The organism is Dokdonia sinensis (assembly GCF_003688895.1).
Lineage (GTDB): Bacteria > Bacteroidota > Bacteroidia > Flavobacteriales > Flavobacteriaceae > Dokdonia > Dokdonia sinensis.
The window spans coordinates 115,343-165,492 of sequence record NZ_REFV01000001.1 but is presented as its reverse complement, the minus strand read 5'-3'; the positions used below and the strand labels follow the sequence as shown (position 1 = coordinate 165,492).

Genomic DNA, 50,150 nt, shown 5'->3' with positions numbered 1-50,150 from the left:
TTATTGAATTACGGGTAGTAGCTTAGTCCGGTTAAAGTGTCCCGCTTGTGGCGGGAAGATCGGATTTGTTTCTGTCTTTGTTTATTGAATTACGGGTAGTAGCTTAGTCCGGTTAAAGTGTCCCGCTTGTGGCGGGAAGATCGGATTTGTTTCTGTCTTTGTTTATTGAATTACGGGTAGTAGCTTAGTCCGGTTAAAGTGCTGGTCTGGGGGACCAGAGATCGGAGGTTCGAATCCTCTCTACCCGACCAGAGGTCGCCACGCCCGAAAGCGTGGTCTACCCGACCAGAGGTCGCCACGCCCGAAAGCGTGGTCTACCCGACCAGAGGTCGCCACGCCCGAAAGCGTGGTCTACCCAATCAGAGGTTGCCACGCCCGAAAGAGCTGGGCGACCTTTTTTATTTTGACGATGCCACATTCCAATTACATACTTTATAGTAAATCCAGAAATCGCTTTTATGTAGGGGAGACGGCTGATCTAGCATCAAGACTCAAAAGACATAATTCTGGGCAAGTAAAGTCCACTAAAGGAGGTGTGCCTTGGGAAGTAATCTGGCAATGTGAAGTTGAAGACAGGTCTGTAGCTCGAAAAATAGAAAGTAAAATTAAATCAAGAGGGGCAAGAAGATACTTGGCAGATTTAGGTTATTCGATGGAAGAGCATTGAATGTGCTACAAAAAATGCATCCAGAGCGGATGCATTTTTTTATTTATGTATAAAGATTTAGGGCACTATTCCGTAATTCCCTTCACCTCTTCCTCCGTAACCATTTGCTCTTGCGTATTCCCCCAGTTGTTCATAATGTAATTCATAACATCTGCCACTTCATCATCGTAGAGGCCTAGATTTGCCATCACACCGTTATAGGTAACTCCGTTTACTGTAATCTCTCCGTTCTGACCATATTTCACAACTTGAATGGCTTCTTTGTAACGTTCTGGAGTGAGCCAGTCAGATTTCCCAAGTGGCGGGAACGTGCCTTCTACTCCTTCGCCTTTGCCTAGGTGACATTGTATGCAAAAATCATTGTATACTTCGGCGCCACGGGTTATGGAGGCTTCAAGTGGGGTTTGGGTGGTGTATGTTGTATGCGGTGAGGAGTCCGCTTTCGCGAAAGCGTAAACACTCAAAATTCCTACCGCGATACTACTTATGATGAACTTCATTTATTTCTTTACCAGTTTTAAAATTCCTTTGCCCTCAACACCTACATAAACTGTTCCGTTGTGGGTGATAACGTTGCGCACACGGCCTACGTCTTCCAGTAGTTTCTCTCTAGCAACCACTTTATCGTCTTTAAGAATAACGTGTTCCAGATATTCAAATTTGAGTGATCCGATCAGTAGATTTCCATCTAAATGGTCATCACCAGTATTGTGAGCAAATGCCATCCCCGAAGGTGCAATAGAAGGTACCCAGTAATATAATGGTTGCTCCATTCCTTCTTTTTCGGTGATTTCGGTAAAGGTAGTACCACTATAATTTATTCCATAAGAAATAACTGGCCATCCATAATTCTTGCCTGCTTTTGGGACGTTTATCTCGTCGCCACCGCGAGGTCCGTGTTCGTGTACCCATATTTGTCCGGTCTCAGGATGCACAGCCATCCCTTGCGGGTTGCGATGTCCTAGCGAGTAGATAGACTCCTTTGCATTGAGCGCCCCTACAAATGGATTGTCTTGAGGAACATTTCCGTCATCATTAAGTCTATATATCTTACCACCATCACGAGTAATATCTTGCGGATTCTCATCACGTTCTCCACGATCTCCTATGGAAAAGAACAGGTATCCATCTTTGTCAAAACGAATTCTTGAGCCAAAATGGTGACCCTTCCTCGTATTAGGGCTTCCTTTATACAATATCTTTTTATCTGTTAGTGCTCCATTCTCAAGTTTGGCGCGCATAAGAGCTGTCATTGCTCCGTCTTCTTTACCTTCAGGAGAGGAGTAGGTGATATACAACCATCCATTACTTGAATAATCTGGATGCAATCTGATGTCTAGCAGTCCTCCCTGACCTCTGTCTACAACCTCAGGAACGCCAGAAATCATATTTTTTACCCCATCTTTAAAGTGAATGATGTCGCCACTTTTTTCGGTAATAAGCATACTGCCATCCGGTAAAACATCCATTCCCCAGGGGTTTGTGAGCTCAGGGACAATGACTTCATAAGTGTAATCTGTATTTGATGTTAGGGGTACATCATTTTCTCGTGCCTCTTGTGCGCAAGCGATACTCCCTAAAAGTAAGAGGAGTAGATATGTAAATTTAGTTTTCATCTGGTTTCAATTTGGCTACAAAATAGGTATTAATCGGCATATTTGTCGAGTTGTTAACAGAGTCCTAACGTTATCGAGTTTGATGATAAAAGCATTGGTTTTCTTAATAACTTCTTTGTAAGGAACGGGTTATAAATCCTACTTTTGTAGTCTAATTTTAATGTTTTTTGAGAAGGTGTTTTATAACGCTTTCGCGAAAGCGTACAAAATCAAAATTATGTCAGTAGAACACGTAAAATGTCTCATCATAGGATCGGGACCTGCAGGATATACAGCGGCTATTTATGCTGCTAGAGCAAATATGAAACCGGTATTATATCAAGGAACTCAACCAGGTGGACAGCTCACTACCACAAATGAAGTAGAGAATTTTCCAGGATATGTGGATGGGGTTACGGGACCTGAAATGATGATCCAACTCCAGAAGCAAGCCGAACGTTTTGATACTGATGTGAGAGACGGATGGATTACCAAAGTAGATTTTACTGGACCAGTGCATAAGGCTTGGGTAAATGGAGATAAGGAAATACACGCAAATACCGTGATTATTTCTACAGGCGCAAGTGCGATGTATCTAGGCTTAGAGTCTGAGCAAAAGTATCTTAAACTAGGAGGTGGCGTTTCTGCCTGCGCCGTTTGTGACGGATTCTTCTATCGCAATCAAGAAGTGGTCATTGTAGGAGCAGGGGATAGCGCTTGTGAGGAAGCACACTATTTGTCTAAGCTTTGTAAGAAGGTGACAATGCTCGTGCGTCGTGATGAATTTAGAGCTTCAAAGATTATGGAAGCTCGTGTGAGAAACACAGAAAATATAGAAATCCTATTCAACACAGAAACCGAAGAAGTTCTAGGTGACGGTCAAGTTGTTACTGGAGTACGTGTGGTAAATAATAAGACAAAAGAAACCCACGAAATACCTGCGACTGGATTTTTTGTGGCTATAGGGCATAAACCTAACACAGACATCTTTAAAGATTATCTTGATTTAGATGCTACGGGTTATATTAAAAATATACCTGGAACGGCAAAAACAAATGTAGATGGTGTATTCGTATCTGGTGACGCAGCAGATCACGTATACCGCCAGGCAATTACCGCTGCAGGAACAGGCTGTATGGCCGCACTGGATGCAGAACGTTACCTAGCAGCTTCTGAGGTATTTCCTCGCGACAAGGCTGGAGTGAACTCTACATATTAATTTGATAGCTTTTGATTAGTCCTAAATAACGTTATCTATTATTTAGGACTAATTAAGTAGCAAAGAGAATTAGCTTTTCCTTTTTATAATTTTTAATGGAGCATTATTAGCTATAGCGATAATATGCTGTTCTCCTTTTATATTAATGGTCTCAATATTCTTATAATCACCTTTAAGCATCGGTTGGTACTCAGATGAAAGGGTCTTCCAGCCATCAGTTGTATTCTTTAAGGTGTATCCAAAATTGCTATCATATCGTATGGTTTCAACCTCTGCGTCATATATAGCTCCAATACCTAAAATATCTTTTTTCCCATCATTATCTACATCTAGAAAAACACTTCCCATTGTAGGTCCTGTTTGAGCTGTTTGAGGTAGTGCTCTGACCGTAAAAGATCCTTTTCCTAGATTTTCTATAAATACAGTTTCCATTACATCGGTGGACAGGTGAAGGGCACTTTCTAACTCCTCCGAACCATATATTCCAGCCATATCATTACTCGCAAATTCTTTGTAAGTTCCTATTTTTTCCAGGAGAAAAGGATTTTGTTCAGAGCTACATTCTTTACCTCTTACGGGTACTAGTTTACCATTATTTACTTTGCTCATTGCAATGTCAAAAGAGCCGTTTTTGTCAAAATCTTTTGCGTAGATATGCAAAGGTTTTTTCTGCGAAGGGTGAAATTTATTATTGGCTCCTAAATTACCAACAAGATAATCATCATCGCCGTCATTATCTACATCTGATGCAGTTATGCTTTGCCACCAGCCGCTAGTTTTGTCAAATGCCGGAAGCACAACTTTCTCAAATTTATCGTTATTATTTTCGTAAGTATTAATGGGCGACCATTCTCCGACAGTTACTATATCTAAATCGCCATCTCCATCATAATCACTAAATATAGCATCACTTATCATCGAAGTTTTTGATATATCTATCGCGATCTTCTCGGTAACATCTACAAAGTTACCGTTACTATTTTCTAATAAATAAGAGCGAGGTGCTTCAGGGTATCGCCCAGGTTTTACGTAGCCCCCAATAAAAAGGTCAAGGTCTCCATCTTTATCATAGTCTCCAGCAATCACACTCTTACCCGAGGTCAGCATTACTGGAAGATTTTCACTTTTTGTAAATTTTCCGGCACCATTATTAATGTATAAGCGATCTTGGAGTAAAGGATCATTCGTCCTTAATTCATATCCTCCACTCACAACATAAAGGTCGAGATCTCCATCTTGATCGGCATCAAAAAAGAGTGCTCCTGTATCTTCATAAACTGCTTCTTTTTCCCATAATGAATTATCGTGAGCTTGAAATTTGCCCTCAGAAGATTGCATATATAGCGCAGCTGTCGCATCTTTTGCATTACCTACAAAAAAATCATCTAGCCCATCATTATTAATGTCGCCTACAGCGAGGGCAGAGCCTACAGTAGATTTTTTATGAGGTAATAATAATTGAAGATTATAGTCATTAAACTCATTTTCTTTTTGAGTATAATTAATATTAAAAGTTTCTGGAGCTATTGTTTCCCATACCGATGGCTTTTTGGATTTTTGATTATTTACAAAACCATTATCATCCTTACTTACTTCGTTGTAATCAACCTTCATTATTTGATTCACCGCCACATCATTGAGTTCTGTAGTTTTTCCGTTAGGCCATTCTACGGTAATTTTCTCTATCTCTGTATCGTTGCCGAGTCCAAAATGTAATCTTGGCGCTATAGAAGACTCAAAACCTCTTGAAAGAAATAGTGTAGACGTCTGAATATTATCATTATTGTAAACCTTTACAGTAGTTCCAATACCTAAAGAATTTTTCGGGAAGTTTATAAACTCAAAATCTAAATAATTCCATTGACTTTCATTTCTGTAAATGTCTGATATTTCGTTAAAATTATTAGTTATCAAGTCTAAATCACCGTCGTTATCAAGGTCTGCGTATACGGCTCCATTACTATGACTTGGTTTTTCGAGCCCCCATTCCTTGGTTTTTTTATCAAATGATAAATTTCCCGAATTCTTATAAAAATAATTTGGAAGTTTTTCTGATGGGATCATATCATAAACTTGCTCTAAAGTAAAACTCTTGTCGGCTTTTCTTAATTCTTTAGCTCTATTCAGAAAATCTTGATTTGTAATATCTCTATAGATTCCATTTGTTATATAAATATCTTTTAGCCCATCATTGTCAAAATCAGCAATAAGTGGCGCCCAGCTCCAATCGGTTTTTGATATACCACTTAATTGACCCACCTCCTTGAAATAGCCTTCGTTATTATTTACGTGCAGCATATTAGACATGTATTGATGATGGTAACCTACTTTTACCATAGTTTCAAAATTGGAGGTACTCATAGATGCCATATTCTCTTTTCCACGTTGATGATCATCTGCTAGCATATCAAGCGTAAAGAGATCAGAATAACCGTCATTATCCACATCTGCATAGTCAGAGCCCATACTATTAAAGGATATGTGATTTATTCTTTCAAGTATCTCGTTTTTAAAAGTACCATCCTTTTGATTTATATACATTATATCCGGTTCTAAGTAGTCATTAGAAACGTAGAGATCTGGATAACCATCTTCATTAAAATCTCCAACAGATACTCCAAGTCCCCAAGCTTTATTAGACAGACCACTCGACGTCGTTACATTTTTAAACTTGTCCCCGTCGTTACGATACAACTGATCAGAAAAGGCAGGGATTATATTTCGTTGAATGGCACCATCGATCTTGGTATTATTTGAAAAATCTGCTCTATAATTGAGTACATAAATATCTAAATCACCATCGCGATCATAATCTAGGGTATACGCCTGTGTAGAGAAACCAGCATCTGCGAGACCCCATTTTTCTGCATTTTCGGTAAATGTATTGTCTTGATTATTGATATAGAGTTTGTTCTTTCTTCCATTGTTGTCTTGAAGTGAAGCAGATTTGCACACATAAATATCTAGCCAGCCGTCATTATTTACGTCCAGCATTGTGACACCCGTGCTAAATCCTTCGTTGTCTTCAGTAAGTGAAGTGGATGAAATATCTTCAAATTTAAAATTTCCCTTATTTAGGTAAAGTTTATTAGCGCCTTGATTTGCCACAAAATAAATATCCAATAGCCCATCATTATTAATGTCGCCAGTTGCTACGCCTGCGCCAGTATAAATGTATGGGTAGGTAATAAAATTAAACCTTAAATCTTCTTTAAGTGTATTGGTAAATGCTACTCCGGATGAATCTGGCGATACTAGTGTAAATTTTTGTTCTCCTTGTACAAGTGCATTTTCAATATCCGATTTTTCTGAGCAACTTACTGTAAAGACTAAAAGAAATACGATTAATAGATTATAAATTTTCATAGGTTCATGGTATTAGATAGAACTTATATTGATAGCTTGTAAGAAGATGAATTTTATTTTTTGAAAAATTTAAATTGACTTTTCAAATAATAAAGGCGCCCCGTTATTTGTTGTAACGATGATTTGTTTTTCCCCACCTTGATTAAGAATCTGTACAGTCCTGCTATCACCTTCGGTTTTAAAACCTGTCTGATTGTAGGGCAGGGTTGTAAGTTTATTGTTTTTATATGTGAGTACCCCACCTTTAAAGGCGTCATAACGCTCTGTTTCTACCTCTACATTATAAAGATTTCCTACCAATAATACCTCATTCTTACCGTCACCGGTTATGTCAGTAAAGGCAAAACTAGTAAGCGGCGATAATTGCATCTCCATAGGTAATGAAGTAATGGTGAATGTGCCGTCTCCATTATTTTCTAAATACACACTATCTAACCTATCTGCTTGATAATGTAACGCGGTATTGAGCTTTTCTCCATAAATGTCTTCTAAGGTTGCACTTGCAAAAGATTTGTAGTCTACAAATTTATCTGTTATAAAAGGCATTTGCTGTGATGAGCACTCTCTCCCTCGTGAGGGCACGAGTTTGCCTTTGTAATTACTACTCAGGACTACGTCTGTCGTTCCATTAGAATCAAAATCATCACTATAGATATGAAAAACTTTCCCACCTGTGGTTTTGAATTTTGCATTGAGACCTAGATTTCCTGCAAAGTAATCCATATCTCCGTCGCCATCTATATCCTGTTGGGCTAGTCCAAACCAAAGACCCGTCGTTTTATCTAATGATGGGATAGAAGCTTTTGTGAAACTTCCATCATCATTATTGAATATTTGAATCTTTGACCATTCGCCTGCGGTCATTAGATCCATATCTCCATCACCGTCATAATCTGTAAATAAAGCTTTAGTTACAAGATTGTTTACGGCTATTTCTTCGGCCGAAAAAATTCCATTTGCATTACGTAGTATGTAAGACTTTGGAGCGTAAGGGTATTTATCTGGGATTATTCTTCCACCTATAAAAAGGTCTTGGTCTCCATCGTTATCAATATCTGCTGCGGTAACTGCTTGACCACTTACAATCGTTTCGGGGAGTGTGTTTTTATTTGCTTTCGCGAAAGCGCCACCACCTTCATTTATATAAAGTCTATCTTTATAATCAGGATGCCCTTCTTCCTGATGTGCGCCCCCGCTTACAATATATAGGTCTAAGTCACCATCGGCATCACTATCAAATAAAATAGCTCCTGTATCTTCTTGAGCTGAGTCCGACGTCCAAGGGCCATTTTGCTTTATATATGTACCGTCTTTACTTCCTAGATAAAGTATGCCCGATTGCCCAGCCGCACCGCCTATAAAGAGGTCTTCATACCCATCTTTGTTAATATCTGCCTGAGCAGTACAAGGTCCTACTGAAGATTGGGAGTGAGGTAAAAGTATCTGAACCTCATAATCATTAAAATCATCTTCCTTATGAGTAAAGGCTATTCCTTTATTTTTTATAGGCTGTTTAGTGAGTAAGGTTTTTGATATATTATTTGTAACGATAGCTCCTTTTTCATAATTAATGGTGTGAGATGTATTTGCCGAGAGGTTATCGTGAGTTGTACGTGTACCGTCAGGCCAAGTTATAAAAACAGTTGCGCTCTGTTCATCTGCAAGTCCAAAGACCATAGGAAAATCTACAGATGATAGGTAACCCCTTGTTGAGTAAAGTTCGTGCCATTGTTTCTGAGCCGCGGTAACGACCTCTATTTTTGCCCCAATAGCTTGTGGGTTTTTACTTGGTCCCTGAAGTTTTAATTTAAGATAATTGCCGCCCGTGCCGTTTGCAGCATTACTAATATATAATGATGCATTACTGCCCATATTGTTTGTCACAAAATCTAAATCTCCATCATTATCAAAGTCTGCAGTAGCAACGCCGTTAGAGTTATACAGGCTTGGAGCAGCCCATTTACCAGACATTTTTTCAAATTTGAGACCATCTTTATTTTGGAAGAAAAGATTCTCTGAGACGTCACTTGGGACAATGTTGAGCAAGTCCTCCAAAACAACACCTTTCTGTTGCTTTTGTGCTTGTTGCTCTTCTACTTCTTTTTGAAGGTCTCGATATAGGAAATTTTCTTTAATACCGTTTGTAATAAATAAATCCTTCAAGCCATCGTGATCCATATCAAAGAAGAGCGGTGCCCAGCTCCAGTCCGTTTTTGCAATTCCAGAAAGTTGTGCTACTTCGCTAAAAGAGCCACCACCATTATTGAGCTGAAGCGTATTAAACATATACTGATGCTGATATCCATTATCTGTAAGGGCTTTAAATCTTGTCACATCCATAGAAGCCATATAGGCTTTTGACCTATAGTGATCATCTGATGCCATATCTACCACAAACAAATCCAAGAGGCCGTCATTATTAATATCTGTCATTTCATTTCCCATACTATTAAATGAGATATGGTTTAGATATTTTTCTGTTTCGTTCTTAAACGTACCGTCACCTTGGTTTATCTCTAAAACATCAGGTTCATCAAAATCGCTGCTTATATATAAATCCGGATATCCATCCTTATTTAGGTCACCCACAGCAATCCCGTGACGATAACCAAAATTTACGAGATTGCTCTTTTTTGATACGTCTACAAAAGTTCCATTTTGATTTTCAAAGAAAATGTCCGTCTGTATTTTTCCAGACTTCATATCTCTCATATGCTCTTGAACACTTTTGGATTTAAATTTTGCCGGAGGGTGATTGAGCAAATACATGTCAAGATCTCCATCTAGATCGTAATCAAAAAACGCAGATTGTATGGAATGTTCTGTGCGTTGTAAACCATATTCTTGAGCGGCTTCTGTAAATGTATTGTCCTTATTATTTATAAAAAGTCTATTCGTCAGTTTCTTAAGATCTTTGGATGGGCCTGAGCGGCACACATAAATATCTAACCAGCCATCTGCGTTAATGTCTATCATAGTGACACCGGTACTCCAACCGTCATACTGCACAATTCCAGATGGCGTAGAAATATCTCTAAACCTGAGTTCTCCCTCGTTAAGGTAGAGCTTGTCACTTACAGAATTTCCTGCAAAATAGATATCTGCTAGTCCATCGTTATTTATATCTCCTACGGCTACACCACTACCATTATACATAAACTCGTAGTTAAGGTAGTTTTCCTCCATAGTTTCTTCTACATCATTTACAAAGCGCAGCTGAGTGTCGTTGGGATTTGTTAAGGTAAATAGGAGAGAGGCGTCTTTGTCTTTTGGGGTTATTTTTGATGCGTCAGTATCCCTATCCCCGCAAGAAAAAAGGGTAGCTAAAAGGCTCAAAAATATGATGTTACGTAGAGTCATTTTTAATACTTTTTTTAAAAGCGAAAAGTAATAAAAAAGACCGACTTCTCAGCCGGTCTTACTGTTAATCAAGAGCAATGATAACAGGGTTTTTTGATTGGTAATTATATATTAGTCTCTGGCATCTACACTTCCGCCAGAGGGGCTTTTTTTAGGTTTGTCCACGTTTTTAGGATTTCCCCAATAGTCTATGTCTCCTCCGCTGGAAGCGCGAGCTTCTAGATTATCAGTCACTTGGATATCCATATTTCCTCCGGATGAAGCGCGGGCTTTGGCGTCTTTTGCTTTCAAGTCTTTCCCTTTTATGAGTCCTCCACTCGATACTTTTGCATCCAGCATTGCCGTGCTTCCAGCCACGTTTATTACGCCACCGCTACTTACTTCGGCATCTATGTTTCTTACGATGGCTTCCACTCTTATAAGCCCTCCACTAGAAACGTCTAGGTTCAGGTTTTCTCCTTTGAGCACTTCCCTTGTCGTTAGGTTTGCGCCACTACTAGCTCTCAAATCTTTAAGGTTTTCGGTGTAGGTGATAAATACTTTTTTAGAAGAAGCGCGTCCTATGTTCTGTTCACATTTTACTTTTAAAATGTTGTCTGTCACATAAATCTCTGCGTGATCTATAATGTTTTGATCAGCCTCTACGATTACGGAATTCGTAGTTCCTTTTTCTATAAAAACTTCCCATCCATTTGCGGCGTGTACGCCCTCAAAATCTTCTGAAATATTGAAGTTTTCTGTTTGCACGTTTCCGTCTCCTCTTATTTGGCCAAAGCTCATATCAAAGGCGCAAGAGGTAAGCATTGTGGCGGCAATTAAGCCTACGATAAATTTAATAAGTGTGGTCATAATGGTTGATTTTTGATTGATTATTAATTGATTGTATCTTGATGATGATGTAAATATTGCTCTTATTACGCTTTCGCCCTTCGGCCACGCTCAGTGTAAACTTCGATTATGTTACTCATAATCGAAAGCAAAACAAACCCAACTGTAATTTTCCTTAACTGAAATGTCAATGCAAACTGATAACCCTCGTCATTTTATACCCATCGTCTGTTTTCTTATAAATAGTAACAAAATTACTAGGCTCAGAATGTGAGTCTTCTACAAGGTTATGAAATTTATGTTTACCCATTGCCACAGCGCCAAAGTCTTTGATTTCGTGTACCTCAAAAGTTCCTTCGGTCAGGGTGCGTTTTACTTTATTACAAATGTTTTCTTTCAATGCTTTGAGCATATCTGGTTTGCTTGTGCTTAATCCTCCTAAGTCGTGATAAAACTCCAGATCTTCAGAGATGTATCTGTCCTGAGTTTCTAAGTCACATTCGTTGTAAGCTTTAAAAAACTCAAAATCTGCTTTATAGATGTCTTTGTAGAGTTCAGAATCTTCAGAAACCTGCGCCATTCCAATGAATGGAAATAGCAACAGGTTTAGAAGAAGATTGATTGGTTTCATAATGGTTTGTTTGTTTCGGTAGTTTCGGTGGTTTCGATACTATTTTAAACTGCGCTATTGCTTCGTTTAAAATCACTCAACCACCTTTTATTGTGCTTTTTATTTCAATTTCAATTTCAATTTCGACTTCGACTTCGACTTCGATTTCAACTTCGACTTCGATTTCTTTTGCTCCCGAAATAAATTCGGCACAAGTTTTCGCGAAAGCGAAATACTAAATACTATCTGTCGCCATCTCGATAACTGTTCCTTCAGGTAAAATTTGGTCATCTGTATCCTCACGTTCCCAGTCTGGAATCTCATCACCTCGTTCATAACTGCGCTCTTGCCAGTCGTCGGTATTTGAGTTCCTGTCGCCAGCGTTACGGTCGTTGTCAGGACAATTCTTGCATAGTAATTCTCCAGCGCCCACTTTCATATAGGTCTCTTCCATCCCGTGGTCCAGAATATCTCTATATCGAGTATCGTTACTGTGGAAAGAGTAGGTGTTATCATCTGCATAAACGGTTGAGTCTTCAGGAAGATAGAGGATAACTCTTATTTCCTGATCGCCGTAGCGTGTGCCATTATCTCTGGTGAAAAAACCGTCAAGTTCTAGTGTACCGTTCCTAAGTTCATAATTATAGGTAAGACTATTTGCTCGATCTCTGGCAATCTCAAAATTGCTGGCGTCAGCACGTTTTTCGATAACGATATTTCCTATACTGTCTGGAGTACTGCGTACTATTAAACGCACATTACGAGAGAGAGAAGTACGTTCTCCATTATTATCTGTTACTTGAATATAACGACTGGATCTAGAAAGTGGCACGTCATAATCGTCACTTGCACGCATCACAATACGCAACGTATCGTTTGCGGTAACTGCAAGCTCACTACGGTCGGTTACTTTTCCGGTGTCCATATCGGCATATTTCATCGCTCCATCTATAGAGAGCACTCCTAATGCAATCGTTGAGATAAGCCAGAGCCCAAACAAGCTCAACTTTGCGCTCATAGGCATAGACTTAAGGTTAGAGGATAAAATCTTTAATCCTAAGTAAAAGAGGAAGAAAAATGGAATCCCTACTGCAAAGAAAGTAAGTAATAGAATGAGCCAAATAGGAGCATCCGTACTATTATGTACCCAAGGCATATCTTCCAGTCCAGGGTTGAAAATTTCAATCATACCGCCCGTTAAGAAGGTGATAAGTAATGAAATAACCACCGTTGCACCTACGATAATAAGAAGTACACCTATAATTTTTGCAAGTACTTTAAAGAAGAACATAATGATTTTTCCCAGCGTATTAAAAAATCCTTGCGTTCCAGATTTTACTTTATTGCCGTACTTGTCATAATCCACATTTTTTACAGCGTCTGCAACATTTTCAAATCCTTCTTTTACTTTTTCTGTGATATTGTCAATGTTAACAGCCTTTCCCCGCATAGAGAGTTTTTGCGCCGTAGTCGTTGCCTCCGGAACAAAAATCCAAAGGGCAAGATAAATCAATGCTGTTCCTCCTAATGTGAACCACGTAAGTGCAATAAGCAATATCCATCCTATACGGACCCACAGCGCGTCAACACCTAAATAGTGTCCCATTCCCGCCGAAACTCCTCCTAAATAGGCATTTTCCGTATCTCGGTATAATTTTCTAGGATTGTGCGTGCTAGCGCCAGAATAAGATGATTCCTTATATGAAGATTTCTGTTTTGGAGCATCTTCAAAGATGTCGTCATCTACCATATAATCTTCAGGCTGTCCCATTACGGTAATCACTTCATCCAGCTCTTTAATACTGATGACCTGACGCGCGTCTTTTATTTTTTCGGTAAATAGCTCAGAGATACGTGCTTCAATATCGGCAATAATCTCATCCTCTCCCTGCATACCTTCAAACGAACGTTTAATCGCGGCAAGATAACGACGCAATTTACCGTAAGCATCCTCGTCTATGTGGAAGAAAACTCCTGCTAAATTTATATTAACTGTCTTGTTCATTTTTTTGCGGTTTTAGGGGAGGTTACCACCGTTACTGCGGTCTGTAACTCATCCCAAGTAGTTGAAAGTTCTTTTAAGAATATCTTACCCGTTTCGGTAAGTCCGTAATATTTGCGTGGTGGCCCGCTGGTAGATTCTTCCCAACGGTAGTTGAGCAACCCCGCGTTCTTAAGTCGCGTGAGTAGGGGATAAATAGTGCCCTCTACCACGAGCAACTTTGCGTCTTTGAGGGTCTCCAGAATCTCTGCTACATAAGCATCTTCATCCCTGAGGACGGAGAGTATGCAGTATTCCAGAACTCCCTTGCGCATCTGTGCCTTGGTGTTTTCAATCTTCATAGATGTCGATTTTTAAATACATTAAACTGTTCGTTTTTTTACGCTGACGTAGGTCAGTGCTGATTGATGACTTCGCTTTCGCGAAAAATTTGATTGATTGATGCTGACATAGGTCAGTATTGCTGTTTGATTGATGATTTTTACGCTTTCGCAAAATTTTTAGACGGATTGATTAGATCTGTTTCATTTTACAATATGATGGTTTCGTCCTTGTCATCATCCTTGTTTTCGATTTCATCTTCTAAGGGTTTATCCGTTGCCAAAGGTTCCTCCTTTATTAAAGTCTCCTTAAGAAATGGAATTGTAAGAGGGTATTTATAAGCTTTACCCTCCGAAGCTGCTATAGCTGCCGAAATCACTGTTATTACTTCTAGAATAAAAAGTCCTATAGCAATAGTTCCTGCAACAAGCAATACGATGATCAAAGCACTTAGCTGGTCTAAGTCTCCATTAATATGAGGTTCTGGGTTGAAATAGAAGTGACTGTTTGTTCCCTCTAACCGAAAAGCTTGATATATAATAAAAGGAATCGTGAGCACAGCAATACCTATTAAGTATAAAAACATACTCAGCTGAAAGTTGATTGCATTCTTCCCGTGGTTATCTATAAACCTAGAACGCTTACCCTGCACAGTCCATAATATGAGCGGTGCAATAAAATTTCCAAACGGAAATATCCATTTACAAAATGTCGAAAGATGAATAAACGTACTTACGTTTTTGTGATGTGTTTCTACTGTAGTTTCCATAAACCATTATTGTCTTATGCAAAGATAAGTCTTAAAAAAGGTATTATGTTACGCATAGTACTAAAAATTAACTTTTTATTAACATAATTGATTTTATTGAATATTGATAATCAGTGATTTAGGAGAATTTAATAATTTAGCACCCAGCACCCAGCACCCAGCACCCAGCACCCAGCACCCAGCACCCAGCACCCAGCACCCAGCACCCAACACCCAGCACCCAGCACTACACGAACAAGGAGAGAATTTTATTGTTTACTTATGGTAGAAATAGAAATCTACTTAAAACACCGTATCCTGCGTTTCATCTGTAAAGTACTCTAGAAATTTCATACCGCGATATGAGTTTCCGTGCTTATTGAGTTTAGGACTCCAGGTGGCAATCGTATAGGCGTCTGGTAGGACGGCAACCATACCGCCTCCCACACCACTTTTACCAGGAAGGCCTACCCGAAATGCAAACTCGCCTGCCTCATCGTAAAACCCACAGGTTTGCATAATGGCATTTATTCTTTTGGCTTGAGAGGGTTTCACAACTTGAGTATTCGTGATAATTTGCTTCCCGCGATTGGCCAGAAAGCCAAAAGTCTTTGAAAGCTCCACGCAATTCATTTCCAGCGAACACAAATGAAAATACACATCGATTACCGTGTCGCAGTCATTCTTGATATTCCCGAAGGACTTGATAAAATTAAGTAGCGCATAATTACGATATCCAGTTAGTCTTTCAGATTTTGCCACTTCTAGGTTGTAGCTTATACTTTTTATTCCTGAAATTTTTCGAACATAATTGAGCAACTCCTCTTTAGGGTTCTCAAAAAGATCACATAAAATATCACACACCACAATCGCCCCAGCATTAATCAGCGGATTTCTAGGGATTCCGTTTTCCGTTTCAAGTTGGACGAGGGAGTTGAACGAAGATCCCGAAGGTTCAAAGTCCATACGTTCCCACATTTTCTCGCCTTGATGGGAAATAGCGAGACTTAAGGAAAGCACCTTAGCAATACTTTGTATAGAAAATGGAGTAATGGAGTTGCCGCAATGAAACTGCTCTCCAGTTTTTGTGGTAATACACACCCCAAAGTTAGCCGGATCCACCTTAGCTAATTCGGGGATATAGGAGGCGACAGCACCCTTATTCTCCATCGCAAGTACCCTTTGATACGTTCTGTTCAATACATCTTGACAGTCAAACATATTACAATACTTTTTCTTTGATACGTTTCCAAACTATTATAAGCGCAATGGCCGAAACAATACAAACACCAAGTAATATGATCGCTTTAGTGGTTTCTCCATAAATAAAGTATCCCGTGGTAAACATGGTACTATAGATAAGGACACATCCTATAAGCATTGCGAGAATTCCAGAGGGAACGCTCCAGCTTTCGGTGGTGTTTACAATTTTTACATCTTCGTGTTTAGCTTGAGATGTTATTTTCTTCCACCCTGGTCCGCCAGGTTGTGTCTTTCGGTAAAAGGAATAGAGGACAGCTTTGGATTCTGGTTGGGTGGCGTAGGTGACGATGAGCCAGATTAATGTCGAGGCAAATACGACGAAGGGAAATTTCGCGTAAGCGGGAAAAACCCCACCTTCTCCGAATAGCATTTCGCCCACGTGCGTAAATGCAATCAACATCGAAATCACGCCAGAGGCAATCATCGCACTTATCTCCGTCCACGCATTAATGCGCCACCAGAACCAGCGCAGGATAAAAATTAATCCCGTACCAGCACCAAACATCAGGATAATATCAAAAAGCTGTAGCGCATTCGTAAGAACAAGGGCAATTCCCGCGCTGATAATCATAAGAATGACCGTCGTAATCCTACCCACGGCGACAAGCTCTTTCTCGGTAGCGTCTTTTTTTATCTGTTGTGCATAAAAATCATTTACCACGTAGGAAGCACCCCAATTAAGGTGTGTAGAAATCGTACTCATATACGCCGCTGAAAGGGAGGCGAGCACCAGACCGAGCAGCCCGCTGGGAAGCATCGTGAGCATTGCAGAGTAGGCGAGGTCTTGTCCGAGTTTATCTTCGGTGATGGTTGGAAATGCTTCTTGTATACTTGCGAGGTCTGGGAAAACGATAAGCGAAGCAAGTGCAACGAGAATCCACGGCCAAGGTCTGAGCGCGTAGTGCATTATATTGTAGAAAAATGTGGCTCCTATGGCGTGGTTTTCATCTTTGGCCGCGAGCATACGCTGCGCCACATACCCACCTCCACCAGGTTCGGACCCAGGATACCAAGAACTCCACCATTGCACCGCCAGCGGGATAATGAGCAAGGTAATCACCATCTCTGTATCATTAAAGTCTGGGAGGATATTGAGTTTGTCTTTTACGTTTTCGTGAGCAATAAGTTTTTCAAGACCGCCTACTTCTGGCAAACCTACAATGTATATTGCCGCGCCTATCGCCCCAGCCATAGCCACAAAAAAGAGAATAAAATCGGTGTAAACGACACCTTTAAACCCGCCTATGGCGCTAAAGATTACCGTAATCACTCCAGCAATAAGTACTGTAGTAATAGGGTCGAGGCCTAGCATTACCTGGCCTATTTTAATCGCAGCAAGTGTTACACCAGCCATCGCCAGTACATTAAAAATCACACCAAGATAAACCGCACGAAACCACCTCAGGAATTTCCCAGGTTTACCGCCGTAGCGCAATTCATAAAATTCGATATCGGTCTTTACTTCAGACTTACGCCATAATTTTGCATAGACAAAAACCGTAAGTAATCCGGTCACGAGAAAAGCCCACCATACCCAGTTACCAGAAACTCCATTCGTACGAACGATGTCCGTCACAAGGTTAGGTGTGTCTGTAGAGAACGTGGTTGCTACCATCGAGAGTCCGAGGAGCCACCACGGCATATTACGACCTGATAAAAAGTATTGTGCAGTATCTTTTCCCGCTTTCTTCCCAACGTAGATTCCTACAGAGAGAATAACGGCAAAAAGCGCGATGATAATGACGAGGTCTAAGGTGCTTAAGTCAATCATAAGTCGTGGTTATCGAGTCCAATCTTCAGATGTAAAATGGTTTGAAAGATAGGCATTCATCTGCTTAATGTCACTTTTTGAAGTCAAATCTGGTACGTGCTCAGAAAGCGGTATTGTTTTTACGGATTTCGGATAATCAGCTACCATATTTAGTAAAGCTGTAGGGAGTTCTTTTTCATTGCGTTGCACATTCACAGGGCAATTTTTTAAATAGTCGTAAAACAGATTTCCGTCAAATTTGAAAATATTCATGCTTACGCGAAATTTCCCTTCCGTATCCTTAAATTTTTCTATTTCGTCGCTCTGTGGCTTCTCTACAATGCCTGTGAGGTAGCCATTTTTATGTGTCCTTGTAAGTGCAAATCTTGAGATGCGTTCCATTGAGAAATCCAGCGCATCTCGATCATAATTAATAAGCGCATTTTTTGCTGAGGCTTTGCGAAGCAATTCAAAAGCTTGCGGACTATAAAGATTATCACAATTGCAGACTAGAAACTCTTGCTCTTGCATTTCTGGATATTGTTCCAGCGCCTGAAATACAGCATCTGCCGTTCCAAAGGGTTTTTCTCTACCTTCGGGAATGTGTTGTACGGCATAAGAAATCGATAATCCATTAAAGCTATTGTAAGCATCTTTATCGCCATACAATTCTTTAAAAAGCGCATCATTAGGACTGATGACGATAATTACATTTTTTATTCCGCCTTCTCTCGCATTGTACAGCACATAATCCAGCATCGGCCGATTGTTTAGGGTAATTAGAGCTTTACTTCGCGTATTTGCTTGCCCCGCTACATCTTTAGATAAACTGCTGTCCTCAGATTTCTTCATTCTAGAGGAAGCACCACCGGCGAGTATGATTAAATGTTCTGTCATATAATATGAGTCCCTTTTGAGACATTAACTTGTGACGCAGTAACTGCGCCCGCCTTTAGAAGGGCTTGTATCACTTGGTCTTCTTTTCCTTTGGGTGCGAGCGCACAAATGCTTCCACCACCGCCAGAGCCCACAATCTTTGCTCCATAAGCTCCTGCCTCTAGTGCAGCATTTATCATTGCATCGACTCTAGGTACCGTAATCTTGAGTTTGTTTTTCAGCACGAGATGATGTTCGGTCATTAATTGTCCGATGATTTTTAAATCGAGTGGAGTATTGTTTTTTCCGCTTTTGCGAAAGCGTACCAAAGCCCGTTGTGTTATCTGATGATTCTCAATCGCAGCATACAAAAACGGTCTTTCTTCGGCCGAAAAGGAAGCCTTAAACAGTTTATAATCTTCTAGCGTAGCGGTTTTTTTATCGAAATTTGGCTGGAGCGTTTTGGCTTTTTCCAATGCGCTTATTTGTTTGCCTTTTAAATCGCCCAGCAATCCTTCGGTGTCCTTTGGGATGCCAGATTGGGCGATGATAAGACCGCTCATTGCGATATCAAATGGAGTGAATGTTCCGTCACCATCGGTTTCTAAGTAGATAATGTTGCCTATGGCGCTGGTGTACTGGTCCATCTTTCCGCCAGAGCCACCCGTTTCTAAAACTTCGGCTTCATATGCGAGCTGGCCTATGAATTCTGGAGTGACTTCTCGGTCACAGCCAAAAGTATGTAACAGCCATTGCAACCAAGCCACAACAACAGCACTCGAACTGGAAAGCCCAGCGTTTATGGGCACATCGCTCGTGATTTCAATATCGTAACCAACATTTGGTGAACAGCCGTATCTAGACACTACTTTTAGCGTATTAATTAGGTGGACGGTGTGGGTTGTTAGTATACTTTCTTGCGACTTGTCCCGAACTTGTTTCGGGAAGCGTAATTCAAACCGTTCTCCTAAATCTGGCATTGTGATTTTAAAAATACCTTCATCATTTGCAACACTTTTAAGCGTCACATAGCGGTCTATGGCGCACGCAATGATGGGCAATCCGAGATAGTCCTGATGGTCGCCAAAAAGGCAAACCCGTCCCGGCGCTCTGGAAATTACGGCCATTAATAGGTATCCTTAATCCAGTTGTACGGCTTGCGACTCACCCACAAGCCACGGGTAAAATCTGGAAAATCCTGTGGCTCGCCATTGTTTGCAATCGACGTCTCAGAGAGTGGCGTGATGGCACTCCAAGCGGCCGCATCATAAGCATCCAGCGGTGGCGCGATGTTTTGTTTTGCACTTTCGACAAAGGAATTGAGGACAAAAAAGTCCATCCCGCCGTGACCAGAACCTGCGGCGTATTCTCCATATTTTTTCCAAAGCGGATGGTCGTATTTATCCAGCCAAGGCTGCGCCTCGTCCCAGCGATGCGGTTCACTTTTACCCTCCACGTAAATACGGCTACCGTCCACTTCCCAAAGTCCCTCGCTCCCTTGCACGCGGAAGCCCAGCGAGTAGGGACGTGGTGAGTTACAATCGTGGGTCACGATAATGGTTTCACCGTTTGCGGTGTCTATGGTTGAGGTGATGATGTCGCCTTGTTTAAATTTTAATTTGGCATTTGGATGGTCTTTGCCACCGTTTTTCACAATGTAATTATGCAGTCCGACGCCTTTTGTCGCGTGGGAGGTCATAGATACAAATCGGTTACCGCGGTTTACATCGCACATCGTGGCGACAGGTCCCACGCCGTGCGTAGGATACACATCGCCATTGCGCAATAAGGAGTGTTGCGTTCGCCATTTAGACTCAGAAATTCCTTTATCACCAAATTCGACGCCTTTTCCGTAAGCTGTTTTCCCGTCATTGAGCTTTACAAACCTTAGGTCGTGCTGATAGCCACAACGGAAGTGAAGCAATTCGCCAAAAACATTTTCCCGTACCATATTGAGTATGGCCAAAATATCCCGACGGTAGTTTACATTTTCCAGAATCATAAGATGGGAACCCGTTTCCTCGTGCGTATTTACAAGGTCCCAACATTCTTCCATCGTATTTGCCGCGCTCACTTCGACACCTGTGTATTTTCCGGCTTTCATTGCATCTACCGCCATTCGCGTGTGCCACAGCCAGGGTGTGGAAATAATAACCGCGTCTATGTTCTTTTCCTGTAACATATTGCGGTAGTCGTAATCGTCTTTGCCAAAAACTTTAGGAGCGGTCGCACCCGCTTTTGAGATATGGTTCTGAGCAATAGTAATTCTATTGGGGTCCACGTCGCATATCGCCGTGATGTTGATGTCATCCCGCTGTAGCAAGTTCGTAAGGTGGTTTGTCCCGCGCAGTCCCACGCCTATTAAACTCACATTGAGTTTTGACGTTTGTAACGGATTTTTCCCAAAAGTGAGGTTAGGGGCAAGGGCAAGTCCAGCCGTTGCAACAGCAGTTTGTTTGATAAAAGTGCGACGTTTGTTCATTAGGTATGTTTTATAAGTACGCTTCCCGAAACAAGTTCGGGACAAGTTGCGCGAAAATGTTCTTAGCAATAATACTCGCTTCTAAATTACAATAATTCATTAATTTTAGTCGCAGGGCGACAGCCAAAGAAGTAAAATTTTGTAATGCTAACCCGTTCATCTTTTTTTTGACGCTTTGTGCTCTTTAATTGAATTTTTTAATTAAAACCAACCAATGAATCCCGCCGAAGATTATATCCTCAACAAACCCGAACCGTGGCGCACGATGCTTATGGAGCTTCAGGCGATTATTAAGCATACCGTTCCCGATGTGGATGAAGCCTTTAAATGGAACTTGCCTTTTTATAGCTTGAATGGTAAAATGTTCTGTTTTTTAAACTTTCGCAAGAAGTTTGTAGACGTAGGTTTCCCGTGGGGTATTCACATCACCGTGCACCAGGATAAATTGATAGCCGGCGAAGGCCGAAAGAATTTGAGGTCGTTGCGCTACCATTCTCCAGAAGAAATTGATGTGGAGATACTCGTTACCATATTGCAAAACGTAGCCCAACTCAAGAAAAAGCGCTACTAGAATGTCAATTTAATAGTATTTGTCATTTTAGAATTTCAGTTTTCGCCAATTTTCATTTTCCCCGCCCCGAAGGGAGTGAAAATTGGCTGCATTGAGAAAGAATCATCTGCCGCGACGGACGTGGAGGAACTTTTTCGCTTTATCATGCTCATAGCTATGAAACGACGCTACTAGAATGGGGTATTTGCCCCTAGTCCCCAGCCCAAAATCTCTTCATATTTGTATCACAGTTTATGTTTGAGGGAACATAAACTTGTTAACCAATTTATATTCCTGCTGACTTTGGTTAGCAAGAATAGGATAGCAAGCAGGGAGCTTTTGGGGGAAGGCTCCCTTTTTTATTTCCCGCGAAGGCGGGAATGTCTTGGAAATCGAAAACGACATTGTGACAGTGCAAGTCTCGTCATCTCGACGATGGGAGAGATCCCATAAATTGGCTTAGGGATTTGGCTCACTCAGAGATGTTTACTGTTATGTGATTTTTCGGCGCTACGCTTTTTTGAAATGATGAAATTGAAGATATACGAAGTGCTCACATACTTGGCGTTCAACAGGTATTAGGACTTTACTAATTGTTAATTTTATGTTCTATTTGTCAAAAGCTTAATTAGTCAGAACAGTTTCCGTCAATCAAATCTTGTAAAGTTGGATTATATTGATTGCTAAAAACTGAGTATGTTCCAGATATACCACTATTGTCAATCAGATTGTTTAAATCGCAAAAATCTCCTAAAAGACTATTTTGAATAATGCTCAAATTATTAACATTATTTAGATTTGACAATCCAGACAATTGTGGTAAAATTTCATTTGAAGAAATTTCAAGATTTGTTGTAGAGGACAAATTTGTAAGGTCTAGTGACAAAAGATTACTATTATTGACAATCGATACGTTATTAGCAGTTTGAATATTATGTAAACCAAACAGAGATGTTAAATTATCGCAATTAAATATTTGTATATTCCTAATATTTGTAATATTGGCAAGCTGTGATATGTCATTTAGGTTATCGGCATTTGCCAAACTAATCCCTCCATCTATTGACTGTAAATTGTCAAAACCTTCAAGGGAGTTTAGTTGTGAGTTATTTATTCTCAGACCATTTCCATTAACGTCTCCATTGATTGAATTTAAACTTGAAAAGCCACTTATATCAGAAATATTATTTGAATTATTCTGTTCTCCAATAAATAAATATCCATTGATTGAGGAATAATCATTACTTGTAAAATCATCAACTTCTTGCTGTGTTAGTAAAACGACATTACCATCGAACATTCCCCCACCTGTGTTACTTAGAGTTTCAAAACTCCAAATGGGACTTGTAGCTAAAACTTCATTATCAAAATCAATTGTCTCCACTCGCCAGTAATAAGCCGTGTTTTCAGTTAGATTAGAGTATTGATATTGTGATACACCAACATCAAGTAAAAATTCTGTTGAAGGATTTTGATTGCTATCAAAATATAGTTTAAATCTTGCATCTATGGGTGTGTCATCACCAGGTATAAAGGCAAGTAAACCATCAAGAGGAACATCAGATGCTTCATTTATTGGTGTTGGAGATTTCGCTGGCTCTATGTTTATGAAAAGAGGATAACAAGGTGTTTCGTCAAATAAACTACTCTCAAAATTTAATACAGTATTGTCAAAAATATTCATCTGTGCTCTTGCTCCAGCATCGAAACACCAATCAGAAGTTATTATTGTGTGGCTTGGATTAGAAGTATCTATTTCTCCTTTTAGTTTGATTGATGGTTTGATATAAACTGAAACCCGAGCATTGGTAAGTCCATATGGCCTTACTTCGTAACGAGCTTGGATGTGAGGTTCAATTTCTCCTGTAAAATTAAAAGCAGAACCATCGTCATAAGTAAATTCATTTGAAATATTAAATACTGGATTCCAACCTTCTTCACGACTATATTCGATTCCATACGTGGTTTCAAATTCATTCGTTGCCGTATAGGAAAGACCTAAACTTATAGAACCATCGACGCCAACTAGAACTACAATCCATTGGGTAAATACAACGGGAACTGGTCCAATAAAAATAGTAACGGGAGATAGCCTAAATCTTTTAAGTATAAATTGTTCTGTTACATCAACAATTTCAACATCAAAACCTATTGTAGCTTCTACTGTTGAAGAAAGGTTTTGTGTTAAACCAAAACTCTTAACTTGTCTATTCTCAACTTTAATCTTAAAATCTACATCAAAGCCTAAGGCTACATTACCATCAATTGTGATTTGATCATTAGTAGTATTTAGATTTCCATCTGCATCATAAATAACTTTATCGTTAATTTCAAAACTTATTGTTGAATTGAGACTATTTGATGAATTTCTATTTGGAATATCTTCCCCGGACTCATCAACTTCAATGACATCCTCGTTATTAATAATGTAGGTCGTTTGAAAATCTGTATTTATTATTGCGTCTACTAATTGCGCTTGCGATGTATTAACCTTATAATTACCGTCAACCTCTTCTACTGATAAAATTTTTCTCAAGTAACCATTTTGAGCATTGGGATGAACATCTGAAACTAAAACGTCGCCAGCTACTAAATTTGAAATTTGACTATTATTTGAATTAAATATAATGAATTCGTCTGATAATTCTATCAATGAATCATTAGTTGAGGAATTTACAACTACAACATCTTCAGACATTTCATTTATTATTTCCTCAGTAATTGAGTCATCTTCTTCCTGGCAACTAATTATTGGAAGGAATAATAGAATAAGTAGATATTTTATTTTCATTTTGACAATTTTAAATTTAGTTTTTTAAACTACGGTTTCAGAACAGTAATGAAAAACCTTAATGCAAATCTTGCTTTTTTTGATGAAAAAACAAGATTTGCTCTCTTTTTTGCCAATTCGTCTTATATACTTTTATTCCAATATCACATAAAATTTTAAAGAGACACGAAGTTTTGCTTTATTTAAATTTAGTAAAGTATCTCTAAACTAGACACTTTCAATAAAATAATCTAGCCAAACTCAAGATTCCCCCAAAACAGACCTTACCTCTTTATCAGGCTTCGCATAAGACAACCTATCCAGCAATTCTGTCTTTGCATAGCTGTCCAGACCGTTAACCGTAACACCGTTTACACTACTCAAATTTATCCAGCCATCATCCGTAAAAGCGCTTTCAGGAAGGTAAATGTCTTTTATCGCGCCTACCATCAAGACGGTGCCATTTTCGGCGATGGGGTATTCGTTTACGTACTCACAGGCGATACGAATGTGGGCTTCGGCGAGGAAAGGGGCTTTAAAGTCTCCTATGTAATCTTCGGTGAGGCCGGTGGCTTCAAACTCGGAGACGGATTTGTCATAGCGTGCGGCGGTTTGATGCGATTGTTTGATGATATCCGTGTGAATGTGATTTACGGTAAATTGCTTGTTAGCTTTTATGTTGGAATACGTATGTCTTTCCACCGTTGTGGGGCGCGTGATAAAACCGAGTAGGGCAGGGTTACTTCCCAAATGCGTCACAGAGCTAAACACCGCAAGATTGCTTACGCCATCAACTCCCATCGTCCCAATCAAGTTTGCAGACTTGTATCCGGTCACGCTATTTATGAAGTTGGCTCTAAAGCGTTTGTCCAGGCCTTCAATTTTCTCTTTGTCAAAATGTACTATCTTTTCCAAATGTTTTTCTTTCAAAAATACACATTATGAATAAGGAGCTAGACCGATATTTTGAAACCAACCGCCAGACGTGGAATGATAAAGTTGCCGTGCATACGGAAAGTGATTTTTATAACCTCGATGGTTTTATAAACGGGGAGACCTCCCTTATGAAATATGAACTCAAAGCTTTGGGTGATGTTTCGGGGAAGTCTTTGTTGCATTTGCAATGTCATTTTGGTCAAGACACGTTGAGTTGGGCTAGGATGGGAGCACAATGTACTGGGGTAGATATAAGTGATGCTGGGATAGCTTTCGCGAAAGCGTTATCAGAAAAAACCGCTACACCCGCAAACTTCGTATGTTGCAATGTGCTGGACACTTCACAACATATCTCACAGACTTTTGACATCGTTTTCACCAGCTACGGAACCATAGGTTGGCTCCCTGATCTCAAACCTTGGGGCAAGATGATTGCCGAACGATTAAACAAAGGAGGCACCTTTTACATCGCAGATTTTCATCCGCTGGTATGGATGTTTGACTATACTTCGGGAAAAGCAGTTTTGAAATACGGCTACAATCAAGATGAGGTCATCTACGAAGAATACCAAGGCACCTACGCCGATGAAAATGCACCCATAATGAGCAAAGAATACGGCTGGAATCACGGACTAGGGGAAGTAGTTACCGCCCTAACCGACGCAGGCTTGCACATCGAATTTTTAAGGGAGCACGATGAAAGTCCGTACGATGTCTTGCCAGATTTAGTCAAAAATGAAAACGGCCTTTATGTGACTAAAGACCGTTTGTATCCATTATTGTTTGAGATTAAGGCGACTAAGTTCTAACAATCATTTTCCGCATCTAAATGAAAAAAAGAGATCTAATTTGAGAACTTACGCTATCTTTTAGAGCCTGTTCTTTTTTTTCATTGCCAAAAAAAAGAACCAAAAAAAGTCTAGGTTGAGTAAAACTTTACTAAAAATTTCCCTCGTTACGGCGCAAAATAAAAGTTTATGCTGTCAAATCAAATAGTTGAAGATTGATAATGAACACTATCAATAAACTTAGTGAGGCTGGCGCTATTTTGCTTAACCCTCCACTCACATCATTTTTCACATAAAGTTTTTCTAGACCATAACAAAAATCTCACCTTTTCAGCTAGTTGTAACTTGTTGATTTACATTAAAAAAACAGAGAGCCGAAATTTTAGTGCGCATTATCTTTAAGTAGTTCTGGAAATTTTTTCTTAAAACGATTTAACCTAGGAATCGATACATTTTGAATGTATGGATTTCCAGGATTACGTTCTTCATAATCTTGATGATATGCTTCGCCCTTCCAAAATTTCTGAAAAGGCATTACCTCTGCCGCAACTTTGCCGTCGCCAAGTTCTTTTTCGAGTTCGGCGATTTTTGTGTCTATAATTTTCTTTTGAGCTTCATTTTGGTAAAAAATGATGGAGCGGTATTGACTTCCTCTATCGGGTCCTTGACCGTTTACTTGTGTAACGTTTTGTGATCCAAAATAAACATCGACCAGCGTTTCGAAGGAAACAACTTCTGGGTCATATATGATTTCTACGGCTTCTGCGTGTCCTGTTCGTCCTGTGTTGCTGGAAGCATAGGTGGGGTTTTCTGTATGACCACCGCTATATCCGCTTATAGACTCTTCTACGCCTTTTACGCTTTCATAAACGGCTTCTACACACCAAAAACAGCCACTTGCAAAATAGGCTCTTTCCATTCCGTCCTGAGCGGGAACTTCTACGGGATCCATTTGAGCGGTAGGTTCAGATTGTTGTTTGGGTTGATTTTGACAAGAAGTCGCAAGTGCGATTCCTGAAAGTATTAATGCGAGTTTCATAGTTTTTCTTTTTGTTATTAACTATCTCGATGCAAGCATACGAGAGATTCATAGGATATCATTTTTCATTACTAAGCAAAGCTCAGATAATATAATTCTTAGCTATCGCCTCGCGATTAAATGTACGGGATTGCTTTGTGATGGGATGCTAAGGGGATGTTAAAGGAAAATAAACCCATAAAAAAAGCCCTCGAAATCCGAGGGCTTAGTACTTTATATATTGTAATCCTTAAAGGTTTACAAACAAGCCGTGCATTTTCTCTTGCTCCTCTGCAGCGAGCTCGCTGTCTACAAGGATGCGACCACTATGCTCATCTGTAATAATCTTACGACGGCTAGCAATCTCTACTTGTACTTGCGGTGGGATTGTAAAATAGGATCCTCCAGAAGCTCCACGCTCGATAGGTACAACAGCAAGTCCGTTCTTTACATTGTTACGGATGCGTTTGTATGCCTTTACTAAGCGCTCTTCGATTTGCTTTTCAAATTCTTCACTCTTTTTGTTTAATGCTTTTTCTTCCTTTTCCGTTTCGGCAAGGATAGCATCTAGCTCTTCTTTCTTGTGCTTAAGGTGCTTCTCGCGCTCGCCTAGACGTACTTTAGTTTGCTCGATTACTTCACCCTTTTGCTCAATTTGAGCCTTGTATTCTCTTATATTCTTGTCTGCAAGTTGGATTTCCAGTTCTTGGAACTCAACTTCTTTACTCAAAGCGTTGAACTCACGATTGTTACGTACGTTCTTTTGTTGCTCTGTATATTTCTTAATGCTCTGCTTAGACTCGTCGATAAGGATTTTCTTAGCCTTAATCTGATCTTCTATAAGAGACAGTTCATTATCCAGTTTTTCAATACGCTTGTTGAGTCCAGCTACTTCATCCTCAAGGTCTTCCACTTCTAAAGGTAATTCACCTCGAACATTGCGTATCTCGTCCACGCGAGAATCTATGAGTTGTAAATCGTAAAGTGCGCGCAGTTTTTCTTCTACAGTAACTTCCTTTTTCTTTGCCATACGTTAAAAATAGTTGATGGGATTGGTATTTTCTTGTGATAAAATGACTGCAAAACTACGATTTTTTTCGATAAGATAATCAGCAATTATATTTTTTGTATGCCGCTCGCTTTCATAGTGTCCTACGTCTGCCAGGAGGATGTTATTTTCTGCCTGATAATAATCGTGATATTTTAAGTCTGCTGTCACGTAAGCGTCTGCCCCATTGCCTTTTGCAGCCTTTATGGCAAAGGCGCCACTACCTCCTAGTACGGCCACTTTTTGTATAGACTTGCCCAGTAATGCAGAGTGCCTTACCCCACCAGTTTTAAACTTATTTTTTATCAGTGACAGGAATTCATCTTCAGAGAGCGCTTCTGGCAGCAATCCGACCATTCCCATTCCTAAATTTTGATTTTTGTTTTCAAGATTAGTAATCTCATAGGCTACCTCTTCGTAAGGATGATTTGTAAAGAGGGCTTTTAGAATTTGAGACTGGAATCTTTTTTCAAAGGTAATATTGAGCTGCGTTTCAGGTTCTGTATGCTGCTTTCCTTTTTCGCCTATTACAGGATTTGCTTTTTCGCTTGCGCGAAAGGTTCCACTACCAGCAACACTAAAACTGCACTCATCATAATTTCCTACCTGCCCCGCTCCAGCAGTAAAGAGTGCTTGAGAAACCCCTTTCGCGGAAGCGTGAGGAACATACGTTACCAGTTTTTGAATCGTACCACTTTTAGGAATTAAAATTTTAGGATTTTCAATACCCAGAGCGTTACACATCCCGAGGTTTACGCCGTGCTGTACATTGTCCAGCGCTGTGTGGATTGCATAAATAGCAATATCATTTTTGATCGCTTTTAGAACAGCGCGCTCTACATAGTTCTTTCCCGTGAGGCTTTTTAAGCCAGAAAAAATAATGGGGTGAAAACATACAATGACGTTGCAGTCCTTTGATACGGCTTCGGCGACCACATTCTCAAGCGCATCGTGAGCGACCAGAACATTTGTAATCTCGGCGGTGGCATCTCCCACTAACAATCCTACGTTATCAAAATCTTCAGCATTTGCCGTGGGTGCCCAGTCTTCTAGTTGGTTACAAAGTTCTTTTATAGTCATTCCCATAATTTAGGCTATAAAGATAAAAATTATACCTTCGTTTTATGAAGTGGTTGCGATTAATCCTATTTCCTTTTAGTATGGTGTATAAACTGGTTACGCTTGCGCGAAATAAAATGTTCGACAAAGGGATACTCTCGTCAAAAAGTTACACCTTCCCCATAATTTGCATAGGAAACCTAAGCACCGGCGGAACAGGGAAATCTCCAATGACCGAATATTTGATTCGGCTTTTTAAGGGTGACTATAAAACGGCAACCTTAAGTCGCGGCTATGGTCGCAAAACAAGAGGATACATTCACGTGGCACCTAGTCATCAGGCCAGAGAAGTAGGGGATGAGCCTTTACAGTTTGCCCAGAAATTTCCAGAGGTTTTTATCGCCGTTTGTGAAGATAGACAGACCGGCATTGCTGAAATACAATCTGAATTTGGAACTCCTGAGGTACTCATCTTAGACGATGCCTATCAGCACAGAAAAGTGAAACCGGGATTTCATATCCTACTAACTGCTTATGGAGATTTGTATGTAGATGATTACTTACTGCCAGCGGGAAACTTAAGAGAATCTAGAAGCGGTGCTTCAAGAGCAGATGTTGTTGTGGTTACAAAATGTCCCAAAAACCTTTCTAAAAACGAGCAACAGCGTATCGAACGAAGACTGAAGTTGTCGTCTAATCAGAGATTATTTTTCTCGACCATTCAATATTCTGAAACAGTTGTTTCGGCAACAGATTCCGTTTCTCTAGAAAAACTGGGAAATAAACCTTTTGTTTTGGTTACAGGAATTGCAAACCCAGCACCGCTCGTGCAATATCTTAAAAATTGTGAGTTAAATTTTGAGCACCGAGGGTTTGGGGATCATCACACTTTCGCGCAAAGCGAACTGGATATTTTAGATAAAAACCCAGTAATCCTCACTACTGAAAAAGACTATATGAGGCTTAAAGGGAAACTTAAAAATGCTCTATTATATTATCTACCTATACAAATGGAATTTCTCAACGGTCAACAAGATTTTGACCATACTCTCAAGGTATTTGTAAATACGACTAACTAATTACTTTGCTGCGTTTAAGCGCGTTATGTATTTTCTGGAAGAAGACCTCAATTTTATAAGGCTTAGGTATAATATCGTTAAATCCGGCCTCGTAAAAGTCGTCTATATTCTCGTCTATAGTAACTGCAGTCAGGGCAAGAATCGGAATTTCTGTGTCAAATAAACGAATCTGTTCTGTTGCCTCGATACCACTTATTCCTGGCATATGAATATCCATTAGAATGAGATCAAAAGATTCTGTGCGCGCTTTTTCGACTGCAATTTCGCCGTTATCTGCTACTTCGCAATTTATATTGTTTTTCTCAAGAATTTTACGAGTAATCATTTGGTTAATTTTGTTATCCTCTACAACAAGAACTTTTCTGTTTTTTAATGACTCGTAATCTATACTCTCTATAATTTTTTCTGTTTTTTCTAGAGAGGCATTTGCAGGATTGAGGTTATACTTGATATCAAATTTAAAGGTAGAACCTTTTCCTAACGTGCTATCTAGCGAGATTTTACTGTTTAATAAATCCAGTAGATTCTTTACAATAGAGAGTCCTAGTCCTGTACCTCCAAATTTTCTATTAATCGCTACAGAACCTTGAGTAAAGTTTTGGAATATATTTTTTTGTTTCTTCTTAGAAATGCCTTCTCCAGTATCTTCTATTTCAAAATGGAGGTGAATATCTGTATCAGACTGACTAACTTTTTGTACCCTAACCGTAACCATTCCGTCACGGGTAAACTTCACGGCATTCCCAATGAGATTTATCAGGATTTGAGATATCATAAGCGGATCTCCCAAAATTTCTGTAGGGATATCTTCGTCAAATTCAAATTCCAGTTTATTCCCCTTATCCTTAGCAGACTTACCTAATGCAAAAAGCACATCCTTAATGCGCTTCTTGAGATTAAAGCTCGTTTCTTCAACCTCGACTTTATTTGCTTCAAGTTTATTCAGGTCAAGAATATTATTTATGAGAGATAATAAATATTCTCCAGAGAACTTAAGAGAGTCAAGATGCTTCTTCTGTTCTGGGGTGGGATTTTCTGTAAGGAGTAAGTGAGTCAGTCCAGTCACAGCGTACATCGGTGTTCGTAGTTCGTGGGTAATGGTAGATAGGAACTGCGCTTTTACCATAGATGCCTTCTCAGCATTTTCTTTAGCAACAATAAGCTCTGTATTTTTTGCCTGAAGTAATTCGTTTGCTTTTGCTCTTAAGTTATTGTTTTTATATAGGGATAGGGTGAGTAAAGATAGGATCGTGATTAAAGCAATCCCCAGTACAGTAGTGAGCTGATTAATCTGAACTGCGCGTTCTTGCTCTAGTTTTATATCCTTTTCTAGTTGGTTTGATAATGTTGCTCTATCTACTTCTGACATTGCTTCAACCTCTGAAGATTGAGTCACAACAGGGTTTTGAGTCCTACTATTATAATCCTCTAATAGTGCATATCCTTTTTCAAAATCCCCTTTTGCAATTGATAATGCGCTAGCGATTTTCAAAATTTCAGTTTGTAAATTTTTATAACCCTGTTTGGCAGCAAGTTCTGATGCACTATCTAAATTAATCTTTGCCTCGTCGGTTTGCTTTAGGGCAATAAGTGCCTTTGCTCTCTCGCTATAAGCTTGCGCGAGTAAATGGGGCTCCGTATTATTTTCGAGACGTGGTATTGCTTTGTCTAGAAGAATTATGGCCTCACCTGGATTCTTGCGTAGTAGTGCAAGTTTACCTTTGTAAAACTGAGCAACGGCTATTAAATCACGATTGCGCTCATCTGTAAAGAGGCGTTCTGCTTTGTCAAGTTTTACAGCAGCATCTTGTAATTCGTTCTTAATGAGGTGTAATTGGGCAGCAATAATGTAACTCTGTCCAAGTCCTAATGGAGTGTCTTTTTCATTTTGTACCGCTATCGCTTTGTTGTTTTCAATGGTTGCCTTTTCAAAATCATTGAGCTGTAAATACAATCGAGATAGATTGCTACTTGTTAAACCTATGCGATTTTTGTTTTCTATAGTTTTGGCTAAATCCCGGGCACTATTAAGATATGCGATAGACTTATTATATTCCAGAGATTGTATAGCTCCAATCGCTTCTCCCATAAGAGAATCGATTTTTGTATTGGTTAATTTATAGGTAACATCATCTACTTCTTGCGCACTAGTGAGCGAGAATGAAGCGAGGAATAATAGAAGCAAAAACGGGGCTGTTACTGCCTTCATATAATAGGTTAATCAGGCTAATATATATTATTTCTTTGAAATGAAGCAAATTAAATCTACTAATCGGCTGGAATAGCCCATTTCATTATCGTACCAACCTATGATTTTTACCATTTTTCCTACAACTGAAGTCATCTGAGAATCAAAGATGCAGGAATGCGTATTTCCAATCATATCGATAGATACTAAGGGTAAATCTGTGTATTCCAAGATGTTGAGGAAATCTGTTTTGGCCGCTTTCGCGAAAGCGTTATTAATCTCCATAATACTTGTATCTCGCTTTACATTAAGCGTCACATCTGTAAGTGATCCGTTGGGAACGGGGACCCGGATGCCACAACCGCCTATAACGTCGGAAAACTGCGGAAAAATATGTGTCAGCGCTTTTGCAGCGCCCGTCGTTGTTGGGATGATACTCTGGCTTGCCGCCCTCGCGCGTCTCAAATCACGGTGCGGTTGATCGTGCAGACTTTGGTCAGTCGTATATGAGTGAATGGTTGTAATATACGCTTGTTCGATCCCGCAAAGTTCATCTATAATTTTAATCATAGGAGCCGCATTGTTTGTCGTGCAGGAAGCATTCGAAACAATTAAATCAGAGGGAGATAAGATTTGCTCGTTTACTCCCAGAACCACCATAGGTACGGTATCATCTTCCGGCGGAACAGATAGAATTACTTTTTTGGCGCCATTTTTTATGTGGTGCTCAAGCTTAATCCTTGTTTTAAATTTCCCAGTGCATTCTAGTACGATATCTGGTGTTACACTTTTCCAAGAAAGTTTTGAAATATCAGGTTCATCATATAACGGGATCTCAATGTTGTTGTGTATGATTGCGCTTTCGCGAAAGCGCACCTCTCCTTCATAAATACCGTGGATGCTATCATACTTAAGTAAATGAGCCAGCGTTTCTGCTTGTGCAAGATCATTTATAGCGACCACTTCCATATTGGGATGAGTGGCAATGAGCTTAAAAACCGTGCGACCTATGCGCCCAAAGCCATTGATGCCTATTCTAATCTTTTCCATAAAGGGAACTATGTCAGGTGCTTTTGCGCCTTGTAGGAAGATCTTACGAGCGCGCCACTTTCTACGTGCCTAAAGCCCATTTCTAAACCGATCTCTTCATATTTTTTAAATTGATCTGGTGTGATAAATTGTTTTACTGGTAGGTGTTTTTTAGAAGGTTGTAGGTACTGTCCTATGGTAACGATATCAAGATTTACATCCCGCAAGTCTTTTAATGTTTGGATTACCTCTTCTTCTTTTTCGCCTAGGCCTAACATTATACCGGACTTCGTACGATTAATGCCATTGTCTTTTAAATATTTAAGAATACCTAAGCTACGCTCATATTTTGCCTGAATGCGCACTTCTCGTGTAAGACGTTTGACAGTTTCCATGTTATGTGAAACGACCTCTGGATGAACTGCAATAATTCTATCGAGTAAATCCTCACGACCTTGAAAATCTGGAATTAGCGTTTCCAGTGTAGTTTCTGGATTCATACGGCGAATTGCCTTAACGGTTTCTGCCCAAATAATAGTTCCCATATCCTTCAGGTCATCGCGGTCTACAGATGTAATTACAGCGTGTTTTATGCCCATAAGTTTTATGGAGCGCGCCACTTTTTCCGGCTCTTCCCAATCTACTGTTTCCGGACGTCCCGTTTTTACACCACAAAAGCCACAAGAGCGCGTGCAGATATTACCTAGTATCATAAATGTTGCCGTACCCTCACTCCAGCACTCGCCCATATTGGGGCAACTTCCAGAGGTGCATATGGTGTGTAGATCATACCTCTCTACAAGGCTTCTAAGTTCTGTATATTTCTTACCAGTAGGCAGTTTTACACGGAGCCATTTGGGTTTTGGCTGGCGTTTTGGTGCAACAATTACTTCTTCTTGCATAGCTTTTTTTAAGGAAAACAAAGATACAATAAATGGACGGAAAACAATAAGACTCGTACGGTGATTAGATGGCTTTTAGAAAAGCAATTGTACCTCTTTAAGGTCATATTCATTAAGGATATCATCTTCTTCAAGGATCATAAGTTTTCCGTGTGGGGTAACACCTTTAATAATGCCTACAAATTTTCCATTTGCACCTTTGAAAGTAGAAGGCTTATCCTTGCGAAAAAGATTTGCTTCATAATCTTCTTTAATTTCATCCAATTTCCCCTGAGATAATAATTTAACGTAGTGGTAAAATTGCTCTAATAGCATATTGAGAATTTCTTCTAGGTTAAAATGGATTCCTGTGCGCGTCTTTATAGATGTCGCTCTAGGGACGGCCCCAAAGTCAGTTTGATTCACATTAAGTCCCACACCCAGAATCACAGCATCTAGCTTGCCTCTTTTAATAACACTTTCAATGAGGATGCCACAAATTTTTTCCTTGTCTGACAATATGTCGTTAGGCCACTTTACACTAACATTTTTGATTAACAGTTTTTGTAAAACAACTTTTACGGCAAGAGAAGCAGCCATTGTAACATAAAATTGCTCTTCAATAGTAACACGCTGTACTTTTCTGAAAATACTGAATGTTAGGTTTTTACCTGCCTCAGTCGACCATTTGGTACCCATCTGACCGCGACCATTTGTTTGCTCAAGTGCCCATACCAACGTGTCTTCCTCTAAACTTTGCTTTTTAGCTAGGGCTTTGAGGTAGTCATTTGTGCTACCTGTGGTATGAAGTTTGACAATACGCATATACTAAATGGCGAGTTTAAACTTATGTTAAGAATGAGAATAACGCTATTTTTGTAATAACTTTGTGTAAATAAAAGGATTTAATGGCAAAAAAGGAAACGAGCACAGATCAATTAATCACTACGATTATCAAAGGGATAGAAGAAGTAAAAGGAAATGACATTGATATTCTAGACTTGAGGGAACTTGAGAATACGGTATGTGACTATTTCGTTATTTGCAACGGTACTTCAAATACGCAGGTGGCTGCAATTGTAAATTCCATCCAGAAAACTGTAAGTAAAGAGCATAAAGAAAAGCCCTGGCACATAGAAGGTCAGAACAATTCTGAGTGGGTGCTTATGGATTATGTAAACATCGTTGTTCACGTATTTCAAGCGCACATAAGAGAATATTACGATATCGAAAGTTTATGGGGCGATGCTAAAATTACGACCATAGCTTCTAGCTACTAAAAAAGAAAACTGTATTTAATGTCAGATAAAGAAACCAAGAATAAAAAGAACACACCTTCTCCCAAAAAGCCCAAGTTTAGTGCTTACTGGATTTATGGTATAATCATCGTTATATTTTTTGCAATTAGTGCTTTAGGAAGTGGTGATGGACTGGGAGATGCTTCAAAGACGACCCCTACTAAATTTGATGAATATTTAAAAGCGGGCGATGTTGAAAAAGTAGTTGTAATCTCAAATAAAAGAGAGGCGAAGATTTTTTTAACGAGCGAGGCTGAGAGTAAGTCGATACATAGTAAAAGCAAAGGGCCGTCATTTATGCAGCCGTCTGCCTCAGCAGCAGATTATAGTGTAAAATTTGGAGATCAGCAGAACTTCGAAAATAACCTCGAGACTGCCATTGCCGAGAACAATCTTGACACCAAAGTTGAATGGGCTGAGGAGCACGGCATCTTTGAGCAAATTATGCCTTTTCTTCCTATCATCTTAATTGTAGGAATCTGGATATTTATTATGCGGAGGATGTCTGCAGGTTCAGGAGGAGGACCTGGAGGACAAATATTTAATATTGGTAAATCTAAGGCAAAGCTTTTTGATGAAAAGACAGATATTAAAACCACGTTTAAGGATGTGGCAGGATTAGAAGGTGCAAAAGAAGAAATACAAGAAATTGTAGATTTTCTTAAAAATCCAGAGAAATATACAAGTCTAGGAGGGAAAATTCCCAAAGGAGCATTGCTTGTTGGTCAACCAGGAACGGGTAAAACCTTACTTGCTAAAGCTGTGGCAGGAGAGGCTAAAGTGCCATTCTTCTCTTTATCTGGATCTGACTTTGTAGAAATGTTTGTGGGTGTAGGAGCATCACGTGTACGTGATCTATTTAAACAAGCTAAGGAGAAATCTCCTGCGATTATTTTTATAGACGAGATTGATGCAATAGGAAGAGCGCGTGGTAAAAGTAACATGTCAGGATCTAATGACGAGCGCGAGAACACACTTAACCAATTGCTTACTGAGATGGATGGTTTCGGTACGAATACGAATGTAATTGTACTCGCAGCGACTAACAGAGCAGACGTGCTGGATAAAGCATTAATGCGCGCAGGACGTTTTGACCGTCAGATTTATGTAGATCTACCGGATGTAAGAGAGCGTAAAGAAATTTTTGAAGTACACCTGCGTCCACTCAAAAAGGTAGAGGACGAACTAGATATTGAATTTCTTGCAAAGCAAACACCTGGATTCTCTGGTGCAGACATTGCAAATATGTGTAATGAAGCTGCCCTTATCGCTGCTCGTAAAGGTAAGAAAGCTGTAGGGAAACAAGATTTTCTTGATGCCGTAGACCGTATTGTAGGAGGTCTTGAGAAGAAGAATAAAATCATTACGAAAGATGAGAAAAAGGCAATTGCCTTTCACGAAGCGGGGCACGCTACGGTAAGCTGGATGCTAGAGCACGCTGCACCACTTGTAAAAGTGACAATTGTTCCTCGTGGGCAATCTTTAGGAGCGGCTTGGTACTTACCAGAGGAGCGCCTTATAGTGCGTCCTGAACAAATGCTGGATGAAATGTGTGCTGCCTTAGGTGGTCGAGCGGCAGAGAAAGTGATATTTAATAATATATCTACCGGCGCGTTAAGTGATCTGGAAAAAGTCACAAAGCAAGCGAGAATGATGGTTACAGTTTATGGTCTTAGTGATAAGGTAGGAAACCTCACTTATTACGATTCTTCTGGACAATCTGAATATAATTTTAGTAAGCCGTACAGTGAGAAAACTGCCGAGCTCATAGATAAGGAAATCTCAGAGATCATCGAGAAGCAATATGAACGTGCAGTTACATTGCTTACAGAGAATAAAGATAAGTTGACGGAACTCGCAAATTTACTTTTAGAGAAGGAAGTCATTTTTAAGGATAACTTGCAAGAGATTTTTGGCGAGCGTCCTTTCGGAAAGAAGGAAGAAGGTGAGCCTGAAATTGTAGCATAACTTTTATTTGTTCGCTTTCGCGAAAGCGTATAAAACAATCAAACCCAAAAAGTCTTGATTTAGCCAGTGGTTAGGTCAAGATTTTTTATATTTGATTTGAGACTAAAACCCTGAATTTAGGAACGCACCCCTTTATGAGTATATTTGGAAAGCTATTTGGTAAAACATCTAACTCAGAGCGCCTTCGTCAAGAACAAATGGCTGATGAGCGCAGCAAGTATATGCCAGATGAGCATACCCCTGCTGATGAGCGTTTTACAAAGAATTTCATACTCAACGGAGGTAAATTTCTCTACTCTGTAAATCCAGAAGAAACCCAAGATAATTTTGATAATATTCTTTTAGAAAATGATTGGTACGAGAACCCTGTTTTTTGCATTGATGAAAATTTAAAGAAACTATTTGACGGCTATAATCTCAATTATGGCACAAAAAGAGACGCCTCTTTCTATCTTACGACTTGTGAGAGCCTAATTGCTGATAATGGTTCTATTTTAATATGCTCTAATCAACTCAAGGAAATGAAAATCCACGAATTTCCTCAGAATATGGTGGTTTTTGCATCTACAAGTCAAATCGTAAATAATATAGGAGAAGGTTTGCGCCTCATTAAAAATAGAAACGCTGGCAATATCCCAACAAATATCACTACCATTAAACATTTTGAAATAAAGGAGGATGAAAAGGACTTCTTGAGCTACGGAAGCAGTACGAAAAATCTATATTTGTTGCTGCTAGAAGATTTGTAGTATGCGTGAGGTTATTATTAGGGGACTTTCAGGATTACTGTATGTGACATTACTGTTACTTGCAATATTTTCTTTTGAGCATATTTATCTCGCTGTTTTTCTGCTATTGGGAATAGGATGCCTTTACGAATTTTTAAAGTTATTGGGTATTAAATCCTTCGTTCCCTATGTGTTACTTTTAGGATGCGTGGCCATTTTTAATCACTTTAAATTGTCGCGTATGGCGACATTAATTTTTTTAGTGCTTACAATTACCACAAACCTATTTCTCATTAAAAACCTTGTGAGGCCTTCGGAGCGGTTTATTACGCTTTCGCAAAAGTATATTTACACCCTTTGCTACCTCATAGGTGGAGTAGTGTTTACCATCTTATTGCCGTCTTACAAAGGCGAATATACCTCATACCTAGTTGCAAGTGTGTTTGCACTCATCTGGATTAATGATACGTTTGCTTTTATTGTAGGAAAGAATTTTGGAAAACGAAAACTACTAGAACGTATATCACCTAACAAAACGGTCGAAGGTTTTCTAGGGGGGCTAGTTTTTGCTTGTATTGCAAGTGTCATAATCTATGAGGTTACAGATCTACTTTCATTGCAGTTATGGCTTACTGTGGCCATTACGACATCATTATTTGGTACTTTAGGGGATTTAATTCAATCCCAATTAAAGCGTCAGGCTGGTGTAAAAGATAGCGGAAGGATAATGCCAGGACACGGAGGGCTTTATGATAGACTTGATAGTATTATCTTTGCCAGTCCATTTATTTATTTGTTTTTAATAGTACTTGACTATGTTCCATAAGGAAGGATATAAAATTATTTCGGGCACGATTCTTATTGTTGCTATTTTAATGCTTGTTGCCAAAAAGTATGTAACTAATGAGATATTATTCTATCTCATCGCAGGTGTGTGTCTTGTTTTCTTAGTGCTCATATTGCAGTTCTTTAGAAATCCAGCACGTAATGCTCCAGACGATACGTCTAAAATTGTTTCTCCAGTAGATGGTAAGGTGGTTGTTATAGAAGAAGTATTTGAAAAGGAATACTTTAACGAGAAACGTTTACAGGTGTCTATTTTTATGTCTCCTATAAATGTGCACGTGACGCGCTATCCTGGAGCTGGAAGTGTAACCTACAGTAAGTACCATCCAGGTAAATTTCTTGTAGCTTGGCACCCTAAATCTAGTGAAGAGAACGAGCGCACAACTGTTGTTGTAAAGACCAAAGAATTTGGCGAAGTACTGCACCGTCAGATTGCAGGAGCACTTGCAAGACGTATTGTAAACTATGCAGAAGTTGGTCAAGAAGTCACTCAGGGAAGCGAGAGCGGTTTTATAAAATTTGGTTCTAGAGTTGATGTATTCCTACCTATTGGAACTAAAATAGATGTTACGCTCAATCAAAAAGTTAAAGGCGCCGAAACTATAATCGCATCTGTGTAGATGAAGAATAAAGCGTTGCATATCGCCTTTGAAGAAGCCTATGAGCGTGTAGGCAATGCAACCCAAGAGTTCCCGCCAGACGTTTTACTTCAGTTCTATGCGCTATATAAACAAGCTACTCAAAAGAATACCTTTTCCCATAATGAAGGAGAGCACGAACTCGTAAGTGCTTTTAAGCTGAACGCACTTCTTCAAGTAAAACATATGACTTCTGACGAAGCAAAAGAGGCCTACATAGAGGCCTCTGAATTACATTTGGGTAGAAAATAGTAGGCTTACTTTAAACTCGCCAATCTCTTTTCTAACGCCTCAATTTTAGCCTCGGCATCTGCCATTTTTTGCTTTTCTAGCGCTACAACTTTTTCTGGTGCGTTGCTCACAAAACGCTCGTTTGAGAGCTTCTTGCTTACAGACATCAAGAAACCTTTATTGTATTTGAGTTCTTCCTCAATTTTGGCAACTTCGGCTTCTACGTCTATGGCTCCCGCTAGCGGTATGAAATATTCATTAGACTTTACTCTAAAGGATAAGGCTCCGTCAACTGGCGCTTTCGCGAAAGCGATATCACTCACATTACCCAATTTTGCAATTATCGTATCATAATCTCCAGAGAAATCTTCATTCTTGAGCACGTGAACAGCAATCGCATCTTTAAAGGCGATGTTCTTGCTCTTTCTGATATTTCGAATTCCAGAAATCACCTGTGATGCATAGTCAAAATCTGCAATGATAGTGTCGTTTACAGCTCCTCCTTCCGGCCACCTGTTTACGATAAGTGCCTGCTCAGGAGTACGGGTGGTAATAGTTTGCCAGATTTCCTCAGAGGCAAATGGAATAAATGGATGTAGGATGCGCAAGTTATTTTCTAGAGCCTCAATAACCGCATCATACGTTTTTCGATCGATCGGTTTCTGGTATTCTGGTTTTACTATTTCCAGTAACCAACCACAGAAGTCGTTCCATACCAATTTATAACTTGCCATAAGCGCGTCAGAAATTCGGTATTTAGAGAAATGGTCTTCTATTTCCAGTAAGGTCTGGTTAAAACGGTTTGTGTACCACTCTAACCCTTGCACACTATGTGCGGGTTGAGCAATAGTATCATCTATTTCCCACCCTTTAATAAGGCGGAAAGCGTTCCAGATTTTGTTTACAAACCCCTTTCCTTGATTACACAGCTCTTCGTCAAACATCAGATCATTACCCGCAGCGCTACTTAAAAGTAATCCCACGCGTATTCCGTCTGCCCCGTAATCCTTAATTAATCCAAGCGCATCTGGAGAATTCCCCAGTGATTTTGACATCTTGCGACGTTGTTTATCACGCACAAGACCTGTCAAATACACATTTTCGAACGGACGCTCACCCGTATATTCATATCCCGCAACAATCATACGCGCCACCCAGAAAAATAAAATATCGGGACCAGTTACAAGATCGTTAGTAGGGTAGTAGTACTTAAATTCTTCATTTTCAGGATTGCGCACGCCGTCAAAAACACTCATAGGCCACAGCCAAGAGCTAAACCAAGTATCTAGTGCATCTTCGTCTTGACGTAAATCTTCGGCAGTAAGGTTGGGGTTGTTTGTACGCTTTCGCGAAAGCGTAACCGCCTCCTCCATCGTCTCTGCCACCACAAAGTCCTCCTTGCCATCACTATAAAAGTAGGCCGGAATCTGCTGTCCCCACCAAAGTTGTCGCGAGATGTTCCAGTCGCGACAGTTTTCCATCCAGTGACGATAGGTGTTTTCAAATTTCTTTGGGAAAAGCTTTACATCTCCTGTTTCAAGAACCGCCTTAATGGCTGGTTTTACAAGCTCGCTCATTTTTAGGAACCATTGGTCAGAGAGCCTAGGCTCGATAACCGCTTTGGTGCGTTCTGAGGTTCCAACTTTATTTACATGATTTTCGGTTTTTACGAGAACGCCTAAATCTTCCAGTTCTTTTTTAATCGCACGACGACAGTCAAAACGGTCTACTCCATTATAATGCATCCCAAAACTGTTGAGCGTAGCATCATCATTAAAAATATCAACCACTTCTAACCCGTGCTTATCACCCAGCATTTTATCATTCTCATCGTGAGCAGGAGTTACTTTAAGACATCCTGTACCGAATTCCAGATCTACATACTCATCTTCTATAATTGGAATCACACGACCGCAAATAGGTACAATCGCTTTTTTTCCTTTGAGATGGGTAAAACGTTCGTCCGTAGGGTTAATGCAGATGGCTGTATCTCCAAAAATAGTTTCTGGACGTGTAGTTGCAATAGTAAGCGTCTCGTCAGAACCTTCGATCTTATAATTTAGGTAGTAAAGTAATCCCTGACGCTCTTCGTGTATTACCTCTTCGTCAGAAAGGGTCGTCTTTGCCTCTGGATCCCAGTTTACCATGCGATACCCGCGGTAAATGAGTCCTTTATTGTACAGGTCTACAAAAGTTTTTATAACGGACTCACTCATATGTGGGTCCATCGTAAATGCCGTGCGCTCCCAATCGCAGGAAGCACCTAATTTTTTAAGTTGATCAAGGATTACTCCGCCATATTCTTCTTTCCACTCCCAAGCGTGGGCTAGAAATTCTTCTCTCGTTAGGTCAGACTTGTTAATGCCTCTTTCTTTGAGTCGTGCAACTACTTTGGCCTCGGTGGCGATAGAGGCGTGGTCTGTACCAGGCACCCAGCACGCATTTTTACCTAATAATCGTGCTCGACGTATTAAAACATCTTGTATGGTGTTGTTGAGCATATGTCCCATATGTAGCACTCCTGTGACGTTAGGAGGAGGTATTACGATAGTGTAAGGCTCTCTCTCGTCTGGTGTAGAGTGGAAGAAGTTATTCTCCATCCAGTAGTTATACCACTTGTCTTCTACAATAGAAGCGTCATATTTTGAAGCAATGCTCATAGTTTGGTCTGATTGTTGACTAATAAGTTAACAAAAGTAGGAATAAGAGTAGGATAAAAGAATTTCCAGCGCTTCTTTTTGAAGCAACATCAGTATGATGTTGACCTATTGTTAATATGATTTTTTGGTAGCTGGATGTTTTCTAACTACTTTTACAATCCTCAAAGATTAGAAATTATGAAAAAACTAATGTTTTTGTTTGTTGCTGGACTATTAAGTTTTGGTATTCAAGCACAAGAAAAGAAAGCCGAAATCACATTTGAATCAGATGTGGTAGATTATGGCGAAGTTGAATATGGTGCAGATGGTGTACGTGAATTTAAATTTACAAACACCGGAGACGATGTTTTGATCGTGGCGAGAGTATATTCTACTTGTGGATGTACAATCCCTGAAAAACCTGAAGATCCTATTCAGCCTGGAGCTAGTGATGTCATTAAAGTAAAGTATGACACAAAACGTCCTGGGCCTATTAGAAAAACGATCACAGTATATACGAACGCGTCTGAAACGCCTTACACCTTAAAAATTAAGGGTAAAGTACTTCCTGAAGCCAGTCCGTTAGAGAAAAAAGGTGACGGTCCCATAAACGGAAACTAGTCCTAAAATCACAAATTTAGAAAGCCACCTTCGGGTGGCTTTTTTTATGTCATTTTTTGAAACTTGTCAAATTGTATTTTCATTGCTAAATGTTCGTTAAGGAGAAGCTATTTTCGCGAAAGCTTATCTATAAACTCTCTTATTTTTTGCATTTTTGCAACGCTAAAAAAATAAAAGAATGCCAGTAATATCTCAAAAGGGGCTTGCAATGCCTCAATCTCCTATACGTAAACTAGTACCCTTTGCGGAAAAGGCAAAATCAAGGGGAATAGCGATTCATCATCTCAACATCGGACAGCCAGATATAAAAACGCCTAAGGGAGCAATAGACGCCGTTAGGAATACAGATTTGCAAGTGCTAGAATACAGTCATAGTGCTGGATTTCAATCCTATAGAAATAAACTTGCAGCCTATTACCAAAAACACGGTATAGAGGTGGGAAGCGAAGATATCATTATATCTACTGGAGGTTCTGAGGCACTATTGTTTGCTATGGGGAGCGTGACAGATCCAGGAGATGAGATTATAATTCCAGAGCCATTTTATGCAAATTATAACGGATTTGCAACAGCAAGTGGGGTAAAAGTTGTTCCTGTTATCTCGACGTTGGATGAAGGTTTTGCACTTCCTCCGATTTCGGATTTTGAAAAGCTAATTACAGGTAAAACCAAGGCAATTGTTATCTGTAATCCTGGTAACCCAACAGGATATTTGTACAGTCAAGAAGAGATACGCCAGCTCGCTGAACTTGTTAAGAAACACGACCTTTTTCTTATTGCAGATGAGGTGTATAGAGAGTTTGCTTATGATGGATTGAAACATCACTCTATAATGGCAGAGCGTGATATCGATGATCACGCAATTATGATAGATTCTGTCTCTAAACGTTTTTCTATGTGCGGTGCGCGTATAGGATGTATCGTTAGTAGAAATAAGGAGCTAATGGCCACGGCAATGAAGTTTGCACAGGCAAGATTGAGCCCACCCACTTTAGCACAGATTGCTGCCGAAGCAGCACTAGATACTCCTCAAACTTATTTTGATGAGGTGATAGCAGAGTATGTTTCTAGAAGAAATACGCTTGTATCGGGCCTTGAAAAAATACCTGGTGTAAAAGTAGCAAAGCCTAAAGGCGCATTTTATTGTATCGCAGAGTTACCCGTAAAAAACGCAGATGCCTTTGCACAATGGTTGTTAGAGTCCTTTGATTATAACGGAAAAACAATTATGGTCGCACCAGCTGCTGGATTTTACAGTAGCGATGGCGTAGGGCTTAACCAGGTGCGTATCGCTTACGTTCTAGAGGAAAAAGCACTTAAAGAGGCTATCGAAATTCTCGCCGTAGCACTACAGCAATACAAAGATTAATGAACATTAAAGAGCACGTTTCTCTTAGAGAGTACAACACATTCGGCATCGACGTTATTGCGAGATACCTTGTGAGTGTACATACTGTGAGTGAACTTAAAAAAGTGCTCGGTCACAAAGAATATAAGAATCCCTTTATCATAAGTGGAGGGAGCAATATGTTACTTACTAAAGACATTGACCGTCTCGTAATTCATTTAGACTTTAAGGGAATGGAGATTGTAGATGATTCTTTTTCTGAGGACGAAGTTTTATTAAGAGTTGCTGGCGGAGAAAACTGGCACGAGTTCGTACTTTATTGTGTCAGTAATAATTTGGGAGGTGTTGAGAATCTCTCACTTATTCCAGGAAATGTGGGAACGTCTCCCATTCAAAATATAGGTGCTTACGGCGTAGAACTAAAGGATGTTTTCCACTCGTGTACAGCGATCCACAGAGAATCTTTTGAAGAAGCCACTTTTTATCTGGAGGATTGCGCTTTTGGCTATCGTGATTCTGTATTTAAGAATACACTTAAGGATAAATACATTATTACTTCAGTAACTTTTAGGTTAACTAAAAAAAACCACATTTTACATACAGAGTATGGTGCTATTTACGATACGCTGGTAGATAGAGGTATTGATGTTCCAACGATAAAAGACGTTTCGGATGCGGTAATAACCATACGAAAGTCTAAACTTCCAGACCCTAGGAAAATAGGAAATAGCGGGAGTTTCTTTAAAAATCCAATTATTTCTCAAAAAGTATTTACACGTTTGCGCAAAAAATTCCCCACCGTTCCATTTTACCCTGTTGCCCAAGATACGGTAAAGGTTCCAGCGGGTTGGCTTATCGAGCAAGCTGGCTTTAAAGGTAAACGCTTTGGGGATGCCGGAGTACACGACAAACAGGCGTTGGTGTTGGTAAATCACGGTAACGCTACAGGAGAAGAGATTTGGAATTTGGCGATACATATTCAGAAAACTGTTGAAGATAAATTTGGACTGCATATTGAGCCAGAGGTAAACGTGATTTGATGTAGCGATGGTGATGAGTACGCTTTCGCGAAAGCGTATTTATACAAAAGTAAACGCTATTCAATTTGCATTTATAAAACATTGATATTTTAGAATCTATCCTCTTTTAGCTTTAAATAGCATTATTCTAAAGAGTTGTTACAAACTCTATGTCGTTCATAATCAATACTAATTTATAGATTTTATGTTTGAGTTAAATAAAAACGAAAATATTTCGTTTCTTATTTAAACGCTGTATATTTAAGTATAGCGAGTAGATTACCCCTAAACTTTTATTCAAACCAACAATCTACATTTTTTGAAACCATTCATCGAAAGACATATCGTTGAGTTGCTCAGAGCTCAAGACGAACGTGCCATAGGTCTCCTATATGACCACTATGCAGACGCACTTTATGGAGTTGCCATTAAAGTTACTAAAGATGACGCACTCGCTCAAGACGTATTGCAGGATGCTTTTGTAAAAATTTGGAAAAATGCTCACAAATATGATGAAGGCAAAGCGAGACTCTTTACCTGGCTTTTTCGAGTAGTTCAAAACACAGCCATAGACGCTATAAGAAGTCGCAAAAGAAAAATGGCTAAAGAAATCCAAACGGACGATTCTAACGTATATCACATACCAACCACGCAACTCGCCATAGAGCATCTAGACATAGAGCATCACGCAAGTGGGCTTGAAGAAAAATACAAGGTGGTTATAGACGCCTTATTTTTTCAAGGAATGACTCAGCAGGAGGCTAGTGATGAGTTAAATATCCCGTTAGGAACTGTAAAGTCACGCCTTAAGATTGGGCTTAGAGAAATGCGTAAGTTGTTTGGAATATTAATTGTTTTAATATCATTATGAATCAGAGAGTAACAACGTTTTTGGAAGGCGATTTGCTAGAACGATACCTTATGGGGACCACCTCCCCTATAGAATCCCAAGAAGTTGAACATTACATTGCTAAATATCCAGAGGTTAAGGAAACCTACAACGAGCTTCAAAAAAACCTTGAAGATTATGCAAGTTCGTATGCTGTAGCAGCTCCCGAAGAGCTTAAAACTTCGATAATGAAATCTATAAAAGCTAAGCCTAAGAAAGAGCGTATTTTTCCTTGGATTGCAGTTGTAGCTTGTGGCGTAGCTGTTATATTTAGTTTTGTTACTTATTTATTTTGGGATCAAAACCAAGCTCTAATGGAAGATCGTTATGTATATAATGAACTTTTAGAACAACTAAGCGACGATATCGTTTCAAATAGAGAATCACTACAATCTGTAGAGGAGCAATTTATGATTCTTAATAGTACGGAAACTCAAAAGTATATTATGCGCGGAAATACTAGAGCGCGTAAATTAGAAATGGTCGCTTACGTAAATGAACTCGAAAAAAAATCTTATGTAAATGTGGTAGCATTACCTGAGTTACCGGATGATCAAGTTTACCAAATGTGGGCAGAGGTAGATGGAAAATTACGTCCGCTAGATATTCTTAAAATGTCAAAAGATAACCTTGTCGAGATTCCTTACCGTGAGCGTATGGCAAGTCTAAACATCACCATCGAACCTAAAGGGGGAAGTAAGGAAACGACAGAAGAAAGTGTGGTGTCTAAGGTAAGTTTCTAAGGGCTGCATACTTTCTTAAAACCTGGCATTTGTGTATCTTTGCACAAAATTGAGGCTATGAAACTTTTCTTAATTGTATTATTATTACTTGCCCTAGGCATCGCAGGAATTGCTATAAAAATATGGGGCAAAAAGGACGGTAAGTTTGCTGGTACTTGTGCGAGTCAGAGCCCTTTTCTTAATAAAGAAGGAGAAGCTTGTGGGATGTGTGGCAAACTACCAGAAGAGATGGGCGACTGTGCTGTAGAGAAACAGTAGGCAATCTTGGAACATCTGTACCCCTACCTATTTTATTTATTTATCATAGTAACCGCTGTAAACGTGTGTTACTATTTCTTTTTTTACAGGTTCGCTTTCGCGAAAGCGAATACCACAAAAGCACTTTCAAAAAATTTAAACCCGGCATTACCACCTATTTCAGTAATCGTCTGCGCAAAAAATGAAGCTGAAAATCTAAAAAAGCATATTCCCAAACTTTTAGAGCAGGATTATCCCGAGTTCCAGATCGTTTTTATAAACGACGCTTCTAGTGACGACACAGAAGAAGTGATGGAACAATTTGCCCTAAGCGATAAGAGAGTGAAGCAGGTAAATGTTGTAAATGTTGAGGCTTTCTGGGGAAATAAAAAATACGCACTCACTTTAGGTGTTAAAGCCGCAGCCTACGAGCACCTTCTCTTTACAGATGCAGATTGTGTTCCAGCTACATCAAATTGGATACGCGAGATGGCCAGAGGTTTTTCACAAGAAAAAGAGATTGTTTTAGGCTACGGAGGTTATGAAAAAGTAAAAGGCTCTTTGCTTAATCAGTTAATACGATATGAGACTCTTTTTACAGCCGTACAATACTTTTCCTACGCAATTGGAGGAAAACCTTATATGGGAGTGGGTAGAAATCTTGCTTACACAACAAACCTTTTTTACGAGCAACGCGGTTTTATTAATCATATTAAAATAAGAAGCGGCGACGACGATCTATTTGTTAATCAGGCAGCTACATCCCAAAATACAACTGCTATTTGGAATTACGAGAGTTTTACGATATCCAAGGCTAAGAAGAGCTACAGAGCCTGGTTTACTCAGAAACGTAGACACGTAAATGTTGCCAAATACTACAAATGGACAGATAAATTTCTTCTAGCAATTTTTTATAGCAGTCAGCTATTATTCTTCCTATCTGCTTTTCTCATATTGTTCACAAGTTTTCAATGGGAGATTTGTTTAGCGATCATAGGCTTGAGATACTTAATTGCTTGGATAGCAGTAGGAGTAAGTGCATATAGGTTACAAGAGAAGGATTGCGCTTGGTTTTTTCCTTTAAACGAATTATTTCTCATTTTTTTTCAATTGAGTATCTTTAGTGCAAACTTGATCTCAAAACCTAATCGTTGGAAATAACTCCCGACAAGATCTTATCAGAAATTAATAAAGCAAAAGAGGGAAAGCAAAGCGCTTTCAGCTTTTTGCTTAATGTGTATTGGAATGAAGTATATGGATTCCAACTCAAGCGCACTCAGAACGAGTACGAGGCCGAGGATATAACCATCCAGAGTTTCTCAAAGGCTTTTGATAAAATTCAAACCTACAAAGAAGAATTTCAATTCAACACCTGGCTTATTGCAATTTCTAAAAATATCCATATTGATATTCTTAGAAAGAAGTCCTCATCCGTACGCTCTCAGACAGATATAAAGGATAAAGATAGAGTCTACAAAGTCCCTGATGAAAACCTAACTGCCGAGGATGCACTTATAAAAGAGCAAAACCTAGCGCAATTACTTAACTACATAAAGATGCTTAAGCCGCATTATCAAGAAATGATAAACTTGCGCTACTTTCAAGAAATGAGCTACAAGGAAATGGCTACATCCTTGGGCGAGCCTATGAATAATGTTAAGGTAAAGCTTCTTAGAGCAAGGCGTCTTCTTGCAGATATTATTAATAAAGTAGAGCGATGACGGGAATCACTTTAAAAAAGTTAGGTCCTGGGCTGCTTTTCGCCGGAGCGGCGATTGGAGTTTCCCACCTTGTACAAAGCACAAGGGCTGGTGCCGATTTTGGATTTGGACTTATCTGGGCATTGTTGCTCATTAATCTTATTAAATATCCATTCTTTCAACTTGGTCCACGGTATGCTGCTGCGACTGGAAATAGCTTACTTGACGGCTATGCCAGTCTAGGTAAAGGTGTCCTGATTACCTATTTAATTCTCACGATTCTCACAATGTTTACCATCCAAACGGCAGTTACTGTTGTGACAGCAGGTCTGGCCGTACAGCTCTTTGGCATTGGACTAGATATCGCTATTTGGAGCGTGGCGATTACATTTCTGTGCGCGATGATTTTGGCAATAGGACGTTATAAGGTTTTAGATAATCTTATGAAAATTATAATAGTTACGTTAACCATTAGTACGATTGTGGCGGTATTCTTTGCTTTTCGCGAAAGCATACAAACACAAGGTATGGGTAATCCTAAAAGTTTGATGCAAATAATTCCTACAGATGCTGCTGGATTGGCTTTTTTAATAGCTTTTATGGGATGGATGCCGGCACCACTCGATATATCTATCTGGCACTCGCTCTGGACACTAGAAAAAGGAAAGACAGAAAAGGGAAGTTTGAGAACTTCGCTGTTCGATTTTAATTTAGGTTATGCGAGTACCATTGTATTGGGTATAGGTTTTCTCACGCTTGGAGCACTTGTAATGTACGGTAGTGGCGAGGCATTTTCTTCTAAGGGCGGAGAG

The 50,150-nt window shown here is 39.6% G+C and carries 46 protein-coding genes and 1 tRNA gene (1 of these 47 cut by a window edge); 22 read left to right on the top strand and 25 right to left on the bottom strand.

The window, feature by feature from the left end; genetic code table 11:
* The first annotated feature begins 173 nt into the window (after window positions 1-173).
* Window positions 174-251 (top strand) — tRNA-Pro (locus EAX61_RS00650).
* A 26-nt stretch (window positions 252-277) separates the two neighbouring features.
* On the opposite strand, the gene EAX61_RS16385 is transcribed toward EAX61_RS00650, so the two are convergent.
* On the bottom strand, window positions 278-418 hold the full coding sequence (locus EAX61_RS16385; protein WP_161555144.1) for a hypothetical protein: 141 nt from the start codon (window positions 416-418) through the stop codon (window positions 278-280).
* On the opposite strand from EAX61_RS16385, the gene EAX61_RS00645 reads away from it, so the two are divergent.
* Window positions 410-667: a GIY-YIG nuclease family protein gene (locus tag EAX61_RS00645; protein WP_121915721.1), complete on the top strand. Its 258-nt coding sequence runs from the start codon at window positions 410-412 to the stop codon at window positions 665-667. The two genes, EAX61_RS16385 and EAX61_RS00645, sit on opposite strands and share 9 nt — an antisense overlap.
* 65 nt (window positions 668-732) lie before the next feature.
* Here EAX61_RS00645 and EAX61_RS00640 read toward each other — a convergent pair whose 3' ends face one another.
* Both EAX61_RS00640 and EAX61_RS00635 read right to left on the bottom strand, forming a co-directional pair.
* Window positions 733-1,167: a c-type cytochrome gene (locus EAX61_RS00640; RefSeq protein ID WP_121915720.1), complete on the bottom strand. Its 435-nt coding sequence runs from the start codon at window positions 1,165-1,167 to the stop codon at window positions 733-735.
* A complete protein-coding gene (locus tag EAX61_RS00635) occupies window positions 1,168-2,283 on the bottom strand; it encodes a PQQ-dependent sugar dehydrogenase (RefSeq protein ID WP_121915719.1) in 1,116 nt (371 codons plus the stop codon).
* Between the two features lie 217 nt (window positions 2,284-2,500).
* Here EAX61_RS00635 and trxB point away from each other — a divergent pair, with 217 nt between their 5' ends.
* On the top strand, window positions 2,501-3,481 hold the full coding sequence (trxB, locus tag EAX61_RS00630; protein ID WP_121915985.1) for a thioredoxin-disulfide reductase: 981 nt from the start codon (window positions 2,501-2,503) through the stop codon (window positions 3,479-3,481).
* A gap of 69 nt (window positions 3,482-3,550) precedes the next feature.
* Here trxB and EAX61_RS00625 read toward each other — a convergent pair whose 3' ends face one another.
* From EAX61_RS00625 to EAX61_RS00595, 7 genes are all read right to left on the bottom strand, one after another.
* Complete coding sequence (locus EAX61_RS00625; protein WP_121915718.1) at window positions 3,551-6,847, bottom strand: VCBS repeat-containing protein; 3,297 nt, start codon at window positions 6,845-6,847, stop codon at window positions 3,551-3,553.
* A 69-nt stretch (window positions 6,848-6,916) separates the two neighbouring features.
* Window positions 6,917-10,207, bottom strand: a complete 3,291-nt coding sequence (locus EAX61_RS00620; RefSeq protein WP_121915717.1) for a VCBS repeat-containing protein — start codon at window positions 10,205-10,207, stop codon at window positions 6,917-6,919.
* A gap of 111 nt (window positions 10,208-10,318) precedes the next feature.
* A complete protein-coding gene (locus EAX61_RS00615) occupies window positions 10,319-11,056 on the bottom strand; it encodes a head GIN domain-containing protein (protein WP_121915716.1) in 738 nt (245 codons plus the stop codon).
* A 166-nt stretch (window positions 11,057-11,222) separates the two neighbouring features.
* A complete protein-coding gene (locus tag EAX61_RS00610; RefSeq protein ID WP_121915715.1) occupies window positions 11,223-11,666 on the bottom strand; it encodes a nuclear transport factor 2 family protein in 444 nt (147 codons plus the stop codon).
* A 214-nt stretch (window positions 11,667-11,880) separates the two neighbouring features.
* Window positions 11,881-13,650, bottom strand: a complete 1,770-nt coding sequence (locus tag EAX61_RS00605) for a PspC domain-containing protein (RefSeq protein WP_121915714.1) — start codon at window positions 13,648-13,650, stop codon at window positions 11,881-11,883.
* Window positions 13,647-13,988, bottom strand: a complete 342-nt coding sequence (locus EAX61_RS00600; protein WP_121915713.1) for a PadR family transcriptional regulator — start codon at window positions 13,986-13,988, stop codon at window positions 13,647-13,649. The genes EAX61_RS00605 and EAX61_RS00600 overlap by 4 nt, the downstream gene beginning before the upstream one ends.
* Before the next feature lie 188 nt (window positions 13,989-14,176).
* Entirely contained in the window at window positions 14,177-14,737 is a 561-nt protein-coding gene (locus EAX61_RS00595; RefSeq protein WP_121915712.1) for a DUF4870 domain-containing protein, read from the bottom strand.
* Window positions 14,738-14,840: 103 nt separating this feature from the next.
* On the opposite strand from EAX61_RS00595, the gene EAX61_RS16380 reads away from it, so the two are divergent.
* The gene (locus tag EAX61_RS16380) at window positions 14,841-15,005 is read left to right on the top strand and encodes a hypothetical protein (protein ID WP_161555143.1); all 165 of its coding nucleotides are present in this window, start codon (window positions 14,841-14,843) and stop codon (window positions 15,003-15,005) included.
* 14 nt (window positions 15,006-15,019) lie between these two features.
* On the opposite strand, the gene EAX61_RS00585 is transcribed toward EAX61_RS16380, so the two are convergent.
* The 5 genes from EAX61_RS00585 to EAX61_RS00565 are packed head-to-tail and all read right to left on the bottom strand — an operon-like array spanning window position 15,020 to window position 21,087.
* Entirely contained in the window at window positions 15,020-15,937 is a 918-nt protein-coding gene (locus EAX61_RS00585) for a glutaminase (protein WP_121915710.1), read from the bottom strand.
* 1 nt (window position 15,938) lies between these two features.
* A complete protein-coding gene (locus EAX61_RS00580; protein WP_121915709.1) occupies window positions 15,939-17,750 on the bottom strand; it encodes a sodium:solute symporter family protein in 1,812 nt (603 codons plus the stop codon).
* Window positions 17,751-17,759: 9 nt separating this feature from the next.
* Window positions 17,760-18,626: a sugar phosphate nucleotidyltransferase gene (locus tag EAX61_RS00575; protein WP_121915708.1), complete on the bottom strand. Its 867-nt coding sequence runs from the start codon at window positions 18,624-18,626 to the stop codon at window positions 17,760-17,762.
* Complete coding sequence (locus EAX61_RS00570; protein WP_121915707.1) at window positions 18,623-19,732, bottom strand: mevalonate kinase family protein; 1,110 nt, start codon at window positions 19,730-19,732, stop codon at window positions 18,623-18,625. The genes EAX61_RS00575 and EAX61_RS00570 overlap by 4 nt, the downstream gene beginning before the upstream one ends.
* The gene (locus tag EAX61_RS00565) at window positions 19,732-21,087 is read right to left on the bottom strand and encodes a Gfo/Idh/MocA family protein (RefSeq protein ID WP_121915706.1); all 1,356 of its coding nucleotides are present in this window, start codon (window positions 21,085-21,087) and stop codon (window positions 19,732-19,734) included. The genes EAX61_RS00570 and EAX61_RS00565 overlap by 1 nt, the downstream gene beginning before the upstream one ends.
* A gap of 214 nt (window positions 21,088-21,301) precedes the next feature.
* Between EAX61_RS00565 and EAX61_RS00560 the strand changes: the two genes are divergently transcribed.
* Window positions 21,302-21,658 carry a DUF1801 domain-containing protein gene (locus EAX61_RS00560; RefSeq protein ID WP_121915705.1) on the top strand — a complete coding sequence of 119 codons (357 nt, stop codon included), beginning with the start codon at window positions 21,302-21,304 and terminating at the stop codon, window positions 21,656-21,658.
* A gap of 607 nt (window positions 21,659-22,265) precedes the next feature.
* Here EAX61_RS00560 and EAX61_RS00550 read toward each other — a convergent pair.
* A complete protein-coding gene (locus EAX61_RS00550) occupies window positions 22,266-24,428 on the bottom strand; it encodes a receptor L domain-containing protein (RefSeq protein ID WP_121915704.1) in 2,163 nt (720 codons plus the stop codon).
* A gap of 240 nt (window positions 24,429-24,668) precedes the next feature.
* Window positions 24,669-25,322, bottom strand: a complete 654-nt coding sequence (locus EAX61_RS00545) for a flavin reductase family protein (protein ID WP_121915984.1) — start codon at window positions 25,320-25,322, stop codon at window positions 24,669-24,671.
* Window positions 25,323-25,348: 26 nt separating this feature from the next.
* Here EAX61_RS00545 and EAX61_RS00540 point away from each other — a divergent pair, with 26 nt between their 5' ends.
* Window positions 25,349-26,152 carry a class I SAM-dependent methyltransferase gene (locus EAX61_RS00540; protein WP_121915703.1) on the top strand — a complete coding sequence of 268 codons (804 nt, stop codon included), beginning with the start codon at window positions 25,349-25,351 and terminating at the stop codon, window positions 26,150-26,152.
* A gap of 361 nt (window positions 26,153-26,513) precedes the next feature.
* On the opposite strand, the gene msrA is transcribed toward EAX61_RS00540, so the two are convergent.
* The 3 genes from msrA to EAX61_RS00525 form a co-directional block, all read right to left on the bottom strand.
* Complete coding sequence (gene msrA, locus EAX61_RS00535; RefSeq protein WP_121915702.1) at window positions 26,514-27,170, bottom strand: peptide-methionine (S)-S-oxide reductase MsrA; 657 nt, start codon at window positions 27,168-27,170, stop codon at window positions 26,514-26,516.
* Between the two features lie 229 nt (window positions 27,171-27,399).
* Window positions 27,400-28,179: a zinc ribbon domain-containing protein gene (locus tag EAX61_RS00530; protein WP_121915701.1), complete on the bottom strand. Its 780-nt coding sequence runs from the start codon at window positions 28,177-28,179 to the stop codon at window positions 27,400-27,402.
* Between the two features lie 3 nt (window positions 28,180-28,182).
* A complete protein-coding gene (locus EAX61_RS00525; protein ID WP_121915983.1) occupies window positions 28,183-29,277 on the bottom strand; it encodes a Nif3-like dinuclear metal center hexameric protein in 1,095 nt (364 codons plus the stop codon).
* A 44-nt stretch (window positions 29,278-29,321) separates the two neighbouring features.
* Here EAX61_RS00525 and lpxK point away from each other — a divergent pair, with 44 nt between their 5' ends.
* Window positions 29,322-30,335 carry a tetraacyldisaccharide 4'-kinase gene (gene lpxK / locus EAX61_RS00520; RefSeq protein ID WP_121915700.1) on the top strand — a complete coding sequence of 338 codons (1,014 nt, stop codon included), beginning with the start codon at window positions 29,322-29,324 and terminating at the stop codon, window positions 30,333-30,335.
* On the opposite strand, the gene EAX61_RS00515 is transcribed toward lpxK, so the two are convergent.
* The 4 genes from EAX61_RS00515 to EAX61_RS00500 all read right to left on the bottom strand — a co-directional run bounded on the left by EAX61_RS00515 (window position 30,328) and on the right by EAX61_RS00500 (window position 35,258).
* Window positions 30,328-32,544 (bottom strand): response regulator, encoded by a 2,217-nt coding sequence (locus EAX61_RS00515; protein WP_121915699.1) that lies wholly within the window; start codon window positions 32,542-32,544, stop codon window positions 30,328-30,330. The two genes, lpxK and EAX61_RS00515, sit on opposite strands and share 8 nt — an antisense overlap.
* 27 nt (window positions 32,545-32,571) lie before the next feature.
* A complete protein-coding gene (gap, locus tag EAX61_RS00510) occupies window positions 32,572-33,573 on the bottom strand; it encodes a type I glyceraldehyde-3-phosphate dehydrogenase (protein ID WP_121915698.1) in 1,002 nt (333 codons plus the stop codon).
* 8 nt (window positions 33,574-33,581) lie between these two features.
* Complete coding sequence (gene lipA / locus EAX61_RS00505; protein WP_121915697.1) at window positions 33,582-34,454, bottom strand: lipoyl synthase; 873 nt, start codon at window positions 34,452-34,454, stop codon at window positions 33,582-33,584.
* A gap of 75 nt (window positions 34,455-34,529) precedes the next feature.
* Window positions 34,530-35,258 carry a biotin--[acetyl-CoA-carboxylase] ligase gene (locus EAX61_RS00500; protein ID WP_121915696.1) on the bottom strand — a complete coding sequence of 243 codons (729 nt, stop codon included), beginning with the start codon at window positions 35,256-35,258 and terminating at the stop codon, window positions 34,530-34,532.
* Window positions 35,259-35,341: 83 nt separating this feature from the next.
* Here EAX61_RS00500 and rsfS point away from each other — a divergent pair, with 83 nt between their 5' ends.
* The 6 genes from rsfS (at window position 35,342) to EAX61_RS00470 (ending at window position 40,163) form a co-directional block, all read left to right on the top strand.
* A complete protein-coding gene (rsfS, locus tag EAX61_RS00495; RefSeq protein WP_121915695.1) occupies window positions 35,342-35,713 on the top strand; it encodes a ribosome silencing factor in 372 nt (123 codons plus the stop codon).
* An 18-nt stretch (window positions 35,714-35,731) separates the two neighbouring features.
* Window positions 35,732-37,699 carry an ATP-dependent zinc metalloprotease FtsH gene (gene ftsH / locus EAX61_RS00490; RefSeq protein ID WP_121915694.1) on the top strand — a complete coding sequence of 656 codons (1,968 nt, stop codon included), beginning with the start codon at window positions 35,732-35,734 and terminating at the stop codon, window positions 37,697-37,699.
* 134 nt (window positions 37,700-37,833) lie between these two features.
* Window positions 37,834-38,448: an LUD domain-containing protein gene (locus EAX61_RS00485; RefSeq protein WP_121915693.1), complete on the top strand. Its 615-nt coding sequence runs from the start codon at window positions 37,834-37,836 to the stop codon at window positions 38,446-38,448.
* A gap of 1 nt (window position 38,449) precedes the next feature.
* Complete coding sequence (locus EAX61_RS00480) at window positions 38,450-39,253, top strand: phosphatidate cytidylyltransferase (RefSeq protein WP_121915692.1); 804 nt, start codon at window positions 38,450-38,452, stop codon at window positions 39,251-39,253.
* Window positions 39,243-39,893: a phosphatidylserine decarboxylase family protein gene (locus EAX61_RS00475; RefSeq protein ID WP_121915691.1), complete on the top strand. Its 651-nt coding sequence runs from the start codon at window positions 39,243-39,245 to the stop codon at window positions 39,891-39,893. Before EAX61_RS00480 ends, EAX61_RS00475 begins: the two co-directional genes overlap by 11 nt.
* Window positions 39,894-40,163, top strand: coding sequence for an acyl-CoA-binding protein (locus tag EAX61_RS00470; protein WP_121915690.1), 270 nt, complete (start codon window positions 39,894-39,896; stop codon window positions 40,161-40,163). It begins immediately after the preceding gene.
* Between the two features lie 5 nt (window positions 40,164-40,168).
* On the opposite strand, the gene EAX61_RS00465 is transcribed toward EAX61_RS00470, so the two are convergent.
* On the bottom strand, window positions 40,169-42,802 hold the full coding sequence (locus EAX61_RS00465; protein ID WP_121915689.1) for a valine--tRNA ligase: 2,634 nt from the start codon (window positions 42,800-42,802) through the stop codon (window positions 40,169-40,171).
* A gap of 177 nt (window positions 42,803-42,979) precedes the next feature.
* Between EAX61_RS00465 and EAX61_RS00460 the strand changes: the two genes are divergently transcribed.
* From EAX61_RS00460 to EAX61_RS00420, 9 genes are all read left to right on the top strand, one after another.
* Window positions 42,980-43,402, top strand: a complete 423-nt coding sequence (locus tag EAX61_RS00460; RefSeq protein WP_121915688.1) for a DUF1573 domain-containing protein — start codon at window positions 42,980-42,982, stop codon at window positions 43,400-43,402.
* 178 nt (window positions 43,403-43,580) lie between these two features.
* The gene (locus EAX61_RS00455; RefSeq protein ID WP_121915687.1) at window positions 43,581-44,771 is read left to right on the top strand and encodes a pyridoxal phosphate-dependent aminotransferase; all 1,191 of its coding nucleotides are present in this window, start codon (window positions 43,581-43,583) and stop codon (window positions 44,769-44,771) included.
* A complete protein-coding gene (gene murB, locus EAX61_RS00450; protein WP_121915686.1) occupies window positions 44,771-45,790 on the top strand; it encodes a UDP-N-acetylmuramate dehydrogenase in 1,020 nt (339 codons plus the stop codon). Before EAX61_RS00455 ends, murB begins: the two co-directional genes overlap by 1 nt.
* Before the next feature lie 298 nt (window positions 45,791-46,088).
* Window positions 46,089-46,640, top strand: a complete 552-nt coding sequence (locus EAX61_RS00445) for an RNA polymerase sigma factor (RefSeq protein ID WP_121915685.1) — start codon at window positions 46,089-46,091, stop codon at window positions 46,638-46,640.
* Window positions 46,637-47,401 carry an anti-sigma factor gene (locus EAX61_RS00440; protein ID WP_121915684.1) on the top strand — a complete coding sequence of 255 codons (765 nt, stop codon included), beginning with the start codon at window positions 46,637-46,639 and terminating at the stop codon, window positions 47,399-47,401. The genes EAX61_RS00445 and EAX61_RS00440 overlap by 4 nt, the downstream gene beginning before the upstream one ends.
* A gap of 57 nt (window positions 47,402-47,458) precedes the next feature.
* Window positions 47,459-47,659 carry a membrane or secreted protein gene (locus EAX61_RS00435; RefSeq protein ID WP_121915683.1) on the top strand — a complete coding sequence of 67 codons (201 nt, stop codon included), beginning with the start codon at window positions 47,459-47,461 and terminating at the stop codon, window positions 47,657-47,659.
* Between the two features lie 6 nt (window positions 47,660-47,665).
* Window positions 47,666-48,799: a glycosyltransferase gene (locus EAX61_RS00430; protein WP_347337915.1), complete on the top strand. Its 1,134-nt coding sequence runs from the start codon at window positions 47,666-47,668 to the stop codon at window positions 48,797-48,799.
* Window positions 48,790-49,359 (top strand): RNA polymerase sigma factor, encoded by a 570-nt coding sequence (locus EAX61_RS00425; RefSeq protein ID WP_121915682.1) that lies wholly within the window; start codon window positions 48,790-48,792, stop codon window positions 49,357-49,359. Before EAX61_RS00430 ends, EAX61_RS00425 begins: the two co-directional genes overlap by 10 nt.
* On the top strand, window positions 49,356-50,150 hold the 5' portion of the coding sequence (locus EAX61_RS00420; protein WP_121915681.1) for an Nramp family divalent metal transporter. The gene runs 441 nt beyond the window's last position; only the first 795 of its 1,236 coding nucleotides appear in the window; it begins with the start codon at window positions 49,356-49,358; its stop codon lies off the right edge, out of view. The genes EAX61_RS00425 and EAX61_RS00420 overlap by 4 nt, the downstream gene beginning before the upstream one ends.

What these genes read in the sequence shown, in the direction of transcription:
- EAX61_RS00615 (WP_121915716.1), bottom strand. Translation starts at nt 11,056, where the DNA reads ATGACCACACTTATTAAATTTATCGTAGGCTTAATTGCCGCCACAATG.
- EAX61_RS00625 (WP_121915718.1), bottom strand. Translation starts at nt 6,847, where the DNA reads ATGAAAATTTATAATCTATTAATCGTATTTCTTTTAGTCTTTACAGTA.
- msrA (WP_121915702.1), bottom strand. Translation starts at nt 27,170, where the DNA reads ATGAAACTCGCATTAATACTTTCAGGAATCGCACTTGCGACTTCTTGT.
- EAX61_RS00580 (WP_121915709.1), bottom strand. Translation starts at nt 17,750, where the DNA reads ATGATTGACTTAAGCACCTTAGACCTCGTCATTATCATCGCGCTTTTT.
- EAX61_RS00585 (WP_121915710.1), bottom strand. Translation starts at nt 15,937, where the DNA reads ATGTTTGACTGTCAAGATGTATTGAACAGAACGTATCAAAGGGTACTT.
- EAX61_RS00480 (WP_121915692.1), top strand. Translation starts at nt 38,450, where the DNA reads ATGCGTGAGGTTATTATTAGGGGACTTTCAGGATTACTGTATGTGACA.
- EAX61_RS00640 (WP_121915720.1), bottom strand. Translation starts at nt 1,167, where the DNA reads ATGAAGTTCATCATAAGTAGTATCGCGGTAGGAATTTTGAGTGTTTAC.
- rsfS (WP_121915695.1), top strand. Translation starts at nt 35,342, where the DNA reads ATGGCAAAAAAGGAAACGAGCACAGATCAATTAATCACTACGATTATC.
- EAX61_RS00465 (WP_121915689.1), bottom strand. Translation starts at nt 42,802, where the DNA reads ATGAGCATTGCTTCAAAATATGACGCTTCTATTGTAGAAGACAAGTGG.
- EAX61_RS00575 (WP_121915708.1), bottom strand. Translation starts at nt 18,626, where the DNA reads ATGACAGAACATTTAATCATACTCGCCGGTGGTGCTTCCTCTAGAATG.
- EAX61_RS00540 (WP_121915703.1), top strand. Translation starts at nt 25,349, where the DNA reads ATGAATAAGGAGCTAGACCGATATTTTGAAACCAACCGCCAGACGTGG.
- EAX61_RS00550 (WP_121915704.1), bottom strand. Translation starts at nt 24,428, where the DNA reads ATGAAAATAAAATATCTACTTATTCTATTATTCCTTCCAATAATTAGT.
- EAX61_RS00595 (WP_121915712.1), bottom strand. Translation starts at nt 14,737, where the DNA reads ATGGAAACTACAGTAGAAACACATCACAAAAACGTAAGTACGTTTATT.
- EAX61_RS00440 (WP_121915684.1), top strand. Translation starts at nt 46,637, where the DNA reads ATGAATCAGAGAGTAACAACGTTTTTGGAAGGCGATTTGCTAGAACGA.
- EAX61_RS16385 (WP_161555144.1), bottom strand. Translation starts at nt 418, where the DNA reads ATGTGGCATCGTCAAAATAAAAAAGGTCGCCCAGCTCTTTCGGGCGTG.
- EAX61_RS00635 (WP_121915719.1), bottom strand. Translation starts at nt 2,283, where the DNA reads ATGAAAACTAAATTTACATATCTACTCCTCTTACTTTTAGGGAGTATC.
- ftsH (WP_121915694.1), top strand. Translation starts at nt 35,732, where the DNA reads ATGTCAGATAAAGAAACCAAGAATAAAAAGAACACACCTTCTCCCAAA.
- EAX61_RS00485 (WP_121915693.1), top strand. Translation starts at nt 37,834, where the DNA reads ATGAGTATATTTGGAAAGCTATTTGGTAAAACATCTAACTCAGAGCGC.
- EAX61_RS00475 (WP_121915691.1), top strand. Translation starts at nt 39,243, where the DNA reads ATGTTCCATAAGGAAGGATATAAAATTATTTCGGGCACGATTCTTATT.
- EAX61_RS00560 (WP_121915705.1), top strand. Translation starts at nt 21,302, where the DNA reads ATGAATCCCGCCGAAGATTATATCCTCAACAAACCCGAACCGTGGCGC.
- EAX61_RS00500 (WP_121915696.1), bottom strand. Translation starts at nt 35,258, where the DNA reads ATGCGTATTGTCAAACTTCATACCACAGGTAGCACAAATGACTACCTC.
- EAX61_RS00605 (WP_121915714.1), bottom strand. Translation starts at nt 13,650, where the DNA reads ATGAACAAGACAGTTAATATAAATTTAGCAGGAGTTTTCTTCCACATA.
- EAX61_RS00525 (WP_121915983.1), bottom strand. Translation starts at nt 29,277, where the DNA reads ATGACTATAAAAGAACTTTGTAACCAACTAGAAGACTGGGCACCCACG.
- EAX61_RS00610 (WP_121915715.1), bottom strand. Translation starts at nt 11,666, where the DNA reads ATGAAACCAATCAATCTTCTTCTAAACCTGTTGCTATTTCCATTCATT.
- EAX61_RS00455 (WP_121915687.1), top strand. Translation starts at nt 43,581, where the DNA reads ATGCCAGTAATATCTCAAAAGGGGCTTGCAATGCCTCAATCTCCTATA.
- EAX61_RS00570 (WP_121915707.1), bottom strand. Translation starts at nt 19,732, where the DNA reads ATGGCCGTAATTTCCAGAGCGCCGGGACGGGTTTGCCTTTTTGGCGAC.
- trxB (WP_121915985.1), top strand. Translation starts at nt 2,501, where the DNA reads ATGTCAGTAGAACACGTAAAATGTCTCATCATAGGATCGGGACCTGCA.
- EAX61_RS00600 (WP_121915713.1), bottom strand. Translation starts at nt 13,988, where the DNA reads ATGAAGATTGAAAACACCAAGGCACAGATGCGCAAGGGAGTTCTGGAA.
- EAX61_RS00515 (WP_121915699.1), bottom strand. Translation starts at nt 32,544, where the DNA reads ATGAAGGCAGTAACAGCCCCGTTTTTGCTTCTATTATTCCTCGCTTCA.
- EAX61_RS00530 (WP_121915701.1), bottom strand. Translation starts at nt 28,179, where the DNA reads ATGGCAAAGAAAAAGGAAGTTACTGTAGAAGAAAAACTGCGCGCACTT.
- murB (WP_121915686.1), top strand. Translation starts at nt 44,771, where the DNA reads ATGAACATTAAAGAGCACGTTTCTCTTAGAGAGTACAACACATTCGGC.
- EAX61_RS00435 (WP_121915683.1), top strand. Translation starts at nt 47,459, where the DNA reads ATGAAACTTTTCTTAATTGTATTATTATTACTTGCCCTAGGCATCGCA.
- lpxK (WP_121915700.1), top strand. Translation starts at nt 29,322, where the DNA reads ATGAAGTGGTTGCGATTAATCCTATTTCCTTTTAGTATGGTGTATAAA.
- lipA (WP_121915697.1), bottom strand. Translation starts at nt 34,454, where the DNA reads ATGCAAGAAGAAGTAATTGTTGCACCAAAACGCCAGCCAAAACCCAAA.
- EAX61_RS00460 (WP_121915688.1), top strand. Translation starts at nt 42,980, where the DNA reads ATGAAAAAACTAATGTTTTTGTTTGTTGCTGGACTATTAAGTTTTGGT.
- EAX61_RS00565 (WP_121915706.1), bottom strand. Translation starts at nt 21,087, where the DNA reads ATGAACAAACGTCGCACTTTTATCAAACAAACTGCTGTTGCAACGGCT.
- gap (WP_121915698.1), bottom strand. Translation starts at nt 33,573, where the DNA reads ATGGAAAAGATTAGAATAGGCATCAATGGCTTTGGGCGCATAGGTCGC.
- EAX61_RS00620 (WP_121915717.1), bottom strand. Translation starts at nt 10,207, where the DNA reads ATGACTCTACGTAACATCATATTTTTGAGCCTTTTAGCTACCCTTTTT.
- EAX61_RS00645 (WP_121915721.1), top strand. Translation starts at nt 410, where the DNA reads ATGCCACATTCCAATTACATACTTTATAGTAAATCCAGAAATCGCTTT.
- EAX61_RS00470 (WP_121915690.1), top strand. Translation starts at nt 39,894, where the DNA reads ATGAAGAATAAAGCGTTGCATATCGCCTTTGAAGAAGCCTATGAGCGT.